Below are 57,671 nucleotides of genomic sequence, written 5' to 3'. Positions count from 1 at the left end.
GCTTAACTCCCGGAGAATCGAATATTTGAAAGCATGAAGGGGGAGGGACAGGAATATGGCAAGGATTCGGAGGCTATTTTTCGGTAAACTGGCAGCTCTTTTCCATTGCGACCGTCCTAATTACTATTACGACCGTCCTAATCTTCGCGAGGTGCCGAGTGCACTACCTATTAGCACGGTCGCGGTGGCGATTAGGACGGTCGTCTTTTGGAAAAATCGCATATTTCACTAAAATAACCGGTCCGAAAGCGCTTTTTCGACCGGAAAACAATCGTCGGGGAGACACTTCTCGAAGCCTCTAAAGGAGGTTTTCGAGACGTTTTTTACAATAAGTCCCCTCCTATTATACCGAAACTGAGTAGAGGCTTGTTCCGCTTTTTCAAAATTGTTCAGGGCATTCTTTTCAAAGATTAGTCTATCTCATAACTTTTCACTAATTTCGCACCAATATTTTAAATGAATGTAAAAAAGATACGGCAATGGTAAAGAGATCTGTTTTAGCGTTATTTATTGTATTGTTATTCAGCAGTAACCGGGTAGGAGCACAAGACGTTAATATAATCGGTGGAAACCAGTTGAACAAATCGGTTCAGGTGGCTGCTCCCGATACTTTCCCTTTATTGGAGATAGATGAAGTCGAACTGGAAAAAATTCCGGATCTAAGAACACAGTTTGAGAAGCTGAACAGCAGCTACTCTTCTCCCGTTGCCCCCAGTGAGAACCTGCTTCGTTTTTTGAAAAAAGACGAGGTTGAACTTTCGCCGGAAGCTCAATATTGGGTCGATTGGGTACGGGACCCGTCGACTGTTATCAGTCCCTGGATGACATTCCGGGACACAATGATTGTCAACCCGCTGTTCACCCCACTCCTGTTTAGGGGAGGACTTATACCGGAAGATTTCCGGCTTTCCGACAAAGACTTCATCAGCAAACTGCGTCCGAACTATTCATTGTTCAAACCGGACACGACCTTATTCCAGGATGAAGTGCTCAAAAACAAGTTGCAGAATATGGCGTATGATTATGTCCGCATAAACCATCCGGAATATTTCCGTTACTCGGAACGTGACCTGCCGACCGATATCGTGCAAACGCATATAATAAAGAAACCGACATACGAACCGGAACTGATCAAAATAGAAAAAGACCCGAATGCATTCAGCGACGTAGACGCTCCGGTCAAATTTATTCCGGAACGCCGCTACTGGACTTCGCATTTCGAAAGCGCCATACAGTTCGCCCAGAATTATATCTCCCCGAACTGGCATAAGGGCGGTGTGAGTACGCTGAACCTGACTAACCGCCAGTATTTCGTGTACAATTATAATAAAGACAAGATACAGTTTACCAACGAGCTGGAATGGAAAACGAACGTCTACACGGCACCGAAAGATACGTTGCGCGATTATAAGATCGGTGACGACGTATTGCGTCTGCACAGCAACATCGGTTATAAGGCCTTCAACAAATGGTTCTACACATTCGATGCCACATTCCAGACGCAGATGTTCAGCAATTTTGCCGAAAACACGGACAACAAGCTGGCCGGATTCCTTTCGCCGTTCAGCATCAACCTCGGTCTCGGTATGAAATACGACCTGAACAAGAGCTTTGCAAACAGCCGCCATAAGAAACTGACATTGTCTGCCAACTTGGCTCCGCTCTCTTATACATTTATGTATAGCACGAACAAAAATATCGACTTGGGCCGTCACGGTTTCAAAAAGATAGAAGGGACAGACGAATACGAGCGCAAACTGAGCCAGTTCGGTTCCACGATCAACGCGACTATGACATTCCAGTTCAACCGGAACGTAAGCTGGTATTCCCGTTTCTATTATTTTACCAGTTACGACCGTATGTTGGGAGAGTTTGAAAACCGTCTGACGATGGCGATCAGCCGTTTCTTCTCGACTACCATATCGCTGAATTTGCGTTACGACGATGCGGTGGCCAAGAAAGATGATTTTGACAGTTATCTGCAGATCAACGAGCTGTTGAGCTTCGGCTTTAATTACAAATGGTAAGGCAAAGTCTATTATTTCCATAATAAACTTTGTTAATCGTGACATAATATCCAAATATTACTTACTTTTGCCTCGGTTTTGCAATGTCGAGATTACAAATATGAGCGAAAGTATCAAACACAATGGGATAATAGAGAAGATCGACGGCGGTACGGTCTACGTTCGGATCATCCAGCAATCGGCCTGTTCCGGATGCCATGCGCAAAGCATGTGTGCGGCATCCGAAAGTAAGGTAAAGATTATCGAGGTTCCCGACAACTCAGGAAAGTTCCATGTCAATGAAGAAGTCCAGCTATGCGGGCAAAGTTCATTAGGACTGCTGGCCGTACTTCTGGCATTTGTATTTCCGCTGATTATTGTACTTGCGGCTATTGTAACAGGTACCAGTATGCAATGGGAAGAAACCACAAGCGGGTTAACCGGACTACTGCTCTTAGTTCCTTATTATTGCATATTATACTTTTTACGCGATAAACTAAAAAGACGATTCATTTTCACCTTGAAAAAACTTAATTGACAAAAATATCATGATTTTAATTGCCGTTATTTCATTAGGAGCGATTGGAGCCATCGGTGCAGTTTTTCTATACGCCGCCTCCAAGAAGTTTGAAGTATACGAAGATCCTCGTATCGCACAAGTCCAGGAGGTACTGCCTGGGGCCAACTGTGGAGGTTGCGGATATCCCGGATGCGGTGGTTTTGCGGCCGCCTGCGTAAAGGCCGACACGCTGGACGGACTCTTATGTCCCGTCGGTGGAGCACCGGTCATGAGCCAGGTCGCTTCCATCCTCGGTATGGAAGCAGGAAGTGCAGAACCGATGGTAGCCGTTGTACGATGCAACGGAACCTGTGCAGCCCGTCCACGCGTCAACCAATACGACGGTGTACAGAGTTGTGCGATTGCTTCCACCCTGTATGGCGGAGAAACCGGCTGTTCATTCGGTTGTCTGGGTTATGGCGACTGCGTGTCGGTTTGTAACTTCGACGCCATCCACATCAACCCGGAAACAGGGCTCGCCGAAGTAGACGAAGAAAAATGTACTTCATGCGGGGCTTGCGTAAAGGCTTGTCCGAAGAGTATCATCGAACTGCGCAAGAAGGGACCGAAATCCCGCCGTATCTTCGTCAGCTGTGTAAACAAAGACAAAGGCGGAGTCGCCAAGAAAGCATGCTCAAACGCTTGTATCGGCTGTGGCAAATGTGCAAAGGAATGCCCGTTCGAAGCGATTACCGTGGAAAACAACCTGGCTTACATCGATTACACCAAATGCCGCCTGTGCCGCAAGTGTGTTGCCGTATGTCCGACCGGCGCTATCCACGAACTGAACTTCCCGCCGCGTAAAGAAGCAGCTCCCGCCGTGGACGCCGACAAAGTGAAGCCCGCTGCAGCTCCGAAACCGGCTGCCCCGAAAGCAGAAGCTCCGGAAGTAAGCGCGACGCCGAAGACAGAAGCTCCCAAAATTGAAACAAAAGAAGAAACAAATCAAAAATAAAAATCTAATAGTATGCTAAGGACATTTCGAATCGGAGGTATCCATCCGCCCGAAAATAAATTGTCTGCCGGTAAGAAGATTACCGCGTTGGCTGCTCCTAAGCAGGTAATCATACCGCTCAGTCAGCACATCGGGGCTCCTGCCCAGGCAGTGGTCAAGAAGGGGGATCCGGTAAAGGCCGGAACGCTCGTTGCCAAGGCTGGAGGTTTCGTCTCGGCCAACATCCACTCGTCGGTATCCGGTAAAGTGAACAAAATAGACAGCGCTCTCGACGCAAGCGGTTACAAACGCCCGGCCATCTACATCGACGTGGAAGGAGACGAATGGGAAGAAACGATAGACCGCAGCGAAACACTGGTAAAAGAATGTACGCTGACATCCAAAGAGATTGTCGACAAGATTGCCGCTGCCGGCATCGTTGGCTTGGGCGGTGCGACTTTCCCGACACAGGTGAAGCTGATGCCTCCCCCCGGAAGCAAGGCGGAGATCATCATCATCAACGCAGTCGAGTGCGAACCCTATCTGACCTCCGACCATTCCCTGATGATGGAAAAGGGCGAACAGATCCTGGTAGGCGTGACCTTGCTGATGAAAGCCGTAAACGTAAACAAAGCTGTTATCGGCATTGAAAATAACAAACCCGACGCAATCGCCCACCTGACGAAGCTGGCAGCCGGCTATTCCGGCATCGAAATCATGCCGCTGAAGGTGCAGTACCCGCAAGGAGGTGAAAAGCAGTTGATCGACGCCGTAATACGCCGTCAGGTGAAGAGCGGCGCACTGCCTATCTCTGCCGGAGCGGTCGTACAGAACGTGGGTACCGCTTATGCCGTATATGAGGCAGTCCAAAAGAACAAGCCGTTGTTCGAACGTGTCGTAACCGTAACCGGAAAGGCTGTTGCCAACCCTTCGAACTTCCTGGTTCGCATGGGGACACCGATCAATATGTTGATCGAAGCGGCCGGCGGTATTCCGGAGAATACGGGTAAGATTATCGGCGGCGGCCCGATGATGGGTAAAGCGTTAGTGAGCGCCGAAGTTCCTGTGACAAAAGGCAGTTCGGGAGTCTTGCTGCTGACAAAGGAAGAGTCCGTCCGCAAGCCGATGCAAGACTGCATCCGTTGCGCCAAATGTGTGAATGTCTGCCCGATGGGACTGAATCCGGCTTTCCTGATGAAGTTTACCGTGTATAAGGATTGGGACAAGGCGGAAGCGGGCTACATCCAGGACTGCATCGAATGCGGTTCCTGTAGCTACACCTGCCCGGCCAATCGTCCGTTGCTGGACCAGATCCGTTTGGGCAAGGGGAAAGTAATGGGTATTATTCGTGCAAGAAAGTCATAAAACAAAGAGCAATATGGAAAACAAATTATACGTATCGCCTTCGCCCCACATTCATGGCGGCGACAGCATAAGCAAAAATATGTACGGTGTGCTGATTGCCCTTGTTCCGGCTTTTCTGGTATCACTCTACTTCTTCGGACTGGGTGCGCTGATCGTGACCGTCGTTTCGGTTTTCTTCTGTGTCCTGTTCGAATATCTGATTCAAAAGTTCCTGATGAAAAAGGAACCGACCATCTGCGACGGTTCGGCTATCCTGACCGGCGTATTGCTGGCTTTCAACCTGCCGTCGAATCTGCCGGTATGGATCATCGCTATCGGCGCGCTGGCCGCAATCGGCATCGGTAAGATGTCATTCGGCGGACTGGGTAACAACATCTTCAACCCGGCGCTGACAGGACGTATCTTCCTGCTGATCTCTTTCCCGGCACAGATGACTACGTGGCCGGTTGTCGGACAACTGACTTCCTATACAGATGCCACAACGGGTGCAACCGTCCTGTCATTGATGAACGAGGGAGCACTCGACAAGATGCCGACACTCAGCGATATGCTGGTCGGTAATATGGGCGGTAGCCTGGGTGAAGTCAGTGCGATCGCACTGCTGTTGGGCATGTGCTATATGTTATGGAAGAAGATCATCACCTGGCATGTTCCGGTATCTATTTTCGTCACGGTATTTGTATTCACCGGTATCATGCATCTGGTGAACCCGGTTCAATATGCAAGCCCGTTCGTCCATCTGCTGTCCGGCGGTCTCATGTTGGGAGCGATCTTTATGGCGACCGACTATGTGACTTCACCGATGAGCAAGAGCGGGATGATCGTTTACGGTGTCGGCATTGGTATCCTGACAACGGTGATCCGTCTGTTCGGTTCTTATCCCGAAGGTATGTCATTTGCCATCTTCATCATGAATGGAGTTACTCCGCTAATCAACAGTTATATGAAACCTAAACATTTCGGAGGAAAATAAGCATGGCAAAACTAAAATCAACATTACCCAATATGTTCCTTTCGCTCACGGTCATCTGTGTCGTGGCAGGAGCTATATTAGCAGGTGTGAATATGTACACCACCGGCCCGATTGCCGCCACCAAAGCCGCTGCGCTGGAAGAGGCGATCAAAGCAGTCACGCCGGATTTCGATAACAAACCTTCGGAAGAAGCCTACATGGCTGTTACGGCCGACGGCGATTCACTGAAGATATATCCGGCCACCAAAGACGGCAAATTCGTAGGTGCCGCCGTAGAAAGCAACACCAAGAAAGGCTTTAGCGGCGAGATCAAAGTAATCGTCGGTTTCGATGCCGCCGGAAAGCTGCTGAACTACTCCGTATTGCAACATGCCGAGACTCCGGGTCTGGGTGCCAAGATGCAGGAATGGTTTCGGGCGGACAAGAACCACCAGAGTGTACTGGGACGTAACCTGGCCGACGGTCAGTTGAAAGTATCCAAGGACGGTGGCGATGTAGACGCTATCACAGCCGCCACGATCACCAGCCGCGCATTCCTGAACGCCGTGAACCGTGCCTACAGCGCATTCTCCGGTGCCGACGGACTGACCGGAGCTACCACTTCATCCGATAACACAACTAAAGAGGGAGGAAACGACAATGAGTAATCTGAAAATATTGATGAACGGTATCGTCAAAGAGAACCCGACATTCGTACTGCTTTTGGGTATGTGTCCGACGTTAGGAACCACCTCTTCGGCACTGAACGGTATGAGTATGGGACTTGCCACCATGTTCGTGCTGGTCTGTTCCAACATTGTGATTTCTGCGTTGAAGAACCTGATTCCCGATATGGTGCGTATTCCGGCTTTCATCGTCGTGATCGCAACATTCGTAACTGTTGTCCAGATGTGTATGGAAGCTTTTGTGCCGGCCTTGTATGCCAGCTTAGGCTTGTTCATTCCGTTGATCGTTGTAAACTGTATCGTATTAGGGCGTGCCGAAGCGTTCGCTGCCAAGAACGGCATTATCCCTTCAGCATTCGACGGATTAGGAATGGGGTTGGGCTTTACCCTGGCTCTGACATTGCTGGGCGCGGCCCGCGAATTGTTAGGAACAGGCAAACTGTTCAGCTTGACACTGATGCCCGAAGAATACGGTTCGCTGATCTTCGTACTGGCCCCGGGCGCCTTTATCGCATTAGGTTATCTGGTCGCTATTGTAAACAAACTGCGTAAAGCTTAAAACCGAAAGATATGGAATATATATTGATATTTATCGCCGCCGTCTTCGTAAATAACGTTGTACTGGCACAATTCCTGGGTATCTGTCCGTTCCTGGGCGTATCCAAGAAGGTGGAAACGGCAGCCGGCATGGGGGCAGCCGTGACTTTCGTATTGACGATCGCTACCATCGTGACGTTCCTCATACAGAAATATGTTCTGGATGCATTCGGACTGGGCTTTATGCAGACCATCAGCTTCATCCTGGTCATTGCCGCTTTGGTACAGATGGTGGAAATCATCCTAAAAAAGGTATCACCGGCTCTCTACCAAGCGCTTGGGGTGTTCCTCCCGTTGATCACGACCAACTGTTGTATCCTGGGTGTAGCCATCCTTGTAATTCAAAAAGAATATAATTTATTGGAATCGGTGGTATATGCAATCTCAACTGCTATTGGATTTGCGTTAGCTTTGATTATCTTTGCAGGTGTCAGAGAACAATTGGCAATGACAAAAGTTCCCGACGGCATGAAAGGCACTCCCATCGCCCTTATCACAGCCGGCTTGCTGGCAATGGCATTCATGGGATTTTCCGGGATTGTGTAATTACTAATCTAAATAAAAAAGGAAGATGAAACAGAAGATTTTAGTAGCAGGTGGAACTGGTTACATCGGATCACACACCACAGTAGAATTGCAGAATGCAGGCTACGAAGTTGTCATTATCGACGACCTCTCTAACTCCAATATAGAAGTATTGGACGGTATCGAACGCATCACAGGCATCCGTCCTGAATTCATCAAGCTGGACCTGAAAGATAAAGAAGCGACCCGCGAAGCGTTGAAAGCCCATCCGGGAATCAAAGGTATCATCCTGTTCGCCGCCAGCAAAGCAGTGGGCGAATCCGTACAACAGCCGTTGAAATACTACCGTAACAATGTCGTTACGCTGGTCAACCTGCTGGAATTGATGCCGGAAGCCGGCATCGAAGGGATTGTGTTCTCTTCCTCCTGTACGGTTTACGGACAGCCTGATCCGGAGAACTTGCCTGTAACAGAGGACGCACCGATTAAACCGGCTACTTCTCCTTACGGAAACACAAAGCAGATCAACGAAGAGATCATCCGCGACACGATCCACGCAGGCGCTCCTTTCAAGAGCATTATCTTGCGTTACTTCAACCCGATCGGAGCACATCCGACGGCAGAGATCGGCGAATTGCCTAACGGCGTTCCGCAGAACCTGATTCCTTACCTGACACAAACCGCTATGGGTATCCGCAAAGAGTTGAGCGTATTCGGTGACGATTACGACACACCTGACGGCTCTTGTATCCGCGACTATATCAACGTTGTAGACCTGGCTAAGGCCCACGTAATCGCAATGGACCGTATGTTAGGAGGCAAGTCGCTGGCTAATGTGGAAATCTTCAACCTCGGAACCGGTAACGGCGTTTCCGTATTGGAACTGATCAACACATTCGAAGCTGCCACCGGCGTAAAAGTACCGCACAAGATCGTAGGCCGTCGCGAAGGCGATATCGAAAAGGTGTGGGCAAACCCCGAACATGCCAACAAGGTATTGGGCTGGAAAGCAACAGAAACACTTGCCGACACATTGGCTTCCGCCTGGAAATGGCAGCTGAAGCTGCGTGAACGCGGTATCATGTAATAGATTTTACATATAATTTAAAATGCCGGAAAGAGCTTCGCAGTTCTTTCCGGCATTTTTTTTCCTCTTCCCGGCTTCTGTATTTGGCAAATTTGAATCAAATATTCTTACAACTGTATCTGTATAAGCAAACGGGAAGGTCCTGATTTGCCAAGATCGCCTGAGAAATGGTATTGCAGTACTTCATGGGGTTATAGTACCGTAAAGGAATGAATAACCCGGCAGATAGAATAGACGATACGGAATGTGTACTACTTCCATACCTACCCGCTATTCATGTTACAGCCGTGAAACAAAAGAAATCCAACTGTAACATAGAAGGAAGACAGTTGTGACATAGAAAGAATACAGCCGTAACATACAATAGAGGACCGAGTTTATCTGTTATTGATTCATTATTTGCCAGATATGAACTATCCCGTTCCCGCGCTCCGACGCGGGATCGCAAGGAACAGGCTTTATCCTAAACTGGTAAATGATGATTTATGGGTCTGTAGAGATGCATGCCATCTCTACTCGTGCCGCAGGCTATTTTGCGATCCCGCGTCGGAGCGCGGGAACGGGATAGTTCACTTTTTCTTATATACGTACTATCTATCAAACAGGTCGCAACTTATAAGGACGGTGAATATATCGAAAGACGGCTAATGCGGTTGAATAATAAAGCCTTTTACACTACCACACATATTTTTTATCTATCTTTGCATCGTTTTTGCTTACAGATAAATTGAGGAGACACAAAAGAGAATGATACAAGTAGACAATAAGGGAACGAGGGCCGGTGCAAACCCATTGGCAAACCACCAATATCTTATGAACACTATCCGGACCATCTATCTGGAAGACGGAAGTGTCGAAACACAGAAAGATTGCATGCACCCTGAACTGGAAAACACCAGACAGGATTACACCAGCCTTATCAACATACTGAGAAAAGACGTCTATCCTCCGGACCGTAACCTATGGGACGAAACGGTTTCACTGGATGCTTTTCATCAAATGATAACAGAAGGATGCTTCCATAAGGCATTCGATATGCGTTTCTGCAATGAGCTTTTCGGTTTCGAATGGCGCGAAGCCTTTATCGATATCCTTGTCGACGAAGAAGGCGTGCCGGACAGGGTTGTCCTGCTCAGTCGCAATGTCAACGATTTCAGAAAATCACAAATCATTGAAACAGCCGTACAGTCAGAATACGATTATGTGATTTATATCGAAGCTTCGAAAAACAATTATGTCATGTACACTTCAGGTTCGGGAAGCGACAGCCCCCCTCCCATCGCCAGCAGCGATTACGACGGTGTGGTGGCCGAATACAACCGCCAGTATATGGCACCGGAACTGTGTGATGAAATGACCCGAAAGCTAAGCATAGCCCATGTGGATCCGATATTACGGCAATACGGCGAATACACAGTCTACGGCACCATGATAGAAAACGGCGTGAACCGGGAAAAGAAAATGCGGTTCAGCTATTTCGACAAGGAAAAGAACATCTGGCTGATGACCCGGACCGACATAACGGAAATCAAGGAAGAAAGAAAGCAGAAGCAACTGCTGCAGGAAGCCTTGGAAAGCGCAACGGCTGCCAATCGTGCCAAATCCGATTTCCTGTCACGAATGAGTCACGACGTACGCACACCCATTAATGCCATTGTGGGTATGACGGCAATAGCCAGCCTGCACATGGATGACCAGAACCGCATAGCCGACTGTCTGAAAAAAATAACCATATCCTCCAAACTTCTGTTGAATCTGATTAACGAAGTCCTGGATATGTCGAAGTTAGAAAGCGGCAAGATCATGTTGACGGAGGAGTCATTCAAACTCGATGAACTGCTGGACAGCTTATTCATAATGGTACAGCAAGCCTTTGAGGAAAAGAATCAAAAATTACTCATACATGTTACCAAGGTAAAGCATGAATGCCTGATAGGCGACGTGCAACGCATACAGCAGGCATTACTGAACATGTTGACCAACGCAATCAAATATACCCCGGAAGGCGGGCAGATACAACTATCGGTAAAAGAGAAACCTTCCGTCTATAACGGTTATGGACAATTCGAAATAGCAGTCTCGGATAACGGAATAGGTATGAAACCCGATTTCCTGGAAAAAGTATTCGAACCATTCGAACGCTCGAACGACACAGCGACCCGGAATATCCAAGGTACAGGCCTCGGCATGGCCATCAGCCGGCATATCGCCCAGATGATGAACGGAGATATCCATGTGGAAAGCGAATATGGAAAAGGCTCCACGTTTACCATGGATATTCACATCAAACTGGGAGGCGCAGATGAATACACTAACGACATATTGGTCGACTTGCCTGTATTAGTAGTGGATGACGACGATATCTCCTGCGAGATAGCCTGTGAAAATCTGTCTGAGCTGGGAATGAAACCGGAATGGGTTCTTTCCGGACAGGATGCCGTACAGAAGATCATTGACGGGAACAGCTATTTTGCTATTATCATAGACTTGATGATGCCCGGCATGAACGGTATTGAAACGGCTTGTAAAATACGGGAATATGTGGGACCGGATGTCCCCATCATTATCATATCGGCCTACGATTACTCCGGCTACGAAATCGAAGCGTTGAAGGCTGGGGTCAACGGTTTCATCAGCAAACCTATCATGAAATCCAAACTGTTCCACTTGATGAAAAAGTTTGCGACGAACAAGAAAGATGAACAGGAGACCACGATTATTATCCCTTCTGTCATCACCTCTTTCCCCGGTAAACGGATATTGGTGGTGGAAGACAACGAACTGAATCGTGAGATCGCTTATGAATTGCTGAAGGAAACCCATGCTGAAGTCGAAACAGCCTGCGACGGCCAGGAAGCCGTAGACAAAGTCGCCGCTTCCCCGGAAGGGTATTACGATTTCATCATCATGGATATACAAATGCCTGTCATGGACGGACTCGAGGCGACGAAACAAATCCGCCATCTCGACCGTAAGGATATAAGGAACTTACCAATCATAGCCATGTCTGCCAACGCTTTTGCCGAAGACGTACGGCTTAGCCTGGAAGCCGGCATGAACGAACATATCCCCAAACCGATAGATATAGAAAGACTCTACAGCATTATGGGAAGATGGTTTCGCTAATGCGAACCAGCCGTTATTTCAACAGCGCATCGACAGCCGCCCGCCAATCTTCCCCATTCCGGGGTTGGTAGGTGGCAAAGCCGAGTGAGCGCCCTACTTCAATATTACTTTTACCATCATCCACAAAAAGTGTTTCCGACGGGATAAGGCCGCTATCTTTGATCATATAATCAAAGATTCTCCGGTCAGGTTTTGTTACCCCTACTTCATATGATGTGTACATCCGGTCAAAATAGTCTCCGATCGGACGGCCTGCGGGAGTAAATCCGGTTGTCCGTGCCCATCCTTCCTGGATAATAGGGTTGGTATTGCTCAACAGATAGACATTGTAACACTCACGGAGCGCCAACAGATAATCGAGCTTGTACTGAGGCGTATCGGCAATAAACCCCAGCCAGCCATGCCTGATATCTTCATAGGTAAGGTCTTTTCCCGTATGTTCGCGAAGCTTCCGGCAGAACTCATCGGCATCAATCGTTCCGTTCTCCACTTCCAGAAAAATACCTTTTTGCTCATAAGGATCGAGCAATTGTTCGGCATCCTCCACTCCTATCTCTTTAAAGCGCTGTACAGCCTGGCTATGGTCCAGATCGATCAAGACGCCTCCCAAATCGAATACTATATTTTTTATTGTTCCCATGTTTCTCTGTCTTATTCTCGCAAACTTACATAAAAGCCTCCGGATGAGCAAATAAAAAAGAAGGCCGTATGCAGCGGGCGAAACACCCTTTGCATACGACCTTCAGTATAAATCATTTATTCACAAGTCTTAAAAAAACAAGCCTGCAAACGATAATATTATCTATTTCCTCATAAAATTAGTACACTTCAAATTTTCTTGTTATATTGCAATGTATATTATATTTTTATTATTAATCTATTACAATATATAGCCATGAAACAAACCATAAATTTATTGCTCATCTGTTGCTGTCTATTCTCGTGCAACAATGAAGAAAAGATTCTAACATCCCTTGAGATGTCGAAATCTGGAAATCCAGCCAAACAGAATTTTGTATCCAAAAGTACAGCTCAAGAAGTCGCCAATATCTTCTTTTCTGATTTTCAAAACAGTAAAAAAACAAAGAGCTGCAGATCTATAGGTTCGATTGAGCCTATCAACAACAATGCAAATGCCCCACTTGCCTATGTTATCAACTACGAAGGAGGCGGTTGGGCAATTATTAGCGCTACCAAAGACTACTATCCGATTCTGGCCTATTCAAACGAAAGTCAATTTGTCCTTGATACAACTGACATGAATGGCGGTCTGAAAATATGGCTTAATGAAACGATTCAAGCTATTGAGTCAAGCGAAAATTTCGATCCGCAAACCACTTCACAGATTGCGGTTGAATGGCTAAAGTACACCTACCAGATAACCGAACTTCAATCGGACATACCCGGAGGAAATTCACCCGAAGCGATAATGTGCCGCAATCGCCTCAAACAACTTAACGAAACTTATTATTCTGACGGATGGTCATTTACCACTCTTTCTTCCCAATCAAACGTTAATCTGCCAAGTCAAGTCTACAGCACGGCCGACCAATACGGATCACCTTATGAATATACAATTATAGGAATCAAAGATGTTAGTATCCGTACCTCAATTGACCCATTAATTACGACAACGTGGGATCAAGGTTCACCTTACAATGCACTATGCCCCAATCAAGACATGGCAGGTTGTGTCGCAATTGCCATGGCTCAGATTATGAAATTCCACAGACTTCCAACACGTTTTGATTGGAATAATATGCCCAATACCGGAGCAACATATGCAACTCAATTTTTAATTGCCGAAGTGGGAAAAGCGATAGGTACAAATTATGGAGAAGAATCTTCATCTGCAAGGATATCTAAAGCTCTTCAAGAGTTTCGTACGTATGGCTACAATGCCACTCTAAAAGATCACATTCCAAGCGAAGTCGTATTTGAAATGGCTAATTTCAAAAGACCTGTATTTATGTGTGGAGATAGAACTTTATTCAAAGGGCATGCTTGGGTATGTGATGGCTTAATACATAATTCTTCAGAATATGAATATTATGTAGAATATCTTTATAATGGTTCGTATGATAATTTCGGAGAAACATTGATTGACTTGCCTGGTGGCTTCGGTGGAATATCCTATACTTTTTTCCATATGAATTGGGGTTGGGGAGGTACGCATGACGGTTGGTATACAGGAGCAGACCCAACAAGTGATAGAGATTATAAATATCGCAGACAAAATATTTATGTAAGTCCTAAATAAAAACACAATCATCATGAAAACAACAAACTTATTATGGATACTGACCTTATTGGTCATGATATTTAGTAGATGTAACGATGGTAATGATGCACCCCCTTATACATATCATCTTAAACTAAAATTCGAGGATAACTCCGGCAAGAATTTAGTAAACGGGCTAAAGTATCAGCAGGAAAGCAGCGGCTATTCGTTCCAAGTCACAGATACGTATAAGCTGCAAGTCTCATCAACCGATGTGTCGGACCAAAAAGAAATACTCTATGTCGAAGTTGAGAACGGCCAAGCTGAATACTTGTATTTCTCATACAGCACTTTTGATTATGTGGCATCTACCATTACATGGAAACTGGTATGCCCACATATATTCGGGGATAACGAAGAACATATCATCACTTCTTATTGGGATAAAGAGAAAAATGAGGTATCTTGTGTAAAAATCACCAGTGACGACAAAGAATGCCAGACCACACAAGAACAGGGAGCAAGTGCATATACTGTCTTAATAAGGCTCACAAGATAATAGCCATATCCCGGAGCCAACAATGACTTCTGCGAATGCCTGTTCAAATATCCTTTGGTTATTCCACAAAAGTGTCCGAACGGCCAAATAAAAAAAGTGAAGGCCGTATGCTGCGGGTGAAACCACTCTTGCATACAGCCTTCATTGTAAATTTCTGTCACACAAACTCAGAAACGGTTTTGTGAATGTAAACTCATTTTATTCCAGCTTATGGATAACCAAACCTGAACGCAGTTTAGGTTCGAACCAGGTCGTCTTAGGAGGCATGATATTACCGGTATCGGCAATATCCATCAACTGTTTCATCGTAACGGGATAAAGGGCCAAAGCCACCTTCATCTCGCCATTGTCCACACGGTTTTTCAATTCTCCCAGACCGCGGATACCACCGACGAAGTCGATACGCTTGTCCGAACGGAGGTCTTTTATGCCTAAGATTTCATCCAGGATCAGATTGGAAGAGATCGTTACATCCAGTACTCCGATCGGATCACTGTCGTTATACGTGCCCTGCTTAGCGGTCAGCGAATACCATTTTCCACCCAAATAGAGCGAGAAGTTATGCAAAGCAGCAGGTTTATAAATATCCGTACCTTTTTCTTCCACAATGAAGTTCTTACCCAACTTAGCCAGGAACTCTTCTTCCGACAAGCCGTTCAGGTCTTTCACTACCCGGTTATAGTCGATAATGGTCAACTGGTTTGCCGGGAAGCAGACAGCCATAAAATAGTTATACTCTTCGTCTCCCTTATGAGCAGGATTCTGTTTTGCTTTTTCAGCACCGACCAGAGCGGCGGCGGCAGAACGATGGTGGCCATCGGCAATATACAAGGAAGGCATCTCACCGAACAGTTCTGTAATGCGGGCGATATCGGCATCATCGTCAATAATCCAGAATGTATGTCCGAAGCCATCATCTTTTGCCACGAAATCATATTCCGGAGCGCGGGATGTATATTTGGCTACAATCCTGTCCAGTTCGGCATTATCGGGATAAGCAAAGAACACCGGTTCGATGTTGGCATTGTTCACACGGACATGCTTCATGCGGTCTTCCTCCTTGTCACGACGCGTCAATTCGTGTTTCTTAATAATGCCATTCATATAATCGGGCACATAAGCGCCGACAACCAGACCGTATTGCGTTTTACCGTTCATTGTCTGGGCATATACATAGTAACACTCCTTCTTATCCTGAACCAGCCAGCCTTTTTCCTGGAACATGCTGAAATTTGCAGCAGCTTTCAGATAAACGGCAGGATCATGCTCATCCGTTCCGACCGGAAAGTCGATCTCCGGTTTGATGATATGATAGAGCGATTTCTCGTTTCCTTTCGCTTCTTCACGTGCTTCTGCCGAATTCAACACATCATAAGGACGGGATGCAACCTGTTCAATTAAATCTTTCGGAGGGCGGATACCCTTAAAAGGTTTGATTCGTGCCATGGTATGATTCCTTTCTTTTACTTGTTAACGCGGAACTTTTCACATCCTTCTTTCAAGAAACCTTCGATCTGCTTAGCGGCAGCAATACCGGCATTGATATTGGCTTCGGCAGTCTGTGCACCCATCTTCTTTGGAGTGGAGAAATAGCGACCGGCAAACTTGGCGGCAAACTCTTCGTTGGCTGCCGGCATAATATCGGTCATATATTTCAGATCTGTACGTTCTTCCATCAGCTTGATCAACTCAGCTTCGTTGATCACCTCCTTACGGGCCGTATTTACTAATAAACCGCCTTTCGGCATCTTGCCGACCAGAGCATAATTGATGGAATTCTTTGTCTCGGCTGTTGCCGGGATATGCAAAGAGACAACATCACAAGTTGCATAAAGCTCCTCTTGGGAAGCAACCGGCTTCACCCCGTCCGCTTCGATAGCAGATGCCGGACAGAAAGCGTCGAAAGCATAGATTTCCATACCGAAACCTTTCGCAATGCGAGCCACATTGCGGCCTACATTACCATACGCATGGATACCTAATTTCTTTCCTTTCAATTCTGTTCCGGAAGTACCGTTATAGAAGTTACGGACAGCCATTACCATCATACCGAAAGCCAATTCGGCAACGGCATTCGAGTTTTGTCCCGGTGTATTCATCACGCAAACATTGTGGGCTGTTGCGGCAGCCAGGTCCACGTTGTCATAACCGGCTCCGGCACGTACCACGATCTTCAACTGTTTGGCAGCGTCCAAGACTTCGGCATCAATAATATCACTACGGATAATGATAGCATCCACATCTTTAACAGCTTCCAGCAGTTTTGCTTTTTCACCGTATTTCTCCAACAGGATCAGTTCGTCACCTACACCTTCCACGACTTCGCGGATACCTTTCACAGCTACCGCTGCGAAAGGTTTATCTGTTGCTACTAATATCTTTGCCATAATTAATGCTTTCTTTCAAATTCTTTCATACATGCGATCAAAGCCTCAACGCTGCTCTTCGGCATTGCGTTATACAGAGAAGCGCGGAAACCGCCTACAGAACGGTGCCCCTTGATTCCGACCATACCAGCGGCAGTTGCAAATTTGCTAAATTCGTCTTCCAGTTCCTTATATTCGTCGTTCATGATGAAACATACGTTCATGATGGAACGGTCTTCTACGGCTACCGTACCTTTGAACAATTTGTTACGGTCGATTTCGTCATACAGGATAGCTGCATTTTCCATATCTTTCTTTTCCATAGCAGCGATACCGCCCTGTTCCTTATACCATTTCAAGGTCTGCAAAGCAGCGTAGATAGGCAATACGGGAGGAGTATTGAACATGGAATCCTTTTTGATATGCGTGTTGTAATTCAGCATAGTCGGTATCGGACGATCCACATGTCCCAAAGCATCCTGACGCACGATCACCAGCGTTACACCGGCAGGAGCCAGATTCTTCTGTGCACCGGCATAAATAATGTCATACTTGGAGACATCGATCGGACGGGAGAAAATATCAGACGACATATCACATACCAATGGAACCTTTACGTCCGGATCCTTACGTGTTTCCGTACCATAAATAGTGTTATTGGATGTATAATGGAAATAATCGGAATCTTCTGCAATCGTATAATCTTTAGGAATATACGTATAGTTCGCATCCTTTGAGGAGGCAACTACGTCCACTTCGCCGAACAACTTTGCTTCCTTGATCGCATTGGATGCCCACGTTCCGGTATCAATGTAAGAAGCTTTCTTCTTTAAAAGGTTGTAAGGCACCATACAGAACTGCAGACTGGCGCCACCGCCCAAAAAGACTACATCGTAGCCGGCAGGAACATCCAGTAACTCTTTGATTAATGCACGCGCTTCGTCATTTACGGCAACAAATTCTTTACTTCTGTGGGAGATTTCAAGAAGGGATAAATCCATACCCGCAAAGTTCTCTACAGCTGCAGCCGTATTTTTAATTGTAAACTCGCTCAAGATAGAGGGACCTGCATAAAAATTGTGCTTCTTCATACCAATGTCTTTTTAATGTTATATAATTCAAGTAACTAATTTCCCAAAAACAGACGGCTAATGTACAAATTAAATTGAAAACCTTAGTACCGATCACCCCACAAACGTCTCATCTGTTCGATCAGTTTGTGTTCGGCCGGATTTTCCTGTCCTTTCCACAGCCGTTCGTTCAAAATCTCTTTTGGAAGGAACTCCTGCTTGACAAAATGATTTTCATAATCATGTGCATATTTGTAGTCTTTCCCGTAATTCAATTCAGCCATCAATTTGGTCGGCGCATTACGCAAATGAAGGGGAACGGGAAGGTTTCCCGTGCGATTCACCAGTTCCAACGCGTCATTGATCGCCATATAAGCCGAATTACTTTTAGGGCTGCATGCCAGATAGACGGTCGTTTCCGCTAAAATAATCCGTCCTTCGGGCCAGCCGATTTTCTTTAAGGCTTCAAAACAAGCATTTGCCAACAATAGAGCATTCGGATTCGCTAATCCGATATCTTCCGATGCTGAAATAACCAGACGACGGGCTATAAATTCCGGATCTTCCCCACCGGCCACCATACGTGCCAGCCAGTAAACAGCCGCATCCGGATCACTTCCCCTGATGGATTTGATGAAAGCGGATATAATGTCATAATGCATCTCTCCTCCTTTATCGTACGCCGCCGGATTCTCCTGCAAGCGTTCCACCACCTTCTCATCCGTTATTTCAATCTTTTCATTACCTTCTTCCGCAGCTACTACAAGCTCCAGGATATTCAGCAATTTCCGGGCGTCACCTCCGGAATAGCGCAACACGGCGTCCGTTTCAGTCAGCACGATGTTCATATCCTTCAGCACCACATCCTCCGTAACCGCCTTATTTAACAGAGTCAGCAAATCGTCCTTTTCCAAAGATTTCAACACATATACCTGGCAACGTGAAAGCAACGGACGGATCACCTCGAATGAAGGATTCTCCGTTGTAGCTCCGATCAATGTGACCACCCCTGTCTCTACCGCATTCAGCAGGGAATCCTGCTGCGACTTGCTGAAACGATGTATTTCATCTATAAACAGGATCGGTGAAACGGTATTGAAAAAACGATTACTCTTTGCTTTTTCTATCACTTCACGCACATCCTTCACGCCTGAACTGATTGCGCTCAATGTATAGAACGGTGCTTCCAGCTTATTTGAAATAATCTGCGCCAGCGTTGTCTTTCCAACTCCCGGAGGTCCCCACAATATAAAAGAAGGGACACGTCCCGCATCAATCATCTTTCTTAGAACAGCCCCCGAACCTACCAGGTGTTTCTGTCCAATATAATCGTCCAACGTTTTCGGACGTAACCTCTCTGCTAACGGTTGACTCATCATGTTGGCAAAAGTCGTATATTTTATTTACTTTTCAAAGTATAAACGCCGTAAAAATTCAAGATAATTTTGATGTTTGACAGCAGAAAAATATGATAAAAAGTAAGCACACACAGCAACACACCACGTGAGCGAGCACAAAATGCTATCAATTTGTCAAAAACAAGATCTATTTCAGGCTAAAAACGCCTTGTTCCCGCACTTGACGTGAGACAGCAAAAAAGCAAGCCTTATCCAAGTTCGTGATTATGCGGCCAAGCTTAATGCAACCCCGCTTCAAGCGCGGGAACAGGCTACTTCAGACTGATATTTTCCAGATCACGGATTACAGTCATATCCATAATATCGCTATAAATCTCCGTCGCCCTTACACTTTTATGTCCCAACAGCTTCTGAACCGTCGTGATATTCGCCCCATTATACAATAACAAGGTCGCATTTGTATGACGCGCCATATGAAAAGACAGGTTTTTATCTACTTCCGCCAATCGGCAGATACGCTTCAATTGCTTATTCACATTCGAGTTAGCCGAAGCGGATACGCCAAACAGAGTCTTGGAATAACGCCTGCGGTAGCGTTCATAAATGGCAAGCGCCTTTCCGTCAAACAATAAGAATAAAGGCAAACGGACATTCACGTCTGTTTTTACAGAAGAATAAACCAACCATAATTTGTCATCGATCAAATGGAAATTATCCGGTGTGATATTCACGATATCGGAAAAACGAAGCCCGGTGTAACAACTAAACAGAAACATATCGAGCGTCCGCCTGAGTGTTCGTTGCAATTTAGAGGCAGCTTTCTCCAACAACCCCAACTCCTCCGGAGTAAGATGCCCACGCTTGCTTTCCATATATTTAATCTTATACTTGCGAAACGGGTATCTCTGCAAATCAAACAAATCCTTATTTATAGCCAGATTGACATATCTTTTCAAATGCTTCATATGCTTGGCTATCGTATTCCTGTGGTAGCTATGTTCGAGAAGAAAATGCTCGAAGTCACAAAGGAAATTAAATGTAAGATCATCAAAAGCCACCTCCGGCTGAAACTGGCATAACACCTGTAAAGTCGAGAGATGGTTTTTCAACGTCGACAACCTGAGATTACTATGTTCAATCTCATTTTTCATAAAAGAAATAAAAGAAGAAGAGTCATAATCACCCCTTTCCCTCAAATATTTCAAAGAAAACGGGCGTCCGCTCTGGATCATATCCAATTCGATCCGTTCCAAATAAGAAATATAATCTTTAATGTACTGATTAAGTTCATCCATATTAGGATGATTTCTTACAGTTTTCCGCTTGCTATCCCACTGAGTGGGCTTCACATAGATTTTTGTTGAAAAATACTTTTTTTGCCTGTTCAGATAGGCTTCTACCTGAATCAAAGCTTTTCCTTCCGCATTCAATCTTTTTTTCCGATTGAACACCAGATTGTAAATAACTTTTTCCATAATACACATTATTTTCTGAATGAGAACACGAAGGAACAATAATAAGTTCTTTCTTTCATATGAGACAAACTAAAAGTTTGTTATATTTTGTGTATCAATAGAATATATATTCGTCAAAAACAGTAGTACTAAATTAACATTAGGGCATAAAAAAGAGGCGTACCGTGTCATCGGCACACCTCTTCTTCTCATTTTTAAATATTATTTAATCTTCAACTTTGCCCTGTCGACAGCCCTATTGTCGGGCTGTCATAATCAGAAATTCTCAATAACCCGGATTCTGCTGTTTGGCAATATTGGGGTTTGCGTTAGTTTCACTTACCGGAATCGGCAGGATTGCACGGAAATAAGTACGATCGAATTTCTGAGATTCAGGTTCCAGCGAATAGTGGTAACCTTTGTCTGATTCGCTTGTATAGCGAACAATCGTTTCGTTATTTCTCATTGCATCGAAGAAACGCTGTCCTTCACCAACCAACTCTTTGCGACGTTCGATAATGATACGGGCCAGAGTTGCGTCAGCATCAGCAATTGTTGCGGCATTCGGATTTGCTCTCTTTACAATCTCATTCAGATATTTTGCGGCAGTTGCGTTATCGCCGGTCTTGGCTGCTGCTTCCGCTGCATTCAGATAAACTTCTGACAAACGGATAACCGGCAGGTTGTTCAGACGCATATCACCGGATTTATCTGCCGGGAACTTATTCACGAATATTTTTGCATCACCATATATCTTGGCCAAGTCTTCATCAAATCGTACAGGCAGAATAATACCGTTACGAACGTCATTCGGATCTTGTCCCAGCATATCGCTGAACGTCTTTGTTACGATAGCATCAGCGTAGCCATCTTCATTGTACAGGTAAGCAATGCCTTCGCGATCGCCCCAGTCATCAGAACTTTCGTTGATAATTTCGAACAACATTTCATTTGTATGAGCGCCGTTATCTTTGTTCCATGCATCGACATATTCAGCGTTCTTCCATAAAGAGTACGGAGAATTCTTGATTACGTCTTCTGCCATTTCCAAAGCTTCCTTATTTTTGTTCATGGTCAGATAAACTCTGGAAAGAAGGGCTTTTGCTGTCCATACCGTAACATATCCGTTATTCTTTCCTGTTTCCATAAAGCCGCTTCCAATTGCTTCCGTGATGTCTTTAACGACTTGTGTGTACACTTCAGCAACAGTGTTACGAGTCGGCAACTGATCGCTTTCTAACGGTTGCAACATTACCGGAACACCCAATGAAGCACCTTCGTCTGCCGTATAGGGAAGACCGTAGATTCTGACAAGATCGAAATGTACAAGAGCACGAACAACCTTTGCCTCTGCGTAAATCATACCGATTTCTTCATCGCTGGCATCAGTCACCATCTTTTTATCGATCGCTTCGATCAGACGGTTTGCACGGCGGATAACGTTGTAAGGAACGTTCCACATATTAGGAGCGTTGTCCACCGTATATCTCATTTCGTAGCATGAAGAAGAGCGCATACCCTGATCTCTGGCCTGCATATCGTCTCCACGCACGTCGCCGTAATAGAACATACGGGCAGCATAGTAACTATTATATGTGGAGTTTCCCTGTAAGCCGTCATACATACCAAAGTAAGCAGTAACAGCATCACTATAGTTTGTTATAGCCTGGGAAGTTTCAATACCATCAGACGGTTCGCGGTCCAGCCAATCGTTTCCACAAGCCGTGAATGTCAAAACAGCCAGTGCCAATGTGAATGATTTATATATCTTTTTCATATTGTTCTTATGATTTGTTTAAAATTAGAAACCAAGTTCGATACCAAAAGTTACGGTTCTGAGAGCCGGAGTTTCGAATGTACAAAGCCCGTCTACAGGTACTTCAGGATCAACATAAAGATCTTTGGATTTCCATGTCAGCAGGTTATTACCAGAGATATAAGCTCTTAGCTTTTCGATACCGGCTTTTCTAACCCAATTCTGCGGTAAAGTAAAACCGACAGTCATGTTTTTCAGACGCAGATGATTGGTCGACATCATCCATCTTGAGGAATTTATGTTTTTGTTGCCATAAGCGAACTGCGGCAATTTTGCATTATCACCCGGCTTCTGCCATGTCTCCTCCATCTTATAATAAGACGGAACGTTTCCTACATAATTATATGTACCGCCATTGCTCTGTAACCAGGTAGCATAGTCGTATGCATGTCCGCCTAAAGAATAAGTCAATGTAAAGTTAAAATCGATGAACTTCCAACCAATGTAGTTTGTCAAACCGCCCTGTACTTTCGGATCCACATTACCGATAATCACTTTATTTGCCAGGGCAGAGTTTGTTGTTGTTTCACGGCTGCCATCTTTATTCACATAATACATTTCCTTACCGGTTTCAGGATCGACTCCGGCATATTCGTATGCATAGAAAGAATAATAAGGCTCACCTACTTTGTGGATCGATACACCACTGATAATCTGGTCTTGTTCGCCATTCAATTTAGTCAGTGTATTCTTGTTATGACCCAAATTCAAAGATGTTGTCCACGTCAGGTTTTCATTCTGGATGTTAGTAGACTTAATTTCCAATTCGAAGCCACGGTTTCTCATAGAACCGATATTCAGCAACTTAGATGCAGTACCGTTGCCATCTATAATACCTAAAGCAGCGGAGATCGGTTTGTCCATGATCAAATCTTTTGTATCACGGTTATACCATTCTGCAGAAATTGAAACCTTATTGAATAAGGTAACATCCAATCCCACGTTTGTAGCATGGTTCTTTTCCCATTTCAAATCATTGTTAAAGAAGGTAGATTCAGCAGAACCACCAAAGCCGTTATAGTTATAACCATATTGGAACAAGCCCATATATGCGTAGTAATCAGTTGGCTGAGTTCCGTTCAAACCATAAGATACACGTATCTTTGCATCGCTGATAATCTCTGACAAAGATTCCATAAAAGCCTCACGCGACAGTCTCCATGATCCAGATACGGACCAGAAGTCTCCCCATCGGCTATCACGTGATAGCCGAGAACTACCGTCACGACGGTAGCTGGCACTGGCATAGTATCTGCTGTCGAAATCATAATTGATACGTCCCAGGTAAGAAACCATGCGATACCCTTTTTTCAAGCTTGAAGAACGAGTCAAACCGGCATTTGCAATTTCTTCTTTATAAGAAGGATATTGAGAACCGTTAGAGTAAGTATAATCCAGCTCATAATCTTCTGTTTCGTAACCCAACAGGATATCCAGATTGTGTTTTTCTGCGATAGTCTTGTTGTAAGTCAACTGAGTCTGCGTATTGAACTTGCTACGGTTCTGCATATAACGCTGGTAAACACCTTTAGCAGTACGTCCATCATTGGAACGCGGATCCCACCATGCACGGCTGTTACTCTGGTTGAAGTCATAACTCAAAACTTCCTTGATATTCAGATTATCCCAAATATTCCAAGTTGCAGCAACCGAACCCAAGAAGCGGTTTACCTTATTCTTGTTATAGTTGTAAGTGGCTGTTTGCAGCGGGTTCGCGCCGTTCAGAGCCGGGAATTTAGTAGACCACGTCCCATCCTCGTTGTACGGGAAAGTAGAAGGAGAAGCCGTCATAGCCAAACACATGATCGGGCTGGCGTAGCTGGTTCCCTCATTGTTTACGTCTTGAGTAGACAATGAATATAATGTATTTGCTTCCAGAGTGATTCGTCCAGCTTTGTGAGTCAGGTTTGCACGTCCGGTTACGCGTTCGTAAGCAGATTGCAAAGTGATACCATCTTGTTTTGCATAAGATAATGAAGAATAGAACTTCGTTTTGTCATTACCTCCTTGCGCATTCACTTCGTAATTCTGATGCGAACCGTTACGGAACAAAACGTCTTTCCAGTTCGTATATCCACTCCAAGGCTCTGCGGCATAAGAATCGATATTCCTGTCTGCCAAAGATGTGGCGGCAGTTTCATCCATACCACTGTTTAATCCGTAGTTTTTGAAACCCATATACAGAATATCACGTCTGTCGGCGCCATTCAAGATCGGACGGTAATCGATAGCCATGTTTGAGAAACCCCAGTCAGCTCTGGCCGTAAATTTAGTTTTACCAGCCATACCTTTTTTAGTTGTAATAACGATTACACCGTTTGCAGCACGTGAACCGTAAAGAGAAGCAGCAGCTGCATCTTTGATAACAGTCATTGACTCGATATCATTACTGTTTAAGTTTGAAAGCATACTGCTTCCTGCATCATCGTAGCTAAAACCATTACTGTTACCAGTCATCATCGGAACTCCGTCAATAACATAAAGAGGGTCGTTACTTGCATTGATAGAACCCATACCACGAATGCGGACAGATTCCACAGCACCCGGCTGTCCGGATGTAGAAGTGATCTGAACACCAGAAACAGCACCAGCCAATTTAGACTGTACGCTTAATGACGGTACATCTTGTAACTTCTCCGTAGTAACACTTGATGCGGCACCTGTAAATGATGATTTTTTAAAGTTTCCATAACCTGTCACCACCACTTCGTCCAATAATTCCACATCAGAACTTAATTCGATGTGCAAAACCGGTTTTACACCGATTTCCAAGGCCTTCATTCCTACGAAGGAAACTACCAGAGTCTTTGCAGAACTACGAATCGAGCCAACTCATTCATTTACAAGATTATACCTCTTTGGTGGCTTTCAAATACACCTGTAGTATTAGATCGATAATCAAGCTTTATGTTTTGTGTAAAAGACTAATTAATAAAACAATATCTAATATCCTGCAATATCAGAATGAGCCTTAATTTTTAAAAGTTCTACTAAATAAATATCGATTCCTAAATGGGGGTTATTGTATAAAACGTATTTTTCCGGCAAAAAAGAGATCTGAAACCAAACAAATGTTAATCCACTTTTTAGACCTCAAAAAGGGACTTTTTCCTCTTTTTTGAGCGTTTCCAGCAATTACGACCGTCCTCTTTGCCATTACGACCGTGCTGATAGGTAGTGCACTCGGCACCTCGTGAAGATTAGAACGGTCGTAATGGAGATTAGGACGGTCATAATTGAAAAGAGGACCGTCTTTAGGGCAAAAAAGCCCCTAAATTTCCTTGAGATATTTGGAACGCCGTCCGTTTTATTTTCAAATATTCGATTCTCCGGGAGTTAAGCTTTATCACTTTGCTGGTGTTTCTGGTTTTCGGTAATCAAATTGCACACTTTTCGGGATGGTCTCGGCAGCTTATTTCGCCTGCTGTCAGTCAAAAAGATTAAATCCGTGAAAAAAGTCAATTCAAAATTGATCAAGATTTCGGATGAAATAGAAAAACGGTCAAAAAGGGGGTTCTTGTATTTTTTAGATTATTTTTCCGGACCAGATAGGTCGTTCTGTTAACTTTCCCCCAAGCATCGTTTTATGTTTGTAACTACATAATCCCATATTTCTATAATTGCATATCTACATTTCTATAAAAACAGATTTGTGCTCCCGCAAATATAAATTGACATATCTTCTTTCTTTGATAACAAATCTCAAATTCATTTTCTACCTATGTAGACCCCAACCATATATTCAGGCTTCTAAATCCCTTAGTTTTGGCGTTGAGGGTAGAGGTTAAAAATAGATAATTTTAAATGAGCCGCAAATAGAGGATAAGCAGAGGCGAAACAACCTAAAATGCCGATTTTGCACACTCTTTTGTTAATTAACGACCTTGTTTTTATAAAATACTGTTAGTTTTTAGTTGTTATAATAAATTTATTATTACATTTGCCATCACTTAGGAAGATTTATACATAGTTGGTGTATAAGATTACAAATAGAATAGTGCAAATTAGTTATTTATAAGTTAAACAAAAAAAGTGTGTCTATGAAAAGGTTAACTTTCCTTTTATTCTGCCTATTATTAGGTATTGGGATGGCCAACGCTCAGACGTCGAAAGTGACAGGTACTGTTATTTCGGCAGAAGACAATGAGCCCATCATTGGTGCATCTATAGTTGTTAAAGGTACGACTATAGGTACAGTTACAGATTTTAACGGTACATTTTCTTTAGATGTACCAAGTTCTGCAAAAACTCTGGTAGTTTCTTTTGTGGGCATGAAACCCCAGGAAGTCGGAGTTAAATCTAATTTGAAAATCATTCTTGAATCTGATAATCAGATGCTTGATGAAGTAATGGTCGTCGCTTATGGTACTGCAAAGAAAAGTTCTTTCACAGGATCAGCTTCAACCATTAGCAATGAGAAGTTGGAACTTCGTCCAATTACAAATCTGACAAAAGGTTTGGAAGGACAAGCTACTGGTTTGTTGACAACTTCAGGATCCGGACAGCCTGGTGAGGCTGCCTCTATTGTTATTCGCGGTTTTGGTTCAATTAATGCATCCCAAGATCCGTTGTATGTCGTGGATGGTATTCCGTTTGATGGTTCTTTAAGCTCTATCAATCCTTCTGATATCGAATCTATGACCGTATTGAAGGATGCTTCTGCCGGAGCCTTGTATGGTGCACGTGGTGCTAATGGTGTTGTTATGATCACAACGAAACAAGGAAAAGAAGGTAAAGCACAAGTAACATGGCGATCAACAGTTGGTTGGGCTTCACGTGCTATCCAACCGTATGACATGGTTGATCAAAAGGACTTTGTACAATTGACTTATGAAGCTTTGCGCAATGGTTATGCTTTTAACTCCGGTTATTCATGGGAACAGGCTCAACAGATGGCAAGATCAGGTTTGAGTGCCAATTTAGGAGGTGAATTATACAATCCATTTAAAAACTACACATGGGATGATTTGATCAACCCTGAAACCGGAATGGTTCAAGCCGATGCTGCTTCGGCATGGGATGAACGATGGATGGATGCTGTTCAGCGTGATAATGCGTTCAGACAGGAACATCAATTGTCAGTGAATGGAGGCTCCGATAAAACGAAATATATGTTTTCTCTTGGATATTTGAATGAAGATGGTATCCTTATAAACACAGGTTTCCAGCGTTATAATGCTCGTGTGAATGTTAATTCGAATGTAACCGACTGGTTCAAGGCTAATGTAAATGCATCTTTATCAAACTCGGTTCAAGACTATAGTGATTATGATGGCTCTTCTACATCAAACGTTTGGTATTCTGCACAATTTGTATCACCATTATTTCCCGTTTACATAAAAGGCTTGGATGGTAAAAATGTTTTAGGAGAAGACGGAAAACCCCAGTTGGACTATGGTGAAAACGGACGTCCGGGCAGTTATACGGATTATAATCCAGTCGGAGGTTTGACGGATGACAAATCAAATAGAAAAAATGATGTAGCAAGTCTACGTACAGGTGTTACCTTCGGTTCTGACAAAGACAACTTCGGGGTTTTCAAGGGAATAAAACTTAACGTGAACTTTGGTCTTGACTATCGTAATCAAGCACGAATGAGTTATATGAATATGTATCATGGCAACCAAGCTACAGCAGGAGGTTTGTTGACTAAGTACAGTACTCGTATGCAAAGCTATACTTTCAACCAACTATTGTCATGGAACCGTTCCTTTGGATTGCATTCTTTTGATGTATTAGTCGGTCACGAATTCTATGCTTACAGCTACGAATATCTGAAAGCCGGAAAAACAAATCTGGTCGACGGCATTCTCGAATTGCGCCCAGGTACGACACTTAACTCTGCAGACTCTTACACCGATAATTATCGTATTGAATCATGGTTAGGACGTTTCAATTATAACTATGATGAAAAATATTATTTTTCTGCATCTCTGCGTACAGACGGTTCCTCACGTTTTCAGAAAGATAATCGTTGGGGTACATTCTGGTCTATTGGCGGTAACTGGCGTATTTCAAGAGAAGCCTTTATGGAAGACATTAAATGGGTAGACAATTTGTCCCTAAAGTTAAGCTATGGACAACAAGGAAACGATAATATCCTGCATTCCGATGCAACAAGTAATTATTACTTATGGCAGAGTTTATATGATTTAGGTTGGCCTAATTCAAATCAAATCGGTGGCATGGTTTCCTCTTTGGAAAACAGGGAAGTGTCTTGGGAAAAGAATGGAAATTTAAACGTAGGTATTGAAGCAACCTTATTAAATAGCCGTTTAACGGTTAATGCCGAATATTACAATCGCAAGACTGTTGACATGCTATTGAGCTATCCGATGGCTACTTCTACTGGATTTAATGGTTACAATGCCAATGTTGGAGATATGAGAAATACAGGTTTTGAATTTGAATTGAGAGGAACACCTATCCAGACTGAAGACTTCAGATGGAATCTTTCTTTCATGGGATCAACGGTAAAAAATAAAGTATTGAAACTGACTAATACTGCACCTGAAATTATAAAAGGAAATTACAGCATTAAAGAAGGTATGCCTATTAATACATTCTACATGGCTAAATCAGCTGGCGTAGATCCTGCAACAGGTGCTCAACTTTATTGGGTTTATGACAAAGATGAAAACGGGAATATCATAAATGAGCGTATCAGCGATGATTATTCAAAGGCATCGACCAGTAAATATTATCAAGGGAATCGCATTCCTGATCTTTATGGTAGCATCGGAACAGATTTCTCTTATAAAGGCATCGATTTGGCAATCTTAACAACCTATTCTATTGGCGGTAAGATTTATGATGGTTTGTACACAGGTTCCATGAATGCACAGTATGCGACAAATACATGGAATAAACACCAATTGCGCCGTTGGCAACAGCCTGGTGATATAACAGATGTACCTCGTGTAGAAATTAATGGATCTTATACAGCAACTGATCGCTTTTTAATTAATGCATCTTACTTTGCAATTAAAAATATCACATTAGGTTATTCTTTGCCTAAAGATTGGATGAGAAAAGCGAAACTTAATAATATCCGTGTATTCGGTTCTATCGATAATTTGGCATTATTCTCTCACCTGCAAGGTATGGATCCTCAGTATAATTTCAAGGGCGAAACTGATTATACTTATGCACCGAATAAGACCTATTCTTTTGGTGTGGAAATTAATTTCTAAAGTAGAAACATTTTTATAAGAAACAAGATGAAAAAGATATTCAAATATATGTTTGTCGGTCTGATGGCTTGTACTACTCTGTCATCCTGTCTGGAGAGTTCACTCGATACCAATCCGACCGATTCAATGTCCGGAACAGGATTATTGGCTAATGCAAATGCAGCTTTAGTACCTCTGAACGGCCTTTACCGTTCCATGTATTCGGCATGGTCTCCCACAGATAACACACACCAATGTTTCGGCATCAGTGCTTATAATTTAATGGGTGATGTGATGGGTGAAGACCTTATTATGGCGGATAAGGGAAGTGGTTGGTTCTGGTATGACTGCCTGTATAATGTAAAAAGCAGATATACTTCTACTACATGGCGTTCATATGATTTATGGAATTGCTATTATACATGGATTTCCAATGCAAATTATATTCTTTCCGCAGAGGAAACAATGGCCGGTACGGAAGCGGAAGTTAACTATGTCATAGGACAAGCTTATGCAATACGCGCTTATTCATATTTTATGTTGGCACAGAGTTTTGCACGTACCTATAAAGGACATGAATCCGAACCTTGTTGCCCGATTTACACAGAACCGACCGTTGCCGGTACGGAAGGAAAGCCTCGCTCTACCGTGCAAGAGGTGTACGATTTGATTGTTGGTGATATAAATAAAGCAGTTGAGCTGCTAAATGGTACTACTCGTAAACATATTTCCCATATTGATTATTGTGTAGCTTTAGGTTTTCAAGCTCGCATTGCCCAAGTAATGGAAGATTGGAATACAGCTAAAAAAGCATCTGAAGAAGCGATTGCAACAAGTAAATGTACTATCGCTAAAGTTTCGGATTTTAAAGGTGTGAATAGTACAAGTGCTCCAAATGTTATGTGGGGAGCTGAAATTCTTTCTGATCAAAGTGGTATGTATGCCGGTTTTTTCACACATATGGATGCTGATGCCGATAAGTACGGAGCTAAAGCCCGTAAACAGATTAGCAAAGAATTATATGAAAAAATGGGGACGACTGACGACCGTTTGATATGGTGGAATCCCGAAGATGCGAATAATAAAGCTGGGGGATACCAACAAGAAAAATTCAAATTTTCTGAAATTCAAACTTGGATGGGTGATTATATTTGGATGCGTATTGAAGAAATGTATCTGATTGCAGCAGAAGCAGAATGTCGTTTGGGTAATGACGCAGGTGCACGTGGATACTTAACGGACCTGATGAGCAAACGTGATGCTTCATACAGTTGTGATCATAAATCCGGAACAGCTATGGGTAAATTGACCACTGATTATACAGGTTCTTTATTGGAAGAAATTATCATACAACGCCGTATAGAACTTTGGGGTGAATTTGGCCGTATCTACGATATCCGCCGTTTGAAACAAGGCTTCAAACGAACCGCAGAAATGGGTTGGCCGATTGATGCTTTACTCGTTAATCGTAATGCCAATGATCCTGAAAGCTATATGTGGGTATTAACTATTCCTCAAACCGAGTTTGACGGGAATGCCAGCCTGGATCAGACTAAAGATCAGAATCCAGTCGGTGATACTAAATAAATTCTATTTATTGATTAAAAGAATAAAGCGATGAAATATATCTCAAAATTATCAACATCAATAGCTCTTCTATCAATCGCATTGGCTTTTACGGCCTGCGATAGCGAACAGGAAAGTGCTATATATTCAGATGCAGCAAACGCCGCAGTTTTTGTAAGTGCATCTTTAGCTGATATTACAGTCTCGCCTGCCGATCCTACTTTTACAGTAGATGTCGTACGTGCAAATGCCGGTAGCGAACAAAGCGGAACTGTTGCTCTAACTGCGACAGTAGAAGACGAACCTCTGGTTGGTTGCACTGTTTCCGGTTACACTTTTGCTGCCGGTGAAAACATGGCAAAAGTAACAGTAAATGTTTCTCCATTGGAAATCGGCAAAGAATTGGAAGTTACATTGACATTGGACAACACAAATGATCCTATTAGTGGTAGTAATACGGTTACTGTAACTGTCAACAAAGATTACAATTGGGTATCTTTAGGTACCGGTACATTTGCAGATATTCTGGCTTTCACAGAAAAGCCCTACAATGTAGAAATCCGGAAAGCTGAAGGTTTTGACCGTTACCGCGTAATCAAACCATATGAACAAGGCTTGAAGAATGATGATGGTCAATGGGGAAATGCGGTTGCAGCTACCTCTTGCGACTATATTGAATTCTGGATAAAGGACGGAATTATTTATTACAATAAGTTCTTTATCGGTATAAACTATGACGGTAGTCCTTCAAATGCAATTTATGCTTATCATCCAAGCTCTTTTTCAGGAATAAGTCTTGCAAATAACAAGCAGCTTGATGACAAAACATTCCAGTTGGCGCCTTATTATTATATAGAAGCTTTACAAGGCGGTTTTGACTATACAGGGGAAGGTGGTTCTATTCTTATTACTCTTCCATAAAAACATATAATATTATAATCCATAAAAAGCCGGGTTCTAACTGATAGAATCCGGCTTTTTGTTCCTTAATGTATATAGTATATGAAATAAGTTAGTTTGAAATAGATTGGTTTCAAATTAACTCATTTCATTTTTGCACTTTTCAAGTTTTGTGCCTACATTTGCTTCTACATAAAATGATTGTTCTATGGAAGCACCATTTGTTTACGGACGCATTGCCGACAAGCAGAATTTCACAGATAGAAAAGATGAAGTTGCATTGTTAAGCCAGAATTTCAGTAGTCTTATTAATACTGTCATCATATCCCCGCGTCGTTGGGGTAAAACTTCTCTGGTGAATAAATGTGCAAGACTTTTATCTGAAAAAAATAAAGATATACTGGTTTGCCAGGTTGATATCTTTAATTGCCGGACAGAAGAACAATTTTACACAGCCTATGCCAATGCCTTGATGCGGGTATCGACCTCTGCTTGGGAAGAATTTGTTGCCGGTGTAAAAAAATATTTGGGACGAATGGCTCCGGTTGTCTCTCTTTCAGAAGGCAGCCAAAGTTATGAACTGTCGTTTGGGATCAGCTTTAAAGAAAACCGACTCTCCTATGATGAAATATTAGACCTGCCACAACAAATTGCTAAAGATAAAGGTAAAAAGATAATTGTTTGTATCGATGAATTTCAAAATATCAACGAATATGAGGATTCGCTCGCATTTCAACGTAAGCTTCGTGCCCACTGGCAGACACATACATCTGTTTGTTATTGCCTTTATGGAAGCAAGCGGCATATGTTATTAGATATTTTCAATGATTATAGTATGCCATTTTATAAATTCGGAGATATTCTCTTTTTACAAAAGATAAAACGGGAAGATTGGATCACCTTTATTTCTAAACGCTTTGCAGACACAGGTAAACAAATTTCCGATGAATTATGCGGTATGATTGCCGATAAAATGAAGAATCATCCTTATTATACTCAACAATTGAGCCAGCAGACCTGGTTGCGAACTTTAGATGTCTGTTCGGAAGAAATAGTAGCCGAAGCATTCAACAGCTTGATAGGACAGTTAAGCCTGCTATTTACCAATATAATCGACTCATTAACTTCTCGTCAAATTAGTTTTCTTATTGCAGTTGCCGATGGTATTGTCAATTTTTCATCCAAAGACGTATTGAAACAATATCAATTAGGCACATCAGCCAATATCAAAAATCTAAGAAAAGCAACACTCGAAAAAGACCTGATCGATATCTTACCGGGTAATGTGATCGAAATCCAAGATCCTGCATTTGAATATTGGCTAAAAAATGGATATCAGGCTTCTGCAAAATAGTTTTTCATACGACTCGTTCAACAGGAATCTGGTAGAATAATAGTTCTATTTATATAGACTATTGTATGGAAGCAATTAATTCTATGATATTGGCTAATCATTTGAAAATCAATTAACATAGCATCATGTCTACATGCTTTTATTGTTTTTGCTATTTTGAAGTAAATTAATATTAGTATTTTAAATAGCACGTTAATTATCAACTATTTATACCAAAACATAGTTCTGCAAAGACTCTGGTAGTTTCTTTCGTAGGGATGAAATCCCAGGAAGTCGGTGTAAAATCGAACCTTCGAGTTGTATTATCTAATGATAACCAAATGATTGATGAGGTGGTGGTTGTCGCTTATGGTACTGCAAAAAAAGGAGCTTTTACAGGATCTGCCGGAGTTGTAAAAACAGAGCAGATCGAGAGACGTCAGGTTTCTGATGTTACGAATGCATTGGCTGGTGCCGTTGCCGGTGTGCAGATTCAAAGTTCAAACGGTCAGCCGGGACAGTCTGCCAAAGTAAACATCCGTGGTGTCGGCTCTATTAATGCCAAATCAGATCCTCTTTATGTTGTCGACGGTATTCCCTATGATGGAGATATTTCTTCCATAAACTCACAGGATATCGAGTCGATGACTGTATTGAAAGATGCTGCATCTACAGCTTTGTATGGTGCACGTGGTGCCAATGGTGTGATTATGATCACGACAAAGAAAGGTAAAAGCGGCAAGGCTACGATTAACTTTGACGGCAAGATCGGCGTAAACTCACGTATGGTTAAGAACTATGATGTTTTGACTGATGTTGTTGAGTATATGGATAACGCATATACATCCCTTTATAACGCAGGTGTTTATAATCTGGGATATGATGCTGCAAAAGCCAACAGATATGCTAATACTTACTTGCCGGTTAAAAGTAAAGGTGGTCTTGGTTATCAAATCTTTACTATTCCGGATGGAGAAAGTCTTTATGGTATGGACGGTAAAATGAATCCGAATGCTACTTTAGGCTATTCCGATGGCGATTACTATTATACACCAGACAATTGGGCGGACGAAATGTTCAGCAATAAAACACGTCAAGAGTATAATCTTAATATATCAGGTTCTACAGAGAAGGCTAACTACTATGTATCATTCGGTTACCTGGATGATCAGGGTATTATCGATGGTTCCGGTTTTACACGTTATTCAACACGTGCAAAGGGCGATTACCAGGTTAAAGAATGGTTGAAAGTCGGTGCAAACATGAGTTATGTTTATTCAAACAGCCGCTCTCCCGGTGATCAGACTGCTACTGCTTCTTCCGGTAATGCCTTTTTGATGGCAAATATGATTGCTCCTATTTATCCTTTATATGTACGCGACACTAACGGTCAGATTATGACAAACCAAGGAAGAAAAGTGTATGACTATGGCGATGGCGAAAGTACTAACCGTTCCCGCTCTTTCATGTCTATCTCAAACCCGGCAGGTGACTTGATTTATAATAAAGATGAATATTTACATGATATTCTGAATGCTACATGGTATGCTGATTTTACCCCAATCGAAGGATTGACAATCACGGCCCGTTATGGTATGAATCTGGATAGCGAACGTTATAACCTTTTAGGTAATGCCTATTCCGGACAGAGCGCTTCTTATGGAGGTACTGCTTACCAGGGACATAGCCGTACATGGGGGTTGGACCAACAGTATCTTGCAACTTACCGGAAGACCTTCAACGACGATCACAACTTTGACGCTATGATCGGTTACGATGGTTACAAGTGGAACGAAGAAATTATTGAAGCAACCGGTCAGAATTTGTATAATCCGGAAGATTTCCATGTGAATAACGCCATCAACCAGTTAATCGGTTACGGTTATGGAAATTCATATGCAACAGAGGGTTATATTGCTCGTGTAAACTACGATTACAAAAACACTTATTATGTAAGTGCGTCTTTCCGTCGTGACGGTTCATCCCGCTTCCACCCGGATCATCGTTGGGGTAATTTCTGGTCGGCAAGTGCTGCTTGGATTATGTCGAAAGAACAGTTCATGGAAAACATCAGTTGGATCGACATGCTGAAACTTAAGGCATCTTTCGGACAACAAGGTAATGACCTGATCGGTAATTATTATGCATACATCGATCAGTTCAAAATGACCGGTTCGAACGGTCTGTTTGCTGATGGGACTTTGGACTACAAGGGTAACCCCGATCTGACTTGGGAAACATCAACATCTTTCAATGCGGGTTTTGATTTCAGCATGCTTAATAACCGTTTAAACGGTAGCATTGAATATTTCTTACGCCAGTCTACGGATATGTTGTATTACAGACCGGTAGGTCCGTCAGCCGGTTATCAGGAATTGCCGATGAATGTCGGTTCGATGCGGAACTCAGGTGTGGAAATCGACTTGGCTTATTCTATAATCAAAAATAAAAATATTTCCTGGGATGTCAATTTGAATGCATCTTTCATCAATAATAAGATTATTAAATTGCATAAGGACCTGGAAGGTGAATTGATTGATAATACACGTATTTATTCGGAAGGAGAATCCATGTACCGTATGTATCTGGTAAAATATGCAGGCGTTGATTCTGAAACTGGTAAAGCCTTATACTGGGCTAAAGACAAGGACGGAAAGGCTATTACAACCGACGATTATTCAATGGCTGTAAACTATAAAGAAGCTACGGATAATTTACTTCCTACCGTTTATGGAGGTTTTGGTACTTCTGTCAGCCTGTATGGTTTTGATGCTTCTATTCAAATGTCTTATCAGTTAGGTGGCCAGATCTACGATAGCGGTTATGCCCGTTTCATGCACGGTGGCACTTCATCTTATGCAGGCACGAACTGGCATACAGATATCCGGAATGCATGGAGTGAGACAAACAAAGGATCAAACATTCCTCGTCTGGACGCAGAAGACAAGTATGCAAGCTCCCAGTCCGACCGTTGGATCACCAGCTCAAACTATCTGTCACTGAACAATATTACATTTGGTTATACTCTACCGAAGAATATCACAAATAAATTCTTAGTAGACAGATTACGTGTTTATTTCGCAGCGGATAATGTTGCTTTGCTTTCTGCACGTAAAGGCCTTGATCCACGTCAGAGCTACACTTCTGCAACAACAGCACTCTACACACCGATTCGTACAATTTCCGGTGGTATCAGTCTAACATTTTAATTAATTTGATAGAAGAAATTTATTAGCGTATGAAAACGAAAAATATATTATCTGTACTCGCCGTGTCGGCATTGGTGTTTACAGGTTGTGTCGATTTGGATACTATTCCGGAAGGAAACATTGTAACTTCCGACCAGAAAGATGAGATTCTGGAAAGCGATCCTTCTAAAGCAGAAGCCAGTGTGAATGCAATCTATACACAATTCAGCCTTTTCGCCACAGTCATTACGGAAACCGAAAGACATAACGATATCGGTTACCCGGCCCTGATGTTATTCATGGATACAAATGGAGCCGACTTTTTGAGTGATGACAATGGTTATAACTGGATGGGAAATAGCTTGACATTTGATGACCGTATTTTCACTTCTTACGAAAGCCGGATTAACTGGGGCGTTCTTTACAATCAGATTTACGCAGCCAATACGGTTATCTCATTCTTGGGTGAAGATTCTGAAAATCCTGACTACCAGAATTATGTAGCACAGGCTCATGCCGCACGTGCATTTGACTATTGGGTATTGGCCCAGTTGTATCAGTTTAACTATACAAATCATAAATCCGATCCTTGTGTGCCTATCATTACCGAAAAGAATGCTCTGACAGTAACGGATGAAGGTTGCCCGCGTGCTACGGTTGAGCAAGTCTATGCACAGATGATGGAAGATATCAACAAAGCAATTTCTGTTCTGGAAGATTCACCTCTTAAAAGAAGAGACAAGCGGTATATCAGTGTAGATGTCGCTTATGGTATTCGTGCACGTATTAACCTTTCAATGGGTAATTGGGCGGCAGCGGCTGAAGATGCGGATAAAGCAATCAGCCTTTCTTCCTCTTCTCCTTATACAATTGAACAAATGAAGAGACCGGCATTCAACAGTGCTGATGACAACTCCTGGATGTGGGGTATCAAAATTGCTGAAACAGACGAAGTCGTAACAACTGGTATTTGTAACTTCCCGTCTCACATGGGATCTTTCAACTATGGTTATTGCTGGTATAGCGGTGGCCGCCAGATCAATAAAATGTTATTTGAATCTATTCCTGCAACAGATGTCCGTAAAGGTTGGTGGTTAGATGAAAATACTCAATCTCCTAATCTCAATGAAGAGGATATGGAAGTTATCAATACATACTACGGCCCTTATACACAAGTAAAATATGCACCGTACAAGGGTGAATTGTGGACTTCTACTAATGCCAGTGACATTCCTTTGATGCGTATTGAAGAAATGTATTTGATAAAGGCTGAAGGACAAGCAATGAGTGGAAACGTGGCGGGTGCCAAAACTACTCTTGAATCTTTTATTCAGGAATATCGTGATCCGGAATTTACTTGCAAAGCGACTTCTCCTCAGGATATGCAGGAGGAAATATATCACCAGCGTCGCATCGAACTTTGGGGCGAAGGTATGTCCTGGTTTGATATTATGCGTCTGAACAAGGGTGTAGACCGTCGTGGTGCAGGTTATCCGAATGCGTCTTCTATCTTTAATATTCAGCCGGGAGATCCTATCTTATTGTGGCGTCTACCTGAAAAGGAAATTCAGGCAAACAAAGCATTGAGTAATAACGATAACAATAAGGCTACTCCGATACCAAGTCCTGTACCTGACTTCGGCGAATAGAATTTAAGAATGTCTAACAACTTCAAGTTATAATAACAAAAGGTGTGTATGCCAGATTCGACATACACACCTTTTGTATGTTAACAGGATTGGAATATCCTCATATAAGATCACTTTGCAAACCGGACATCCGTCCCTTTATCGTCTTTTGCCTTAATTGCCAGTGCACGGCCTTGTACCTTCACTTTGCCGGTTATAAACTCGGGTATATTAAACGACTTCATAAAGCCTTGATAAAAATCCGTTTCTTTCTGGGGCAATAAGAAAGGCTTTCCAATCTTACCGTCTTCACCGACATAGGCGATATACGGGCGCGTGTATAAACCGTCTATCCTCCGGCTACTGAAAACAAACCAGCGGCTATTGCTGCTCCAGGAATGATAGCTATCCACATCATCACTGTTCACTTCCGTCAACGGACGGCTCGCGCCCGTAGAAAGATCGGCCAGATACAAATCGGCATCCTTATGCCAGATGGAGAAATTGCCATAACCGGACAATGTATATAACAGGTAACGTCCATCGGGAGAAACACGCGGGAAAGAAGCGCTCATTCCGCCGCTCTTCGCATTATAGAGCGTATCGACCTGCGAGCCGAAAGCACGTGTTTCCGGATCAAAGGAGATAGAGCAAAGATTATATTTGATTTCCGAATATTCCTGCGGAATCGGGCGTGCCTCCGCTGTACAAAAATAAAGGGTCTTCCCGTCAGGAGAGAAGGTTGGGAACGTCTCGTATGCATCTTTCGAGAATATCTTGGATGTGGTCACAATCTCGTGTTTCTGCACATCATATACAACGACATCGGAAGCCTCGTCATACACCTCCACCCTGTTCTTGTCGTTCAGATGAAACGCTTGCTTGGTTGCGTTCACCGAAAAGGCTACATATTTGCCGGAAGGATGCCAGGAAGGATAAACCAAAGATGACATCGTCTCCTTCGTCTTTGTATTCAGCTTTTCGATCTTTCCGCCATCGACCAGGATTGTCCCGGGAAAAGTCTCACGCATATGAAACAGCATCTTATCCGGATTCTGCATACAAAACGAATGGCAGTTCACACAGTTGTTTCCGCTCATCTTATTCTCGATAATGGCGCTTTGCGTATAGTTTTCCAGATTCCGCTGATAGATTCCCATCTTGTTCCATAGCTCATATCCCGGATCGATCAAGCGGTAAGCCAGATAAGAGTCGACCTTTTCCCGTGCTACCTGAATCGAGAAAGGTGCATACGCCACCCACTCGTTTCCTTGCTTCGCCTGAACAGTTACACGGATCGAATTGCCGGCTGCCGATTCCAGCAGTTTCTTCCATTTGGAAGCCGGAATCACAAAGCTGCCCTTCTTTCCTTTCACTTCGAACTGCTGCCCTTCAAAAGAAAAGACGGCACGGGCATCCGTATCCATGTCTTTCAAAGCGAAGTTCAGAGGAGCGATATTAGGCGGAATGACCACACCGGCATAATCGGGGAAAATAGCAGGCGCCTCATCCAACGTCCGCCCCACTTTCACCGAGTCGGAACAAGACAACAACGCAGCTAACATCAACACATATAGATTCTTTTTTTCCATCTTCTTACACATCATTTAAACATAAAATAAAACCAGTAAGTATTGCCATACGAGCGGTTCAGCAGACCGGCAAGGGCAGCACTGTTATTCCGGTTTGCAAGCACCTGTTTTTTATACTCGGCAAAACGGTTGACAACCGTTTCCGATATATTGAAACGCTTCCAATAATCAGGTTCCTTTTCTGACATAACGATCACAGCTTCTTGGAAATGCAAAGGCAGAACAGGCAGAAATTCCGTTCCATAATATTTTTCCACCACCGCTTTAAACCCTTCCAGGTCTTTGGCCAACAAATACATGGCACCCAAATACTGCATAGCGGCAGAATTGGCCGGCCCTTTTTTCAAGAATCGCTCCAAGTCTCCGTTCAACCCGTCTATCATGGCCAGCGTATTCTGCTCAGGCAACATCCGCCTGCGAAGCCCCAACACCGGATCATTCTCTACAGCCTCGTCGTTATACAGATATTTACGCTGCGCACCGGCCCAATCCCGGTAAGCGAACGTCTTTTCCAAAATCGATATGTATTTCTCCGCAACCGGATAAGCGCCGTAGATCAGGTTTGTCTGTACCAGCCTTTTCAGCATACGGGGATTTCCGTCATCCATAGCGCTGACATATCCTTCAAAAGCCATCTCCTGGGCGGAAGCGGTCGCTCCCATCGTAAAGTAGATATCACTCAACATGCAGGATATGTTTTCCGACTTATTCCACTGGACCAATAACCCTTGCGGTCCTCGCTGGTCGAAGTTGAACATCTTGTCCGACAGCTCTCCCCTATTTGCCAATGCCATGTTCAAATGGCACATATACAAGAAATTGGTCAGCTTGCCTTTACATTCTTCTATCGTCTTATCCCATTGTTCCGTACGGGCAAAGTAGTCCATTTTTTTCAGTCTTAATGTCTTTGCATCACTGAATTTGGGAACTCCCCACCACAGAATACCGCCAATCACAGCCAGCTGTCCCACGCAACAGATTCCGGCAATCAGCCTCTTTGCCGGCAGCCCCTTTTTATTCCGAAGAAAGAAAGCGACAAGTACCACCAAAGGCATGCAAATCCAGGAATAATAAATAACACTTTTAGGATGAAGTGTATTATGATAATACAAATCCGGTCCGAAAACCCACCGGTATTCGCCCATCAAAGAGAAATAGACCACGCCAAGCCCCAGCAACAAAACTTCAGCCATCTCGATTAAAGAGATGTACCATTCAGGCGTTTTACGAAGCAATTCGTACAGGCAAACCATCCCGGCAAACAACAGCGCAACGGAACCTGCCAGCCAAAACAGCACCGGAACCAAAACGCACCCGGCAACCAGACGAAAGAGATCCTTTCGTATCCGCATATACCCATAAAGCACCGCTGTCATCATCAAGTAGCAGACAGTCCCCTGCACCCGGTAATTAAAATCAAAATGCATGAAAAGCAAAGCCAATACGGGCAATACATATAATAGGAAGAACGCCGAAGAAGGTGCAATCCGCTTGACAATACCAGCCGTACAAATACCGACACCAGTCAACAAAGCCGCAACAATCGCCGGCCCGGCATAAGGCAGGATGAAAAACTGCACCAAAAACTCTGCCACCAGCATGGACAAACCGCCTGGCAAAACAAGTTTCTCCATCGCATACGTTTTCGAGAACAAGAACAACTGACTCTGTTCTATATAATAGAAGTGATACTCGAAACTCGTTTGCAGGAAAGCGAACAAAGCTCCAAAAACAACCAACCAAAAAGCAACAAGTTTATATTTCATCAGACAAAACCTTAAGCGTGTTTAACCAATCGAAAATGTTTATCCACCGAAGCTGGCAACTCATGCGGATAGTGCGTCACGTAGATCAACGTCTTACCCGGACGCGCACAAAACTGCTCGATAATAGCAGCCGCTTTCTTCTTATTGCTTACATCCAGTCCGTGCAACGGTTCATCCAGAATAATCAAGTCGGGATCTTTCACAAAAGCACGGGCCAGAAGCGCCAGACGCTGTTCACCGGAAGAAAGGGTGAGGAAAGAACGGTCTTTCAGCTCTTCGATACCGAATACGTGCATCCAGTCCAGCGCAACCTTCTGTTGCTGCTCCGTACATTTCCGGTACAGCCCGATTGAATCGAAGAAGCCGGAACCGACAATATTCAGAGTGGGCACATTCTCCATATAGAAAAGATGCATCTCCGGCGAAACATAGCCGATACGTTTCTTTATATCCCAGATGCTTTCTCCCGAACCCCGTTTCCGGTCAAACAAGTATAGCGTATTGGCATACGATTGTGGATTATCGGCATAAATCAGACTAAGCAATGTTGACTTGCCAGCCCCGTTCGGACCGAACAAAGCCCATTTCTCACCATTCTTCACCTCCCAATCCAACTCTTTCAGGATCGTCCGGCTACCATATTTAATCGATACATGCTCCATCCGGAAAGTAACGGTATGTGTGGAAGGTTCCTTCTGCTGCTCCACCGGAAGCGAAAGCGGTGCCATCCGGACCGGATCCGTTTTTCCTTCGGAAGGGAACAGGTCCGCAATCAGATCCGTTTGCCGCAGAAACTCTTCACGGCTGCAAACCGGCAGGCATCTGCGTTGTTTGACCGGCAAAACATGGGTGATCATTTCCGGTATATCATCCGGATTAGAGAGCAGCAAAATAACCTGTACCCCCTCCAACTTCGTCATTTGCTGAAGCATTTCCACCAAAACTCCGCGCGAAGGCGCATCGAGTCCGATAAACGGGTTATCCAGAATCAGCACATGCGGCCGTTTCAACAAGGTTCGCACGATCAGGAACTTCCGCAGTTCCCCACTGGAAAGGAAGAGCAGTTTCTTCGGTAAAAACTCTTCTATCCCGAACAAAGATAACACTTTATGGAAATCTTCCGTTCCGGCGTGTTCACTTAATATATCTTCTATCGTGGGAATATCATCTGTTTCTGTCGAATGCCAACGCTGCTGGTAGTAAGAATTACGGCAATCGGCCAGGGAGTAAATATCTTTGAAAGCAATGCTCTTCACCAAATCGCTTACATTCCCTTCATATCCGAAGGTCACTTCTCCTTCTTTTAATGCGAATTTACGCTGCATGACATCGGCTATCAGCGTCTTGCCTGCACCGTTCGGGCCAATGACAGCCCATTGTTCTCCCTCTTCTATCGTCCAGTTAAGAGGTTCTTCGAAACGCAGTTCCGGCAAGCGGGTGACTACATTCCGGATGTTTACCATTATATTCCTATTTTCCATCGCCTTTCTATTACACGTAGCAAAGGTAACAGAAAAGGGGGAACTCTCACAAGCTCCCCCTTCCTATTTTGTACAGGTTTATATGTTTATGTATTCCTTCGCAAATTAGTTACTCAAAATAGACCTGCACCTTATCCCAACGTTCGTTTCAAAAATACACTTAAACTATTTACGCTACAAATATAATAATTAATTTTACTTATTATCATTTCACGCGTTATTTTTGTTGCAAAACATAATTTATGCAACAAAAATAGTAACAGATTAAAAGACGCGCGTACCTTTTCCCAAATGAATCTCCGAAGCCTGCGTGATAATTACCTCTTTGACTCCGGCGTCGATCGCCTGGAACGAATTCTCCAGCTTGGGAATCATGCCGCCCTGGATAACGCCTTCTTCCACAAACTGCTTGAAAGCCGTACGGTCTATTTCCGGAATCACGCTTTCGTCATCGTTCTCATCTCTCAGCACTCCTTTCTTTTCAAAGCAGAACATCAGGGTTACATCAAAATGTTTCGCCAAAGCTTTAGCAGCTTCACCGGCGATCGTATCGGCATTCGTATTCAACATATGCCCTTGTTTATCATGCGTGAGAGGAGCCAGGACAGGAACAATCCCCTGATGAATAAGGGATGCCAGCAAATCGGCATTCACCTCTTTGACATCTCCGACAAAACCATAATCGACCTCTCCCACCGGACGTTTGTCCGAACGCATCAGGTTCATATCTGCGCCGGTCAACCCGAGCGCATTCACACCTAAAGCTTGCAGGCCGGCCACGATATTCTTGTTGACAAGCCCTCCGTAAACCATCGTGACCACTTTCAGCGTTTCCGCATCCGTAATCCGGCGTCCGCCCACCATCTTGCTCTCGATACCCAACTGCGCAGCCAGCTTTGTGGCAGAGCGTCCGCCTCCGTGTACCAGCACTTTATAGCCTTCCACCTGTGAAAAGTCGTTCAGCAATTTGCGAAGCGTATCTTCTTCTTCGACAATCTTACCTCCCACCTTAATCAGCGTAAGTTTCTCCATACTTCTAAATTCTTTTAAAATTTTTGCGCCAAAGGTACTAAAAAATAAAAGATTTATATACTTTTGCACCATCCAACGCGGTAGTAGCTCAGTTGGTAGAGCATCAGCTTCCCAAGCTGAGGGTCACGAGTTCGAGCCTCGCCTACCGCTCGCAAGAATCAGGCGCAACCTTTAAAGTGTTGTAGCCTGATTTTTTTAACTTTCCTCCCCACGCATTTGCCTGTCGACAATTGTCGGCAAGCGATTAACCGCAGGGAAAATTCAACTTCAGTCACCGTATATCTCACAAATTATCTGTATGTTTGAAGCCTAAAATCAATAGAAAACCATGGCAACACGGCAGGGAAAGATTCTGATAGTAGACGACAACGAAGATATCCTATTCACGTTAAAGATGTTACTCCGCCCTCGGGTAGAGAGTATCACGACCTGTTCCGATCCGAAAGAGATCAACCGGCTGGTATCGAGAAACCAGTACGACGTTGTCCTGCTGGACATGAACTTCACGGCCGACGCAGTCAGCGGGAAAGAAGGATTCTACTGGCTGGAACGGATACTGGAAATATCGCCCGGGACAGTCGTCATCCTGATCACCGCCTATTCGGACACGGAAAAAGCCGTACGTGCCATTAAAGCCGGGGCAACCGATTTCATCCCGAAACCCTGGCAGAATGAAAAGATGCTGGCAACGGTTTCAACTGCCCTCGAACTGAGTCTCAGCCGTTCGGAAGTACGGACGTTAAAGGAACAGAAGTCGGCATTGACCGCTTCGGAACCGGAAATTGAAATAATCGGCGAATCGGCCGCCATGCAAAACGTATTCCGGACGCTCGAAAAGCTGAAAGACACAGACGCCAACATCCTGCTGCAAGGTGAAAACGGGACGGGAAAAGACCTGATTGCCTACACGCTTCACCAGCAGTCCGTACGCGGGAAGGAACCGTTTGTCCCGATCGATTTGGGTAGCATTCCGCACGAACTATTCGAAAGCGAACTGTTCGGACATGAGAAAGGTGCGTTTACAGATGCAGACAAAAGCAAACCCGGACGAATCGAGATTGCATCCAGCGGCACGCTTTTCCTGAACGAGATCGGAAACTTGCCACTCATAGCGCAATCCAAACTTCTGACTGTCATCGAACAACACAAAATAAACCGTGTCGGTTCGACACAAGAAACGCCGGTCGACATACGCCTCATCTCGGCAACCAACACAGACTTGCATGCCGCCGTACAGGAAGGACGTTTCCGGCAAGACCTGTTGTATCGGATCAATACGATCGAGATAACGATCCCGCCTCTACGCGAGCGTGGAAACGACGTCACATTGCTGGCCCGGCATTTCCTGCAACGCTACAGCCGGAAGTATAAAAAGGAGATCGAAGGATTCTCCGGGGAAGCGCAACAACTCCTGAAACAGTATCATTGGCCGGGAAACGTACGCGAACTGCAACATGTCATCGAACGTGCCGTCATCCTTTCCGAAGCCGGAGAGCTGCAATATGACGATTTCATGCTCCGCCTTCCTGTTTCCGCCTCTCAGGATAAAGAGGGTAAGTTCAATCTGGAAGAACTGGAAAAGAACACTATACGGGAAGTGTTGCGCCATTGCTCGGGCAACATGACACAGGCGGCCGGCTTGCTCGGCATCACCCGCACTTCCTTATACAGACGACTGGAAAAATACGGCTTATGAAACGTTACACTAAAAAAACGGCCGGATTAGTATTCCTGCTGCTGGTGACCAGCGTGGCCTTCGGGCTTCTGGTTGCTTACGGATTCAGAATCTCTGCAGCTGTCACGTTCGGACTGCTCCTGATTGAAGTTTACGGCCTGTTCCGCCTGATGGAACGCAGTGACCGGCTGTTCAAACAATTCATCTGGTCAATGCGCTATTCCGACTTCCTCTCTTCCGGCCCTCCTTTGCAAGAGCAGGGCGACAAAATCCCGCAAGACCTGGTCTACGCGATGGAAGAGGCTTTGCAGCATTACAAAAAACACCTGCAGGAGAAAGAAAGCCAACTGCAATATTTCCAGGCATTGGCAAACCATATCGACCTTTCCGTCTTTGTCTATTCCGAAAGCGGACAAGTGGAATGGATGAACCAGGCTTTCAAGATACAAACCGGGCTGAACTTCGCCGAAACGATAGACGATCTGGCGGCTTATCATCCGGAGCTCCCCGCACGTCTGCGTACGTTGCATCCCGGCGAATTGTCCATCCTGCAAGTCCGGCGAAAGGAAGACTACTCGCAACTGATCCTTTCTTCCATCTCGTTCGTCGTATTGGGTAAACCGCTAAAGGTCGTCAGCATGAAAAACATACGTTCCGTCCTGGAAAACAAGGAGACGGAAGCCTGGCAGAAACTGATCCGGGTGCTAACACACGAGATTATGAACTCCATGACTCCGATTGTTTCCCTGTCGGAACTGCTCCGGAATAAATGCATGGACGAAGCAATGTCCGATGCGGAAGAACGGGAAGAAACCGGCCAAGCCATCGAAACGATTTACCGCAGGAGCAGCGGCCTGGTGCGGTTCGTAGAGAGTTACAGGAAAGTGGCCGGCATTCCGACACCTGTTCCGGAAATCATTCCGGTCAACAGCTTGCTTAACGATGCCTGCCTGCTGTTTAAGGAGCAGGAAAACATTCTGAAAGTGCTTCCTTCAACTGCTCATTTACAGGTCATTGCCGACAAGGGATTGATCGAACAAGTATTGATCAACCTGATTAAGAACGCATTGGATGCGACCCGCCACCGTCCTGATCCGCAAATCGAGCTCTCCGCCGGAATCAACGAAGAAGGCAAAACCTTTATCCGGGTAAGCGACAACGGAACAGGCATTCCGGCCGATGTACAGGAACGCATCTTTATCCCTTTCTTTACCACCAAACCATCCGGTTCCGGCATCGGTCTGAGCATCTCCCGTCAGATCATGCACATGCACAAAGGCGATTTGACTGTGACGTCGGAGAACGGGACAGGCAGCCGGTTCTTGCTACTTTTCTCCTGACCCGGCAAGTGCAGCCTTGAACTTTTGACAACTTTTCTTTCAAGAGAAAAGTAATATATCTACATTTGTAAGCAGAAAACAAGACTACAAACAGTTATGATAAAGATATTCTCAACAGACAAAGTCAGAGAGCTTGACAAATACACTATCCAGAACGAACCGATCAGTTCCGTCGATTTAGTGGAACGCGCAGCGACCGTATTCACCAGCGAATTCTGCCGCCGCTACACAAAACAAACCCGCATTATCGTATTTGCCGGACAAGGCAATAACGGAGCGGATGCATTGGCTGTCGCCCGTATGCTGACAGATGCCGGCTACCGGGTGGAAACCTACTTGTTTAATCCGACCATGCGCCTTTCCGATGACTGCGAACAGAATAAGCAGCGGTTACTCAACATGGAAAAGATCGAATTTACGGAAGTTGTTGACGATTTCGTTCCGCCCGAACTGGACGAACGGGATATCGTGATAGACGGTTTGTTCGGCTCCGGCCTCAACCGGCCGTTGACAGGCGGTTTTGCAGCGATGGTTAAATATATCAACCAGTCGGATGCAACTATCGTTTCGATAGATATTCCCTCCGGTCTTTTTGGTGAGGACAACCGTAAGAATGATCCGGAATCGATCATCCGCGCCAATCTGACGCTGACGTTCGGTTTTCCGAAGTTAGCTTTCCTGCTGCCGGAAAATGCCGAATATGTGGGCGAATGGAAAGTGCTGGATATTCTTCTGCATCCGGATATTATAGCAAACACACCGACACAGTTCACTCAAATCACCGAAGAAGACGTTGCCGCCGTATTCCAGCCTCGCAAACGTTTCTCGCATAAAGGGACGTTCGGACATGCCTTGTTGATAGCCGGAAGTCGGGGAAAGATGGGAGCCGCCCTCTTATCAGCCCGTGCCTGCTTGCGAAGCGGAGCCGGTCTGCTGACTGTCCATATCCCGCAACGGGGCGAACAGATTCTACAAACAGCTTTTCCGGAAGCAATGGTCGATTTGGACCCAAACCAGGAACATTTCACCTTCGTCTCCGATATCAAGCCTTATTCCGCTATCGGAATCGGACCGGGGTTAGGAAAACATGCCGACTCCGCCAAGGCTTTGGAACATCTGCTTCAAACTACGGACAAACCGCTTGTGCTCGATGCCGACGCACTCAACCTGATTGCCGCCAACAAAGACTTGCTGAAACGGATTCCTCCCCGCAGCATCCTTACGCCGCATCCGAAAGAATTCGACCGTATCGCAGGCGAAAGCAAGAACTCGTACGAACGGCTGATGAAAGCACAGGCTTTTGCCACTGAACATCAAGCCTGTGTCATCCTGAAAGGAGCTTATACGGCAACTTGTACGGCTACCGGAAACGTCTACTTCAACAGCTGTGGAAATCCGGGAATGGCAACAGCTGGAAGTGGTGATGTCCTGACCGGTATTATCCTCGGCCTGCTCGCTCAGGGATTCGAACCTGAAACAGCCGCCGTCGCCGGTGTTTTTTTGCATGGGACTGCAGGTGATCTGGCCGCCGTTTACCGTTCTGAAGAAAGTATGATCGCGAGTGATATCACGGACATGATCGGCAAAGTATTCAAGCAAATCAAATAGGCATAAGGGCTGGACTAATAATAGTAGGAATTTTATCTATAAAACGAAGATTTCAAATAGAATAATCAGAATATTTTATAGTAAATAAATAGAAGTTTTCTCAAAAACAAGTATCTTCGAATCCTGATTTGGAGGAGATTGATATGAGAAAGCTTTTTAAATATGTCACAGCCCTTGTTGTTCTTGTGCTATCATTATTCATACATGCTTGCAGCAATTACCCGCAAGTTCCGGGTTTAATCGAAGCTGAAAAGATCATGGAGAAAAAACCGGATAGCGCACTATTGATTTTAAACAATATTGAAAACATCGACCAACTATCCGAAAAGGATCATGCAACATACTACCTTCTTTTAACACAGGCACAAGATCTGAATTATATCACACATACTTCAGACTCGCTAATAAGAATTGCTGCGACTTATTTTGAGAAACATAAAGACCAGCCACGCGCCATGTTAGCTTACTATTACTTGGGACGCGTAAATTCAGATTTACAGGATGCACTCCAAGCACAAGAATATTATTTAAAAGCCTTAGAAATAGGAGAAGACTCAAAAAACTATGCACTCCTGATTAAAATATATAATAACTTAGGTACATTGTATGCCTATCAAGACATCAACGATATGGCATTACCTATGTATAAAAAGGTTTTGTCATATTTAGAAATAGAGCCTGATTCTGTAAAAACAGCATTTGCCCTTAGAAACATAGCCCGTATATACACTCAAACTCAACAGTTAGACAGTGCTATTTATTATTATAGGCAGGCAATTTCATACTCCACTATAAGAAACAAAGCTTCTATTTTAATCGATTTAGGCAATTTATATCTTAGCAATAAAGATTATGAAAAAGCATTTCAATGTATGGAAGATGCTACCCCTTTAATCACTAATGAAAAAACACTTTATCCCATTTTTCTATCAAAAGGAGAATTACACATATATCAAAATCAATTAGATTCAGCAAAATACTATCTTCACCGTTGTGCAAAAAGCTCAAATATATATACAAGAGCTGGCAGTCTATATCAATTAGCCCAAATTGCTCAAAAAGAGAAAAACATTGATGACCTTATCAAATATTCAAACCAATATGAACAAACACGTGACTCAATTATCAATCATTCACATTTTGAAAATATTCGTTTAGCACAAAGCATGTTCAACTACCAGCGAATTGCCAAAGAAAAGAGTAAATACGAAAAAGAAGCTGCCCAAAGAATGATTTTAATATATCAAGTTTTCATCATTTTCACTATTATCTTTATTTTAAGCTTCATTTTTCTTAAAAATGGACAAATTAGAAAGAAGAGGTTAGCATATCTAAGAGAAGAACAATACAGACGTAGCCAACAATATATTGAAGACAACAAAAAGCAAATCATGCAGCTAACAGAAATGCTACATTCTCAACAAGAAGAGATGAGCGAAGTCGAAAGACAACTATATGAAGCAAGGAAGTTAATGCTCGAAATGGAAAACAGGCAGATTTTTGAAAAGCAGGGAACCATTCTCCTATTAGAGAAAGATTTCCATAACTCTTCATTGTATCTCAAAATACATAGGGAGGACAACGTTCAGTTAGACTCAAGCGAATGGGAAGAATTGCATCAACTAATCGATGCGACATATCCAAAATTCACGAATCGGCTTATCAAACTGTATCCGCAAATATCCATAGAAGAAATACATATTTGCTATCTTGTAAAGATACAACTTTCGATAAAAAAGATAGCTTCTATTATGCATATAACAAGTTCAGGAGTATCACAATGCCGCAGAAGATTATATAAGAAATTCACAGGAGAACCTCAAAACACGGAAAAATTCGACAAATTCATAGCTGATTTTTAAGCATTTACAACTTGTCACATTTTTGTCAACAAAAATCTATGCGTCATAATAGTAAGAAGTATACCTTTGTCCAAAGTCCCAATCAGACTTTTAACAAAAACAAATCTTATCAATATTATGAAGCATCTAATTTCAACTTTGTTTTTAATTGTGTGTGGCATATTCTGTACACAGTTTGTATTCTGTGATACCATTCCTACTAAAGGTAAATGGAGTGAAGAAGACATACGTTCTTTTATACCAGCACCTCCTACAGCCTCTATCGAAGGTAAAGTATTAACAATTAATTTTGTGACTCCACTTACTGACCTGACAGTGAAAGTTACAAATAACGAAACAGGTCAAGTTGTTTATGAAGAATGTATTTCTGTGTCTACACCGCAGAGCCATTCAGTGGTATTAAATGCTGACAATGGCAATTATACATTATCATTTACTCATGTACTTGGTTATTTAACAGGTGAGTTTGTAATAAAATAACATATTGTGTGTGACTCTCCTTTACATGTAATATGCTAAGAATGGCCTCGGGCGGTAATTTAACCGGACCAAAATATCTCGATCTCCTTTTCCGCCGCCCGAAGGCTTTTCTTTATGTCTTCTCTAATCTAAAAAGGGAAAAGAGGCTTTTCCGGTTGGTTTCTAACAAAATATTTCATAGTTTTGTGCAATCATTCATCAGAGATTAAACTTAGATTAGAATATGAAGAATTTTATCATTATAGCCAGTCTGCTCCTTAGTTTACCCATTATGGCGCAGACAAAAGTTGTAAAGAAAAATGCTGTCAAGGCAAATAATTTCGGCATAACTTATTCACTTCCTAAAACATCTCTTGTCATTGATGCTGAAGTTACGAAAGTAACCTGTAAAGCTGGTCCTTACTATAAATATGCAGAAAAGTATTTAGGAGTAAAAGACGCCATTACAGAAGATAAAGTTTATTACGAATTAGGAAAAATAGGCTTGACCAACAAAGGTGTACCCGATCCGGATAACACCTATATAGTTGAATTCAAGGGTGGAACCGTCGCCCCATACGCCTATTTGACAGAAGAAGGATTGTTATGTTCCATCAATGCAGAATATACGCCCGACGAAGAAACTTCGGAAGCTGCTAAAAAGAAAGTACAAGCTCCGGTTAAAGTAACCGACGCCTCTGTTTTTTCAGAAGAATTGCTGATGGCGGGTTCAACAGCCAGACAAGCGGAAGTAGCAGCCAAACAAATTTACCGCATCCGTGAAAGCCGTCTGAACATATTGACCGGAGAAGCGGACAACCTGCCACCCGACGGCGAAGCAATGAAACTGGTTATCCAGCAACTGGAAGAACAGGAAAAAGCGTTAACAAACTTATTTACAGGAATCCGGACAAAAGAAACCAGCGATTACGATGTGACAATCGTCCCCTTCGATAACCTGGACAAGGAAGTACTGTTCCGTTTCTCTCCCCAGCTTGGTATCGTGGATGCCGACGATTTGGGTGGCGCACCTGTATATATGAACTTGAAAGCCATTGACCGCGCTCCCGAACTGGACCCGAAAGAGGCTGAGAAGAAAGAAAAATCTATGAAAGGAATCATCTATAACGTACCGGGTAAAGCCAGTATCGAAATCAGCATGAACAAAAAAACACTTTACAAAGGCGAAGCACAGATTACCCAATTCGGTACACGCGAAGGGCTTGCCCCCGTTATGTTTGAAGACAAAAAAGCTCCGGTAAAGGTTTATTTCTATCCGGAAACAGGTGCAATAAAACAAATCATTCAATAATCATCTAACAATTTTAATTCTATGTTTGAAGGACAGCCTAAAGGTTTATACGCGTTAGCCTTAGCGAATACGGGCGAGCGATTTGGTTACTACACTATGCTCGCGATCTTTACACTATTTTTACAAGCAAAGTTCGGCTTCACCGCCTCCGAGACATCGGACATATTCTCCACTTTCCTTGCCGGAGTGTATTTTACCCCCTTGATTGGTGGTTGGCTTGCCGATAAGTTCGGATATGGGAAAATGGTGACAAGCGGTATCTTTATCATGTTTTTCGGATATCTGCTATTATCTATTCCTGCCGGTAACGAATCCGCTAAATGGATGATGTTCGGTGCATTAACTATGATTGCATTAGGAACAGGTTTATTCAAAGGGAACCTCCAGGTTATGGTTGGTAACCTTTACGATGCCCCTCAATACAGAAACAAACGGGATTCCGCCTTCAGTATTTTCTATATGGCCATCAACATCGGCGCCCTGTATGCCCCGACTATGGCAACAGAAATGACAAACTGGATGCTGGCTAAGTCCAATCTGACTTATGAAGGTCAGATTCCTTCGCTCGCCCACCAGTATCTGAACGGTACAATCACCGAAAAAGGAACAGAATTGCTCGAATCATTCAGAGCTGCACAACACTTTACCGGCGACCTGGCAAGTTTCTCGACAACTTACATCGACAAATTGTCGGAAGCCTACAACTACGGTTTCGGTGTTGCCTGTATTTCGTTAATCCTTTCCATTGCCATCTACTATGGTTTCCGCAAAACATTCAAACATGCGGATGTGAATACCAAGCAGGCAAATGCTGCAGCTGCTGCAACAAAAACCGAACAACCGACAGAAGAAATTTCTCCGGCAGAAACCAAACAGCGTATCATCGCCTTGTGTCTCGTATTCGCTGTCGTTATCTTCTTCTGGATGGCATTCCACCAGAACGGATTGACCATGACATTCTTCGCCCGTGACTACACGGCTAATGCGGCAACCGGCTTGGACCGTTTAGGATTCAGCATCATTAACCTGACATTACTGATTATCATGGTATATGCAGGCTTCTCTATCTTCCAGTCGGCAACCAGCAAAGCGAAAACAATATCGACTGCCGTATTTGTCGGAGGCCTGGTTCTGCTCGGAATCAACTATTCGACACTGGATCCGTCTATCACGATCCTGCCGCAGATCTTCCAGCAGTTCAACCCGTTCTTTGTCGTAGCCTTGACTCCTGTATCACTGGCGGTATTCGGCTATTTAGCAAAGAAAGGGAAAGAGCCTTCCGCTCCGCGAAAGATCGGTTTGGGTATGTTAATCGCAGCCATCGGTTTCATGATCCTGGCTATCGGATCATTAGGATTGCCGACACCGGACAGCGTAGCAGCCAACGGTATAGAAAGCAGCCAGCTCGTTTCTCCCAATTGGTTGATATCGACTTATCTTGTGTTGACATTCGCCGAACTGCTCCTTTCACCGATGGGTATCTCATTCGTCTCGAAAGTGGCACCTCCCAAGTATAAAGGCTTGATGATGGGTGGATGGTTCGTAGCGACAGCATTGGGTAACAAGCTGGTCGGTGTGATCGGTAATATTTGGGGCGATATGCAACTGTGGATGGTATGGGGCGTACTGATCGTATGTTGTCTTGTAGCAGCACTGTTCATGTTCTCCATCATGAAGAAACTTGAAAAGGTTGCTAAATAAGAACAGATAAAAGATGAAAAAGCAGTATGCACATAAGCCGGTCACAATCCGCTTCAGAAGATGGAGCCGGAAAGGGTATGCTGCTTTCATCAGTGTGCAGCGTGCCGTAACGATCGGGCAACTGGCAGCACACGTGTCCGAGCGCTTCCAGGTAAAGAATGGTTCTAACCATACATCGGTACTCTCCTTCGACAAGACAGGAGAAGAAGAGATGATGGAAGACAAAACAAGCCGTGACGAAGTCGTCGGGAATACGCTATCACTTCTGTTCGAGCAGGCGGTATGCCTCATTCTGACCGTTAGCCGCCCAGCGGCAGCGCAAGCAACACAGACAATAAAAAATAACATTTCCGAAAGCGCGGAAGGCTTCAGCTATTATATGCTGAGAGCCTTCCGCGCTTTCTGTTTATACAAATACATATTATATGATCGAAAAGCTTAAACAACACGTCCTCGCAGGCGGACTGCTCAACGAAGAACAGGCAAACATCCTGGCAGCCTCCCCCGACAAGGAAGCCCTCTATGAAGCCGCCCGCCAAATCACCCGCCACTTCATGGGAAACAAGTTCGACACCTGCTCTATCATCAATGCCAAGAGCGGGAACTGCAGCGAAGACTGTAAATGGTGTGCCCAGTCGGGACACTACAATACGAACGTGACACTTTATCCCCTCTTGCCGGCAGAAGAATGTATCCGCCATGCCACCTACAACCGCCGGCAGGGAATCGGGCGGTTCGCCCTTGTCACCAGCGGCAAAAAGGTTTCCGAAAAAGATATGGTAAAGGTGACCGACACCATCCGGCAGATCAAGCAAGCTACAGACATCAAGTGTTGCGCCTCGATGGGCCTCCTCAGTCGCGAGCAGCTGCAAGCGCTTTATGACAGTGGGACGGAAAATTATCATTGTAACATAGAGACGGCACCCTCCTACTTCCGCACCCTATGTACAACACACACGATGGAGCAGAAAATAGAAACCATCCGCACCGCCCGCAAGATAGGTTTCCGTATCTGTAGCGGCGGCATCATCGGCATGGGAGAAACGATGGAGCAACGCATCGAGATGGCCCTCTTCCTTCAAAGGGAAGGCATCCTTTCGATCCCCCTAAACCTGCTCCAGCCTATTCCCGGGACGCCACTCGGAGAGACGAAGCCGTTGACCGACGAAGAGATTCTGACCACCATCGCCCTCTTCCGTTTTATCAACCCGAAGGCTTACCTGCGCTTCTCCGGCGGACGGGCGAGACTGAGCGAAGAGACTCAACGCAAGGCACTTCGCATAGGCATCAACGCAGCCATCATCGGAGACCTCCTGACCACCATCGGCAGCCGGGTGGCAGAAGACAAAGCCCTTTTCACATCGGAAGGATATTCATTAACTGAAAATACAGATTGGGAAAGATGACAACAGAAGAAATACTGAGTTTTGACCGTGAACACGTCTGGCACCCCTATACCTCGACCATCGACCCGCTACCGGTCTATCCGGTCGAACGGGCGGAGGGCGTAACGATTACGCTGAAAGACGGCCGCAAACTGATTGACGGTATGTCGTCCTGGTGGGCAGCCGTACACGGATACAACCACCCGGTGCTAAATGCTGCCGCCCGTGAGCAGATAGACAAAATGAGTCACATCATGTTCGGAGGCCTGACACATGAGCCAGCCGTCGAGTTGGCGACCAAGCTTTTACCGCTGCTACCACCCTCGATGGAAAAGATATTCTTTGCCGACAGCGGCTCCGTTGCAGTCGAAGTCGCCATGAAAATGGCGATCCAATATTGGCAATCGAAGTGCCGGAAGGGAAAGAACCGGAAACATGCCTTTGCCACAATCCGGAGCGGATATCATGGCGACACTTGGCACGCAATGTCTGTTTGCGATCCGGTAACAGGCATGCACGGTATCTTCGCCGGAAGTCTTCCCGTCCAGTTCTTCATTCCCCAGCCTTCCGTCAAGTTTCATGACGAATGGGATGAGAAAGCGATGGATCCCCTAAAAGACCTGTTGGCAAAACACGCCGGAGAGATTGCTGCCCTTATACTCGAACCGATCGTGCAGGGAGCCGGGGGAATGTATTTCTACTCCCCTACATTTCTGGTACGGGCACGGGAGTTATGCGACCAATACGACGTCTTGCTTATATTCGATGAGATCGCGACAGGATTCGGTCGGACCGGCCGGCTCTTTGCCTGGGAGTGGGCGGGTGTCGAACCGGATATCATGTGTATCGGCAAAGCCTTGACCGGCGGTTATCTGACGCTTTCCGCCACGATTACCAGTACAGCGGTAGCTGACATGATTTGCAGCGGTGAAGCGGGATGTTTCATGCACGGCCCCACTTTTATGGGAAATCCGTTAGCTTGCGCCATCGCCTCGGCATCCGTTTCTCTTCTGTTGGAAAGTGGTTGGCAGGAAAAGGTTCACGCGATAGAAGCACAATTAAAAGCCGAACTCGCTCCGGCAGCTTCCTTCCCCAGCGTGAAAGAGGTACGGGTGTTGGGAGCAATCGGAGTCATCGAGATGAAAGAACCTGTCGACATGGCCATTCTCCAAGAGCGATTTGTCAAAGAAGGCATCTGGGTACGTCCGTTCGGAAGGCTGGTTTATCTCATGCCCCCGTTCATCATAACCAATAAAGAGTTGTCGAAATTGACAAGTGGCCTGCTTCGTGTTTTCTGATAAATCATAACAACAAAGCAATGAAAGATTACAACATATTTTTAGACAAACTGAAAGAGACAGGTAATTTGCGGAGTCTTCCGGAAGTCGTACACGAAGGGAAATGGATATGGAAAGAAATGCAGAAGATGCTGAATCTTTCCTCCAACGACTATCTCGGCCTGGCGTCACGCAAAGAGCTGCGTGAAGAGTTTCTGAGGGAGATGCAGGAAAACGATTGGCTTTTCTCATCCTCATCCTCCAGACTATTAACCGGCAATTTCAAAGTTTATACCGAGCTCGAGGAATGCTTGTTCGAACGATTCGGGCGCGAGGCCGCTTTGCTATTCAACAGTGGTTATCATGCCAATACAGGCATACTTCCCGCCTTGGCGGACAAACAAACGCTGATACTGGCGGACAAACTGGTACATGCCAGCATCATAGACGGGCTCTTGCTGAGCGGCACTCCTTATCAGCGATACCGCCACAATGACAACGAGCATCTTACACGACTGCTTGCCAAATATACACATGAATACGAACAGATCATTATCGTCACGGAAAGCATCTTCAGTATGGACGGGGATATCGCCGACCTCCGCCAACTCGTTTCCCTGAAGCGACAATACCCAAACGTATGGCTCTATGTCGATGAGGCGCATGCCATTGGGGTAAGAGGAAATACAGGATTAGGGATTGCGGAAGAGCAA

41 protein-coding genes and 1 tRNA gene (1 of these 42 cut by a window edge) are annotated in these 57,671 nt (G+C 44.2%); 30 read left to right on the top strand and 12 right to left on the bottom strand.

What is annotated here, in order from left to right; all coding sequences use genetic code 11:
- Positions 1 to 479: 479 nt before the first annotated feature.
- The 10 genes from DWW90_RS06955 to DWW90_RS06910 all read left to right on the top strand — a co-directional run bounded on the left by DWW90_RS06955 (position 480) and on the right by DWW90_RS06910 (position 11,837).
- Complete coding sequence (locus DWW90_RS06955) at positions 480 to 2,027, top strand: DUF3078 domain-containing protein (RefSeq protein WP_115499091.1); 1,548 nt, start codon at positions 480 to 482, stop codon at positions 2,025 to 2,027.
- A gap of 100 nt (positions 2,028 to 2,127) precedes the next feature.
- Positions 2,128 to 2,544, top strand: coding sequence for a SoxR reducing system RseC family protein (locus tag DWW90_RS06950; RefSeq protein ID WP_115499092.1), 417 nt, complete (start codon positions 2,128 to 2,130; stop codon positions 2,542 to 2,544).
- A 10-nt stretch (positions 2,545 to 2,554) separates the two neighbouring features.
- Positions 2,555 to 3,520, top strand: a complete 966-nt coding sequence (locus DWW90_RS06945; RefSeq protein ID WP_122344459.1) for a Fe-S cluster domain-containing protein — start codon at positions 2,555 to 2,557, stop codon at positions 3,518 to 3,520.
- A gap of 12 nt (positions 3,521 to 3,532) precedes the next feature.
- Entirely contained in the window at positions 3,533 to 4,864 is a 1,332-nt protein-coding gene (gene rsxC / locus DWW90_RS06940) for an electron transport complex subunit RsxC (RefSeq protein WP_122332260.1), read from the top strand.
- A gap of 13 nt (positions 4,865 to 4,877) precedes the next feature.
- Positions 4,878 to 5,837, top strand: coding sequence for an RnfABCDGE type electron transport complex subunit D (locus tag DWW90_RS06935; protein ID WP_122344458.1), 960 nt, complete (start codon positions 4,878 to 4,880; stop codon positions 5,835 to 5,837).
- A 2-nt stretch (positions 5,838 to 5,839) separates the two neighbouring features.
- Positions 5,840 to 6,484 carry an RnfABCDGE type electron transport complex subunit G gene (locus DWW90_RS06930; protein WP_115499096.1) on the top strand — a complete coding sequence of 215 codons (645 nt, stop codon included), beginning with the start codon at positions 5,840 to 5,842 and terminating at the stop codon, positions 6,482 to 6,484.
- Complete coding sequence (locus DWW90_RS06925; RefSeq protein ID WP_115499097.1) at positions 6,477 to 7,061, top strand: RnfABCDGE type electron transport complex subunit E; 585 nt, start codon at positions 6,477 to 6,479, stop codon at positions 7,059 to 7,061. The genes DWW90_RS06930 and DWW90_RS06925 overlap by 8 nt, the downstream gene beginning before the upstream one ends.
- A gap of 11 nt (positions 7,062 to 7,072) precedes the next feature.
- Positions 7,073 to 7,645, top strand: a complete 573-nt coding sequence (rsxA, locus tag DWW90_RS06920) for an electron transport complex subunit RsxA (RefSeq protein WP_115499098.1) — start codon at positions 7,073 to 7,075, stop codon at positions 7,643 to 7,645.
- A 25-nt stretch (positions 7,646 to 7,670) separates the two neighbouring features.
- The gene (gene galE / locus DWW90_RS06915; protein ID WP_115499099.1) at positions 7,671 to 8,711 is read left to right on the top strand and encodes a UDP-glucose 4-epimerase GalE; all 1,041 of its coding nucleotides are present in this window, start codon (positions 7,671 to 7,673) and stop codon (positions 8,709 to 8,711) included.
- A gap of 747 nt (positions 8,712 to 9,458) precedes the next feature.
- The gene (locus DWW90_RS06910) at positions 9,459 to 11,837 is read left to right on the top strand and encodes a response regulator (protein ID WP_122344457.1); all 2,379 of its coding nucleotides are present in this window, start codon (positions 9,459 to 9,461) and stop codon (positions 11,835 to 11,837) included.
- A gap of 13 nt (positions 11,838 to 11,850) precedes the next feature.
- Here the strand turns inward: DWW90_RS06910 and DWW90_RS06905 are convergent, their stop codons facing one another.
- A complete protein-coding gene (locus DWW90_RS06905) occupies positions 11,851 to 12,477 on the bottom strand; it encodes an HAD family phosphatase (protein WP_122344456.1) in 627 nt (208 codons plus the stop codon).
- A 255-nt stretch (positions 12,478 to 12,732) separates the two neighbouring features.
- Between DWW90_RS06905 and DWW90_RS06900 the strand changes: the two genes are divergently transcribed.
- A complete protein-coding gene (locus DWW90_RS06900) occupies positions 12,733 to 14,097 on the top strand; it encodes a C10 family peptidase (RefSeq protein ID WP_122344455.1) in 1,365 nt (454 codons plus the stop codon).
- Positions 14,098 to 14,110: 13 nt separating this feature from the next.
- Positions 14,111 to 14,617, top strand: a complete 507-nt coding sequence (locus DWW90_RS06895) for a hypothetical protein (RefSeq protein ID WP_122344454.1) — start codon at positions 14,111 to 14,113, stop codon at positions 14,615 to 14,617.
- Positions 14,618 to 14,815: 198 nt separating this feature from the next.
- Here DWW90_RS06895 and DWW90_RS06890 read toward each other — a convergent pair whose 3' ends face one another.
- The 7 genes from DWW90_RS06890 to DWW90_RS06860 form a co-directional block, all read right to left on the bottom strand.
- A complete protein-coding gene (locus DWW90_RS06890; RefSeq protein WP_122344453.1) occupies positions 14,816 to 16,063 on the bottom strand; it encodes a DUF1015 domain-containing protein in 1,248 nt (415 codons plus the stop codon).
- A gap of 17 nt (positions 16,064 to 16,080) precedes the next feature.
- Positions 16,081 to 17,004, bottom strand: coding sequence for an NAD(P)-dependent oxidoreductase (locus DWW90_RS06885; protein WP_122344452.1), 924 nt, complete (start codon positions 17,002 to 17,004; stop codon positions 16,081 to 16,083).
- Positions 17,005 to 17,006: 2 nt separating this feature from the next.
- On the bottom strand, positions 17,007 to 18,074 hold the full coding sequence (gene serC, locus DWW90_RS06880; protein ID WP_122344451.1) for a 3-phosphoserine/phosphohydroxythreonine transaminase: 1,068 nt from the start codon (positions 18,072 to 18,074) through the stop codon (positions 17,007 to 17,009).
- 83 nt (positions 18,075 to 18,157) lie between these two features.
- On the bottom strand, positions 18,158 to 19,432 hold the full coding sequence (locus DWW90_RS06875) for a replication-associated recombination protein A (RefSeq protein ID WP_122344450.1): 1,275 nt from the start codon (positions 19,430 to 19,432) through the stop codon (positions 18,158 to 18,160).
- 290 nt (positions 19,433 to 19,722) lie between these two features.
- Positions 19,723 to 20,886 (bottom strand): site-specific integrase, encoded by a 1,164-nt coding sequence (locus tag DWW90_RS06870; protein WP_122344449.1) that lies wholly within the window; start codon positions 20,884 to 20,886, stop codon positions 19,723 to 19,725.
- 265 nt (positions 20,887 to 21,151) lie between these two features.
- Positions 21,152 to 22,642: a RagB/SusD family nutrient uptake outer membrane protein gene (locus DWW90_RS06865; RefSeq protein ID WP_122344448.1), complete on the bottom strand. Its 1,491-nt coding sequence runs from the start codon at positions 22,640 to 22,642 to the stop codon at positions 21,152 to 21,154.
- Positions 22,643 to 22,666: 24 nt separating this feature from the next.
- Positions 22,667 to 25,483, bottom strand: a complete 2,817-nt coding sequence (locus DWW90_RS06860; RefSeq protein WP_122344447.1) for a TonB-dependent receptor — start codon at positions 25,481 to 25,483, stop codon at positions 22,667 to 22,669.
- Positions 25,484 to 26,721: 1,238 nt separating this feature from the next.
- Here DWW90_RS06860 and DWW90_RS06855 point away from each other — a divergent pair.
- From DWW90_RS06855 to DWW90_RS06830, 6 genes are all read left to right on the top strand, one after another.
- Positions 26,722 to 29,874, top strand: a complete 3,153-nt coding sequence (locus DWW90_RS06855) for a TonB-dependent receptor (RefSeq protein WP_233547664.1) — start codon at positions 26,722 to 26,724, stop codon at positions 29,872 to 29,874.
- Positions 29,875 to 29,901: 27 nt separating this feature from the next.
- Positions 29,902 to 31,440 (top strand): RagB/SusD family nutrient uptake outer membrane protein, encoded by a 1,539-nt coding sequence (locus tag DWW90_RS06850; protein WP_122331856.1) that lies wholly within the window; start codon positions 29,902 to 29,904, stop codon positions 31,438 to 31,440.
- Positions 31,441 to 31,470: 30 nt separating this feature from the next.
- Positions 31,471 to 32,340, top strand: a complete 870-nt coding sequence (locus tag DWW90_RS06845; RefSeq protein WP_122344446.1) for a hypothetical protein — start codon at positions 31,471 to 31,473, stop codon at positions 32,338 to 32,340.
- Between the two features lie 187 nt (positions 32,341 to 32,527).
- Positions 32,528 to 33,673 (top strand): ATP-binding protein, encoded by a 1,146-nt coding sequence (locus tag DWW90_RS06840; protein ID WP_122331855.1) that lies wholly within the window; start codon positions 32,528 to 32,530, stop codon positions 33,671 to 33,673.
- A gap of 209 nt (positions 33,674 to 33,882) precedes the next feature.
- Complete coding sequence (locus DWW90_RS06835; protein ID WP_255418854.1) at positions 33,883 to 36,861, top strand: TonB-dependent receptor; 2,979 nt, start codon at positions 33,883 to 33,885, stop codon at positions 36,859 to 36,861.
- Between the two features lie 29 nt (positions 36,862 to 36,890).
- Positions 36,891 to 38,489 (top strand): RagB/SusD family nutrient uptake outer membrane protein, encoded by a 1,599-nt coding sequence (locus DWW90_RS06830; RefSeq protein ID WP_122344444.1) that lies wholly within the window; start codon positions 36,891 to 36,893, stop codon positions 38,487 to 38,489.
- A 110-nt stretch (positions 38,490 to 38,599) separates the two neighbouring features.
- Here the strand turns inward: DWW90_RS06830 and DWW90_RS06825 are convergent, their stop codons facing one another.
- From DWW90_RS06825 to argB, 4 genes are all read right to left on the bottom strand, one after another.
- Positions 38,600 to 40,060, bottom strand: a complete 1,461-nt coding sequence (locus DWW90_RS06825) for a PD40 domain-containing protein (RefSeq protein ID WP_122344510.1) — start codon at positions 40,058 to 40,060, stop codon at positions 38,600 to 38,602.
- 11 nt (positions 40,061 to 40,071) lie between these two features.
- The gene (locus tag DWW90_RS06820) at positions 40,072 to 41,826 is read right to left on the bottom strand and encodes a DUF6057 family protein (protein WP_122344443.1); all 1,755 of its coding nucleotides are present in this window, start codon (positions 41,824 to 41,826) and stop codon (positions 40,072 to 40,074) included.
- A gap of 11 nt (positions 41,827 to 41,837) precedes the next feature.
- Positions 41,838 to 43,307, bottom strand: coding sequence for an ATP-binding cassette domain-containing protein (locus tag DWW90_RS06815; protein WP_122344442.1), 1,470 nt, complete (start codon positions 43,305 to 43,307; stop codon positions 41,838 to 41,840).
- A gap of 264 nt (positions 43,308 to 43,571) precedes the next feature.
- Entirely contained in the window at positions 43,572 to 44,339 is a 768-nt protein-coding gene (argB, locus tag DWW90_RS06810) for an acetylglutamate kinase (protein ID WP_122331849.1), read from the bottom strand.
- A gap of 77 nt (positions 44,340 to 44,416) precedes the next feature.
- Between argB and DWW90_RS06805 the strand changes: the two genes are divergently transcribed.
- The 12 genes from DWW90_RS06805 to DWW90_RS06750 form a co-directional block, all read left to right on the top strand.
- Positions 44,417 to 44,489, top strand: a tRNA-Gly gene (locus tag DWW90_RS06805).
- A gap of 178 nt (positions 44,490 to 44,667) precedes the next feature.
- Positions 44,668 to 46,035, top strand: a complete 1,368-nt coding sequence (locus tag DWW90_RS06800) for a sigma-54 dependent transcriptional regulator (protein WP_122344441.1) — start codon at positions 44,668 to 44,670, stop codon at positions 46,033 to 46,035.
- The gene (locus DWW90_RS06795) at positions 46,032 to 47,354 is read left to right on the top strand and encodes a PAS domain-containing sensor histidine kinase (protein ID WP_122344440.1); all 1,323 of its coding nucleotides are present in this window, start codon (positions 46,032 to 46,034) and stop codon (positions 47,352 to 47,354) included. The genes DWW90_RS06800 and DWW90_RS06795 overlap by 4 nt, the downstream gene beginning before the upstream one ends.
- Positions 47,355 to 47,450: 96 nt before the next feature.
- Positions 47,451 to 48,962, top strand: a complete 1,512-nt coding sequence (locus DWW90_RS06790) for an NAD(P)H-hydrate dehydratase (protein ID WP_122344439.1) — start codon at positions 47,451 to 47,453, stop codon at positions 48,960 to 48,962.
- A gap of 143 nt (positions 48,963 to 49,105) precedes the next feature.
- Complete coding sequence (locus DWW90_RS06785; RefSeq protein ID WP_233547663.1) at positions 49,106 to 50,824, top strand: tetratricopeptide repeat protein; 1,719 nt, start codon at positions 49,106 to 49,108, stop codon at positions 50,822 to 50,824.
- A 117-nt stretch (positions 50,825 to 50,941) separates the two neighbouring features.
- Entirely contained in the window at positions 50,942 to 51,304 is a 363-nt protein-coding gene (locus DWW90_RS06780) for a DUF3244 domain-containing protein (protein ID WP_115500918.1), read from the top strand.
- Positions 51,305 to 51,527: 223 nt separating this feature from the next.
- Positions 51,528 to 52,595, top strand: a complete 1,068-nt coding sequence (locus DWW90_RS06775) for a DUF4831 family protein (protein WP_122344438.1) — start codon at positions 51,528 to 51,530, stop codon at positions 52,593 to 52,595.
- A gap of 21 nt (positions 52,596 to 52,616) precedes the next feature.
- The gene (locus DWW90_RS06770) at positions 52,617 to 54,296 is read left to right on the top strand and encodes a peptide MFS transporter (RefSeq protein WP_115500920.1); all 1,680 of its coding nucleotides are present in this window, start codon (positions 52,617 to 52,619) and stop codon (positions 54,294 to 54,296) included.
- 13 nt (positions 54,297 to 54,309) lie between these two features.
- On the top strand, positions 54,310 to 54,738 hold the full coding sequence (locus DWW90_RS06765) for a hypothetical protein (protein ID WP_122344437.1): 429 nt from the start codon (positions 54,310 to 54,312) through the stop codon (positions 54,736 to 54,738).
- Positions 54,722 to 55,702, top strand: coding sequence for a biotin synthase BioB (gene bioB, locus DWW90_RS06760; protein ID WP_122344436.1), 981 nt, complete (start codon positions 54,722 to 54,724; stop codon positions 55,700 to 55,702). The genes DWW90_RS06765 and bioB overlap by 17 nt, the downstream gene beginning before the upstream one ends.
- Positions 55,699 to 56,979 carry an adenosylmethionine--8-amino-7-oxononanoate transaminase gene (gene bioA / locus DWW90_RS06755; RefSeq protein ID WP_122344509.1) on the top strand — a complete coding sequence of 427 codons (1,281 nt, stop codon included), beginning with the start codon at positions 55,699 to 55,701 and terminating at the stop codon, positions 56,977 to 56,979. The genes bioB and bioA overlap by 4 nt, the downstream gene beginning before the upstream one ends.
- Positions 56,980 to 56,999: 20 nt before the next feature.
- Positions 57,000 to 57,671, top strand: the 5' portion of a protein-coding gene (locus DWW90_RS06750; protein ID WP_122344435.1) for an 8-amino-7-oxononanoate synthase. 471 nt of this gene lie beyond the right edge of the window; the window shows 672 of its 1,143 coding nt (coding positions 1-672); it begins with the start codon at positions 57,000 to 57,002; its stop codon lies beyond the right edge, outside the window.

Source organism: Parabacteroides sp. AF17-28 (assembly GCF_003479205.1).
GTDB classification, from domain to species: Bacteria; Bacteroidota; Bacteroidia; order Bacteroidales; family Tannerellaceae; genus Parabacteroides; species Parabacteroides acidifaciens.
This window is presented reverse-complemented; position numbering and strand designations above follow the sequence as displayed.

Excerpts from the sequence above, each read along its gene's own strand:
- serC (WP_122344451.1), bottom strand. The coding sequence starts at position 18,074 with ATGAAGAAGCACAATTTTTATGCAGGTCCCTCTATCTTGAGCGAGTTT.
- DWW90_RS06840 (WP_122331855.1), top strand. The coding sequence starts at position 32,528 with ATGGAAGCACCATTTGTTTACGGACGCATTGCCGACAAGCAGAATTTC.
- rsxC (WP_122332260.1), top strand. The coding sequence starts at position 3,533 with ATGCTAAGGACATTTCGAATCGGAGGTATCCATCCGCCCGAAAATAAA.
- DWW90_RS06790 (WP_122344439.1), top strand. The coding sequence starts at position 47,451 with ATGATAAAGATATTCTCAACAGACAAAGTCAGAGAGCTTGACAAATAC.
- rsxA (WP_115499098.1), top strand. The coding sequence starts at position 7,073 with ATGGAATATATATTGATATTTATCGCCGCCGTCTTCGTAAATAACGTT.
- DWW90_RS06830 (WP_122344444.1), top strand. The coding sequence starts at position 36,891 with ATGAAAACGAAAAATATATTATCTGTACTCGCCGTGTCGGCATTGGTG.
- DWW90_RS06910 (WP_122344457.1), top strand. The coding sequence starts at position 9,459 with ATGATACAAGTAGACAATAAGGGAACGAGGGCCGGTGCAAACCCATTG.
- galE (WP_115499099.1), top strand. The coding sequence starts at position 7,671 with ATGAAACAGAAGATTTTAGTAGCAGGTGGAACTGGTTACATCGGATCA.
- DWW90_RS06825 (WP_122344510.1), bottom strand. The coding sequence starts at position 40,060 with ATGGAAAAAAAGAATCTATATGTGTTGATGTTAGCTGCGTTGTTGTCT.
- argB (WP_122331849.1), bottom strand. The coding sequence starts at position 44,339 with ATGGAGAAACTTACGCTGATTAAGGTGGGAGGTAAGATTGTCGAAGAA.
- DWW90_RS06795 (WP_122344440.1), top strand. The coding sequence starts at position 46,032 with ATGAAACGTTACACTAAAAAAACGGCCGGATTAGTATTCCTGCTGCTG.
- DWW90_RS06955 (WP_115499091.1), top strand. The coding sequence starts at position 480 with ATGGTAAAGAGATCTGTTTTAGCGTTATTTATTGTATTGTTATTCAGC.
- DWW90_RS06780 (WP_115500918.1), top strand. The coding sequence starts at position 50,942 with ATGAAGCATCTAATTTCAACTTTGTTTTTAATTGTGTGTGGCATATTC.
- DWW90_RS06875 (WP_122344450.1), bottom strand. The coding sequence starts at position 19,432 with ATGATGAGTCAACCGTTAGCAGAGAGGTTACGTCCGAAAACGTTGGAC.
- DWW90_RS06770 (WP_115500920.1), top strand. The coding sequence starts at position 52,617 with ATGTTTGAAGGACAGCCTAAAGGTTTATACGCGTTAGCCTTAGCGAAT.
- DWW90_RS06800 (WP_122344441.1), top strand. The coding sequence starts at position 44,668 with ATGGCAACACGGCAGGGAAAGATTCTGATAGTAGACGACAACGAAGAT.
- DWW90_RS06935 (WP_122344458.1), top strand. The coding sequence starts at position 4,878 with ATGGAAAACAAATTATACGTATCGCCTTCGCCCCACATTCATGGCGGC.
- bioB (WP_122344436.1), top strand. The coding sequence starts at position 54,722 with ATGATCGAAAAGCTTAAACAACACGTCCTCGCAGGCGGACTGCTCAAC.
- DWW90_RS06820 (WP_122344443.1), bottom strand. The coding sequence starts at position 41,826 with ATGAAATATAAACTTGTTGCTTTTTGGTTGGTTGTTTTTGGAGCTTTG.
- DWW90_RS06905 (WP_122344456.1), bottom strand. The coding sequence starts at position 12,477 with ATGGGAACAATAAAAAATATAGTATTCGATTTGGGAGGCGTCTTGATC.
- DWW90_RS06890 (WP_122344453.1), bottom strand. The coding sequence starts at position 16,063 with ATGGCACGAATCAAACCTTTTAAGGGTATCCGCCCTCCGAAAGATTTA.
- DWW90_RS06850 (WP_122331856.1), top strand. The coding sequence starts at position 29,902 with ATGAAAAAGATATTCAAATATATGTTTGTCGGTCTGATGGCTTGTACT.
- DWW90_RS06895 (WP_122344454.1), top strand. The coding sequence starts at position 14,111 with ATGAAAACAACAAACTTATTATGGATACTGACCTTATTGGTCATGATA.
- DWW90_RS06765 (WP_122344437.1), top strand. The coding sequence starts at position 54,310 with ATGAAAAAGCAGTATGCACATAAGCCGGTCACAATCCGCTTCAGAAGA.
- DWW90_RS06945 (WP_122344459.1), top strand. The coding sequence starts at position 2,555 with ATGATTTTAATTGCCGTTATTTCATTAGGAGCGATTGGAGCCATCGGT.
- DWW90_RS06925 (WP_115499097.1), top strand. The coding sequence starts at position 6,477 with ATGAGTAATCTGAAAATATTGATGAACGGTATCGTCAAAGAGAACCCG.
- DWW90_RS06885 (WP_122344452.1), bottom strand. The coding sequence starts at position 17,004 with ATGGCAAAGATATTAGTAGCAACAGATAAACCTTTCGCAGCGGTAGCT.
- DWW90_RS06930 (WP_115499096.1), top strand. The coding sequence starts at position 5,840 with ATGGCAAAACTAAAATCAACATTACCCAATATGTTCCTTTCGCTCACG.
- DWW90_RS06900 (WP_122344455.1), top strand. The coding sequence starts at position 12,733 with ATGAAACAAACCATAAATTTATTGCTCATCTGTTGCTGTCTATTCTCG.
- bioA (WP_122344509.1), top strand. The coding sequence starts at position 55,699 with ATGACAACAGAAGAAATACTGAGTTTTGACCGTGAACACGTCTGGCAC.
- DWW90_RS06855 (WP_233547664.1), top strand. The coding sequence starts at position 26,722 with ATGAAAAGGTTAACTTTCCTTTTATTCTGCCTATTATTAGGTATTGGG.
- DWW90_RS06775 (WP_122344438.1), top strand. The coding sequence starts at position 51,528 with ATGAAGAATTTTATCATTATAGCCAGTCTGCTCCTTAGTTTACCCATT.
- DWW90_RS06950 (WP_115499092.1), top strand. The coding sequence starts at position 2,128 with ATGAGCGAAAGTATCAAACACAATGGGATAATAGAGAAGATCGACGGC.
- DWW90_RS06815 (WP_122344442.1), bottom strand. The coding sequence starts at position 43,307 with ATGGAAAATAGGAATATAATGGTAAACATCCGGAATGTAGTCACCCGC.
- DWW90_RS06785 (WP_233547663.1), top strand. The coding sequence starts at position 49,106 with ATGAGAAAGCTTTTTAAATATGTCACAGCCCTTGTTGTTCTTGTGCTA.
- DWW90_RS06870 (WP_122344449.1), bottom strand. The coding sequence starts at position 20,886 with ATGGAAAAAGTTATTTACAATCTGGTGTTCAATCGGAAAAAAAGATTG.
- DWW90_RS06845 (WP_122344446.1), top strand. The coding sequence starts at position 31,471 with ATGAAATATATCTCAAAATTATCAACATCAATAGCTCTTCTATCAATC.
- DWW90_RS06865 (WP_122344448.1), bottom strand. The coding sequence starts at position 22,642 with ATGAAAAAGATATATAAATCATTCACATTGGCACTGGCTGTTTTGACA.